Genomic DNA, 48,846 nt, shown 5'->3' with positions numbered 1-48,846 from the left:
GTAGTCGGCGTGGCCCGGGCAGTCAACGTGAGCGTAGTGCCGGTTGGCAGTCTCGTATTCGGCATGATAGATGTTGATGGTCACGCCGCGCTCTCTTTCTTCGGGAGCGGAGTCGATCTTGTCGTAAGGCTGATACTTGGCCCAGCCCTTAGTGGACAGCACTGCGGTCATGGCAGCGGTCAGTGTGGTCTTGCCATGGTCAACGTGACCGATGGTACCGATGTTGATATGGGGCTTCGTTCTTTCAAATTTTTCTTTAGCCATTTTTTCCTCCAGTAGCATAGAAACAGAGAGCTATTGGTCTCTCAGAATATTCCTGACACATTCTTTATAATTATATCACAGGCGCCCTTGGTTTGTCAATCAGTCAGCCGGTCAAATATCTACATAAGACAGGACCACCGTATTTTCGTCCCGGCCGTTCATCTCCAGCCTGAAGATACCGGTCCTGGACAGGCCCGACATTCTGGAGTTGACCTTGCTCTGGGTCAGGGCGGAGGTCACGTGGATAAAGAGGTCTCCGTCCTTCGACTCCCAGTCAAACATACCGTTGTAGAGGCTGTCCTGCAGACAGCTCACCACACAGGCCGTCTCAAAAGCCGTGGGCACGCCCCTGATGACGTATTCGTATCTCAGCTTGTCGCTGATCGTTGGGTCGTATTCCCCGGGAGCCTTGCCCTCCAGCGCGTTGGCCACCGCCTCGTAGCCCATGTCCCGGCAGGTCCGGGCCAGCGTTTTGCCGTCGCCGGACTTCTGCCCCGCATCGGCTCCGGCTGCCATCAGCGCCGCCGCCATTTCGGGCCGGTTCATCATGGAGGCTATATATACGGGAGTCTCGCCTTCCGCGGATATGCCCACGGACACTCCCTTAGCTATGAGCAGCTCCGCAGTCTCGGCGCTGCGGCTGTTGTAGGCGGCTCCGTGCATGGGGGTGTAGTTGGCCTTGGACACCGGGGCGGGATCAGCTCCCGCGTCCGTCAGAGCGGCTATGATCTCCGGCGGACAGTATTTGGCAGCCTGCATCAGCAGAGTGATGCCGTCCCCGGTCTTTGCGTTGGGGTCCGCTCCCCCGGCCAGCAGCAGGGGCAGGGTCTCCCCGCCTCTTTTGACCGAGGCAAAAGCGGCCTCCGGGTCCCCTTTGACTTCGGCGCCCTTATCTATGAGCAGCTCTACAGTGTCCGCCTCCCCGAACCAGACCGCAAAGAGCAGCGGGCTCCCCGCCGGGGACCTGTGGTTCGGGTCCGCTCCAGCGTCCAGCAGCAGCCGGGTCAGGGGCAGATGACAGGCGGGATCATTGGCAAGATACAGATTGACAAAGAGGTTTTCCCTGTCGTCCGGCCTGGCCCCTTTTTCCAGCAGAGTCCGGGTCATATCCTCTCTCCCGCCGGACACTGCGTAATAGAGGGCGCTGAAGCCGGAGCCGTCCTTTTTGCCCGGATCCTCGGTCTTGTCTGCCAGCAGGGCAAACACTTCCATGGGCGCATTCTTTTCCGCAGCGTATATGAGGGGCGTGCGGCCCGCTCCGTCGGTGACGTTGGCGTCGGCCCCCTTCCCTATGAGCATGGCCACGGCGTCGGCTCCCGCCAGAACGGCGGGAAATATGGGCTCGGCCCCCGAGTCGTCCTCCGCGGACACGTCTGCTCCGGCCTCTGCGAGGGCGGCGGCGCAGTCCACTCTCCCGGCGGACAGAGCGTAGAAGAGAGGGGTCTCTCCCCTGTTGTTTCTGTGGTCCAGCTCAGCCCCCTTCTCCAGCAGCAGCGGCGCCATGGCCGCCACGGCGGAAAACAGGGGCGTGTTGCCGGTCAGGGTCTTTTGGTTCGGGTCGGAGCCCTTGTCAAGGAGCAGCCTGCCGGCTGCGGGACCGGCGAAAAAGAGAGGGGTCATGCCGGAATAATCCGAAGCGTCCGTGTTGACGACCCGCCCAAAGAGGTCCTCCAGCGCCGGGACTGCGTCTGCCTGCGCAATTGTAAACACAGCGTTTCTGCCGCTGTGGTCCAGAGCCATGACGTCCGCTCCCACGCTTGTCAGGAGCCCGACCATCTCGGCGGAACGGGCATAAAACAGAGGAGTGGCCCCGCTGTGGTCCCGGGCGTTCACGTTGTCGGGTGTCGCTTCGGCCCGGGCCTTTTCTATGTCGTCCGCCAGCACTGCCGCCACCAGAGGAGAAGGGGCGGGGGCATAGGACGGGCTCTCCTTCATGATCTCCAGATAGGAGGGATTGTATTTCTCAGCCAGACTCACGGGAGTGGAGCCCTCCAGATCCTCGGAACGGGTGTCGGCCCCGGCGTCACAGAGCAATTTGATGAGGCTCTCCCTGCGGGGCATACGGGAGGCCACCGCCAGGGGAGAGAGGAGCATATTGTTTTTCATGTTGACGTCGGCGCCCTTTTCTATGAGCATGGCAGCCGCTTCCGGGCTGATGAGAGACAGCATGAGAGGGGTATCTCCGCCGCCGTTGCGTATATTGACGCCGGCGCCCCTGTCCGTAAAGAGGGTGATGAGCTCGGTCCGGGACAGACTGGCTGCCACGTGGAGAGCAGTATTTTCCTTCAGGTCCACGGGAGCGTTGATATTGAGACCCTTGTCCAGTATCAGGCTGCACATCTCCGTGTTGCCGGAGCTGATGGCCGCGCCGATGATGTGAGACCCGTTGCCGTTCAGAGCCTGATAATCTATCAGCCCCGAAGAATTGAGGGCGGCCAGTATCCGGTCCTTGCCCGTCAGCATAGCCAGCTCTATGGGCAGGCGGCCGTCGGTGCCCGTGGGGGCGTTCATATCCGCGCCCGCGTCAATAAACAGCTGCAGCAGCTCCGGCTTGTCCGAATCTATGGCCAGACTGAGAGGCGAGTTGCCGGTGGTGTCGGTCTTGTGGACGTCGGAGCCCGCAGAGAGCAGCATGGAGATCACGTCGGACATCTGCTCGGCCACGGCCCGGAACAGAGGGGTCCTGCCATAGGCGTCCTGGATCGACACGTCAGCCCCCTTGTCCAGCAGCAGACGGGTAAAGGCGGCGCTGCTGCGGGCAGCCTCGCACAGCGGGGTGTTGAGAGCGGCGTCCCGGCGGTTCACGTCGGCTCCCGCTCCTATGAGCTGCTCAGCCAGCCCCAGAGCGCCGTCTCCCGCAGCCACACAGGCTATGAGAGGCAGGTCGCCGGTCTCGGCGGGCAGATCCACGTCTTCCGGCAGGGCCGCAGCCGCCGCTTCATAGTCTCCCTTGTGTATCAGGGCGATCAGGTCGTCGGAGGTGTTGGCCTGCAAGGACAGAGCCAAGGCTGTCAGCGCCAGGAGCAATACTATCCTTTTCACTCGGCTTCTCCCGTCCTGTCAAAAAAGCTCCGTCCCAGACGGCTGATATACGAATATCCGGACAGCTCGTCCAGCCAGACCCGGGGGATACCCTGCTCGCCGTAGAGAGCTCCCAGCAGGGCGCCTGCCACGCAGGCGTTGGTGTCGGCGTCTCCCCCCTTGTTCACTATCTCCACTATGGGAGTCCGGTAATCCTCGTAGTTCATCAGGGCGCTGACGGCCACCGTAAGGCACAGATAGGTGTAGCCGCTCCTGCAGGGCACTGCCAGTGTCATATCCCTGATGGGCCTTTCCCTGCCCAGGGTGACCGCTTCGTCAAACTCCTCGTCGTTGAAGCTGTCTGCCAGAGAGTCGCACATGAGCTCATAGGCTTCGGAAGGGCTGTTGCCGTGGAGCAGGCCCCACAGGAGCACGTTCTGGGCCAGGCAGGACAGGACGCATCTGGGGTCATAGTGGGTGATGCGGCATATATCCCGGGAGGCCTTCATCATGGCCTCCGTATCGTCGTAGAAGAACAGGCTCACGGGAGCAGTGCGCATAAGGCCGCCGTTGCCGGCGCTGCTTTTGCCCGTGGCCTCCCACTCGTATCTGGCGGCGTCCCGGACGTCCTCGCCCTTTCTGATGCGCTCCAGCACGCTGCTGGTGAGGTTGCCTATATCATAGCAGCTCCTTTTCCATTCCACGAATCTGGCTGCTATGTCCTCAAGGTCCACCCCGTCGCAAGCCAAAAGGGATTCGGATATGCATACGGCCATTTCCGTATCGTCGGTGTATTCACCGGGCTGATAGCTCAACAGGGGATTGGCATAATAGGTGTCCACGGTCATGCCGAAATTGGCGGGTATATCGCTTTCCCGCATGAACTCCGTGCCCATTCCCAGGGCGTCCCCCACCGCCATACCCAGCATGCTGCCGGTAAATCTGTCCAAAAGCTTCATAGCGACCTCCTAAAAATATTTTGCATATATACGCAAGCCCCTGTTACCCCTGTATCGGGGGTCCATAGGCCTGCCTCCCTCCGCCAGGGAGTCCAGGTCTTCCCGGCGGGCAATATCGTCATACGTCACCAGCAGGTAACGGGGATGTTCTTTGAGGGTCTTCTCCAGAGCCTTTCTGTCGGCGGGCATGGCCACCTGCCTCTCCGCCAGCAGAGGAAAGTTCACCTGCAGGGGATGCAGCCGGTAGCTGACAAAGGCTATGTCCTTCGACATGGAGGGTATCTCCAGATCCCTGCACAGGATATAGCCTGTGGTCCCCAGCAGATCACTTTTGGAATCCACCTCGTCCTTCAGGGTGTCCGGATCCAGAGCCAGGACGGGCAGGAGCAGGACCACCAGCAGGAGAAAGCCTCCCGCCTGAGCCGCCAGAGCCGGAGCGGGCCCGGCCTTTTTCTTCCACAGGGCCAGCGCTGCCCAGAACGCAAGCCACAGGCCTGCGGCCCCGGCTATCGCCTTGACTGCCGGGCCCTGATAGGTCAGCAGATGGGGAGCGGCGGCCACAGCCCCTCCCAGAACCAGCGACAGGACCACGTTGGCGGTGAGGGCCGCGGCGCCGGCCTTGCCGGGGCGATAGCGGTCCAGATACCTGCCTATGAGCACAGCCGCCGGCGGGAACACGGGGAAGATATACCCCGGCAGCCTGGAATTGATCAGCATGAACATAATGAGCAGGCTGACTATCCACACCACCAGAAACAGCTCTTCCGGCCCGGTCTTTTTGCGGGCGGGCATACAGGCCGGGATCAAAAACAGGCTCCAGGGCGCCATGCCCAGCAGGATGACTGCAGGATATATCAGAGGGTTGTAGCCGTGGGCAAAATCCTTTCCCAGAGCCCTGGTCAGATTCTGGTGGACAAAAAACTCCTGATAGAATCGTCCGTCCGCGGCTCCCGCCAGCGCATACCAGGGGACCGCTATGGCCAGCATGACCAGCAGCCCCGCCAGGGTATATCTGTCAAACATAAAGAGGAGCCGCTTTTTGGCGGCGAGAAAGCACAGGACCGGCAGTCCCACTATGCCGAAGGCCACGGGCCCCTTGGTCAGGAGGGCCAGACCCAGACAGGCAAAGGCCGCGATGATCCACTGCTTTTTCAGGAGCTTCTGATAGCAGAAGAAAAAGACAAACAGGGACAGGCTGCACCACAGGGTCAGCAGCATGTCCATAATGGCCATTTTTGCCAGAGCGCAGGTCAGGAGCGACAGGGCAAAGGCCGCGCCGGCCCACAGAGAGGCCTTTTTTCCGAACAGGCGCCGGCCGGCGTGCATCACCAGCCACAGCAAAGCCAGGGCAGCCCCTGCGGACACCGCCCTGTAGCCAAAGAAGCGGCCGTCCATGCGTATGGGACCCAAATTGTCCGTGAGCCGGGCGCCCCGGAAAAACACGTCAAAAAAAGCGCAGGAGGCAGACTGGAGCCAATAGACCAGCGGCGGCTTGTCAAAAAAAGGGCTGCCGTTGTAGGTGGGGATCAGATAGTCCCCGGAGGCCGCCATTTCCTGAGAGGCTGTCATATACATGGATTCGTCCAGCCCCATAGGGGGTATATTGGCGTTGAAGGCAACAAACAATACCAGTGCCGCAAGAAACACATAGCCCCGCCGGCGGGCAAACGATCTTTCTGTCATGACCACCTCCCATAAACCTCATATTTATTATACCACAAAAAGAGGTCTCGTCTCCGTACCTGAAAAAAGCCGCCTTTCCGGCAAGGAGCCGGGAGGGCAGAAAACCGGGGCAAAAAAAACGCTCCCCTTCCCGGGGAGCAGTGGCGTCACTGGTCAAAAGCCGCCGCGGCCGCCTCAGGGGTCGGTGTTGAGAAACCCTTCTTCCAGCCCCGCCCAGCCCATGGCGTTCTCCCTGATCCTGTTTTTCCCGTTGCTCCACAACACGGAGGCGCCGGGGGCCTTCGCCCGGGTCAGATTCGCCTTCAGATCCCGGGAATGGAGCCGGACCATATACCGGACCACGAGCCCGTTGTCATAGGTGATCTCGGCCTGAAAGTCGTCCAGCATCCTGCCGCTCTTCAGGGCGGGGACCTGCTGTCCCTCTTCGAGGATGCCGTCTGCGGCAAAGGATCTGAGATATTCGTCCGCCATCACGGCGCCCTTGTCGTCAACAAAGATATATACCGCGCCGCAGTCGGTGAGCACGACGTATTTGCAGCCGGATCCCCTTTTCTCCGCTGTCCGCACGTCCAGGACCTTTGCGACGGAGGAGGCCCAAAGGGTCTTTCCGCCGGCGTCCCTGAGCGCTGCAAGAGTGTCGGTGTAGTCCCGGCGGGTCCAGAACTCCGGCAGGCCGGCATCCCGGGCCTTCAGGTATTCCTCTTTCTTGCCGGAGATCGAAAAGGTGTCGAGATACAGCCCTTCCGCCGCCTGACGGCGGCTCAACAAGCCAAAGCTCTTTCCGAAAGCCTGAGGAGACTCCAGATAGATATATGCAAAATGGTCCAACAGGTCGCTGGACCGGCCGGGGTTGATGATAACGTCCTCCGGGGTCACGGTATATACGGAACGTTTGTCGAACCGGCACACGTTTTTGGTCAGGCCCCCGAAGCTGTAAACGCTCACGGTATATACCCCTGTATCCGCCAGATGCCGGGTGTCGGGCTGCATAAAAACGGGCATCTCCTTCCACCTGTCATAATTGCCGTGGCGAAAGCAGTCGATCCTTCCTTTCACACAGTCCTTTACCACAAAGCTGTCCGATTTGCGGCGTTCTTTTCCGTCATAGGGGTCCGGAACGCGACCGGGTCCGGCGGTAAAGGGGACGAATGCCGGCAGGGTTTCCCGATACACGGGCTTTTTGGAAGTGTCGGAGTCCGTATCCCAGGCAAGATATTTCGTATCGATGGGCTTTTTCCCGTTGTACCACACCACCGAAGCCGCGGGGTATCTGTCCTTGTTTTTGTTGTTTATATAATCCTTATACGACAGCAGGAGCCGCCAGTCCGCTTCGGCGCCGTCCGCATACTGTATGCGCACGATATTGTCCGAGAGCAGCTGCGCGCTTACCGGGGCAACCGGAGCGCTCTTCGGGTCCGGCGGGAAAAAGTAAAAGCTTTTTTCATAAGTGTAGTAAACAGGCGAGCCGTTATTATAAGAAAGAAAAGACACGCCGGCAGTGGAGATCAGCGCGTAGCCGTTGTCCTTTTTTTCGGCCTTCAGAAAACGCGTTTCCGAAGAGGACCACAGCACCTTTCCCGAAGAGTCCTTCAGGACCTCCAGATCCGTATTGAAGCCCAGAGGCGGCGCAAGGACCGTTCTGCGCTCCCTCACGGCGCGTTCACAGTCTTCGATATACTTCTTCGACTGCCGCTGTATATCCCAGCGTTCCAGCCGGAGGCCGGCTCCGGGAGAGGCAGTCTCTCTGAGCCTGAACTTCTTTTCAAAGTCTGCCGGGTCCTCGCGGTAGAGTCGGGCGAAATGATCGCCGATATCATACATCACGTATTTCGGGTGCTCATTGACAGTCACGTCATAATGGGTCTTGTAGGACTCAGAGTCCGACAGCTTGGCAAAGGTGATCCTGTTCCGGACCTCATTGCCGTTTTTGTAAACGTTCACCGAATACAGTCTGAGATCGGGGAGAAGCTTTTTGGAAAACAGGATATCCGGCATATCCCACAGCTTGTCGGAATTATCTCCATCGACGTCGAGATAGACCAGCTCGCTGTTTTCTCTCTGAAACAGCACTTTTATACTGTCCTTGGTTTCGGGGATGGTGTAGTCGTTCCCGGGCATGGGCATAAAGATGGGAGCCGAGTCAACGTGGGCGCGGGCAGAGCTGTCGGCAACAAGGACCCTGCCTCCCGGCTTCCCGGACCGATCGGCGCCATTGGGGGCAAACCTGACCCAGCAGAAAGCGCTGCCGGCCGCGGCAGCAACGCATACGACGCCGCACACAAGCAAGAAAGACGAAAATCTGTTCATAGCATATTCCTCCGGGTCTTCTGTGGCAGATATATGTTGCGGAGACCCTATGCAGTCGTAAATATTATAACACAAAAGTTACTTGGTTGCCTGTTTTTGCCACAGCGCCGGCCAAAAATCTATTTTGCCGGCAGCTGTCTTTTGTTCCCGAGGCTTATCCGCCCCCACATGGCTTCGCAGCCGGCGGGGCCCGTCAGCACTGCTTTCACGGTGAGGCTTTCGGGCCTGTCCCGGGTAGTCATAACGCTTCGGACGTCCCACTCATACACGCCCGGCTCCTTTATCTCCGGAAAAGCATATGCTTTGCCCTCCGCGTCTATCTCCACCCGGGTCGATGCCCCCTCCGACAGCTCCGGCAGGGACACGGTGAGCCAGGGATAAAGCCCCGGGTTCACTGTCCGGGTCTGGGCCGCAAAGGCCCTGCCGCCGGCCTCCGAGCGCTGGAGTATGAGGCCGTCGTCCTCCAGATAGTCCTCCAGCCGGCAGTTCTCCGTCTGCTGCCAGCTCGACGGGCTGTTGAAGTCCTCGCTGAAGCCGTAATCGGCCCCCGCCGCCCATTTGGTATAGAAATCCTTCATGACTATGGCGGAGGGCTTCAGGGAGCCGTCAAAGCGCACGCAGCCGTAATATCTCTGGGCGTCCTGCCACAGGGGAACGGGATAGTCCAGCAGGCACCAGCTCAGCACGCCCTCCACTCTGTAACGCTCGTAGCCCGTGAGGCATATACCGTAGCGGTAAGCCTGGAGCCGCTCTGTCATATCGGCGGTGCCCAGCTCGTTCTTGTCATCCCGGCTGGCCCAGCCGTATTCCCCCACTATCACGGGACGGGAGGGGGCGTATTGCCTCATCATAGCCACGGTGCCCCCTATGCGGGCAAGCCCCTGCTCCCGGTAGTCCTTCCAGGGGGCGTAGTCGTGAAAGTGGGAGGTGTCCGGAACGATGATCTGGGACAGCTGGTATATCTCGTAGCAGAGGCCCACGGTGACCGGGTGTTTGGGGTCCAGGCTCTTGAGATAGGGAAAGTCACTTGCGATGAACTCTGCGGTCTGCGGATCCCCCAGAGGTCCCCCCACGGCTCCGCCGGGCTCGTTGATGAGGTCCCACATGAGGATGCGGCCGTCGTTTTTATACCGGCGGGCGAAGGAGGCTATAAAGGCGCGCCGGACTTTTTCGTCCTTGTCCCGGAGCCCCTCGAAGCAGGGTATCAGCTTTATTCCGTGCCTGTCCGCCGCCGCCAGCAGCTCCTCGAACCGCTTCAGCATAGCGGGAGTCACTTCTCCGTCGGCGGTGTTGTAGCCCCGGTCAACGTCGAAGAAGAGGAAGGTGCGCACTGTGTTCACTCCCAGTGAGGCAGCCAGGGCCATATCCTTCTCATAGGTCCCCGCAGGTGTCTTGTCGCTCCACATGTCTCCCCAGGGGGTCAGGGCCGGATAGTAGTTGGTGCCGCGTACGGACAGAGGCCCAAGGGCCGTCTGCCCCCAGAGGCAGCCGGCAGCAAGCAGAACCATGATGACAAGTATAGTTTTCATAATGCCCGATCCCTTAACGCTCTTGCGCCGATATAATACGGAAAGAGCCACCCGAAAGGTGGCTCGCTCTTTCAAACACTTTATATGGTTTTTAACTCTTTTTCCTTGGCCTGACAGGCCTTGTCCAGCTCGGCGATATACTTGTCGGTGAGCTTCTGGATCTTGTCCTGCTCCCGCTTCAGATCGTCTTCCGTGATGGCGGCGGCCTTCTGCTCCTTTTTCAGAGCTTCGTTGGCGTCTCTGCGTATGTTGCGGACAGCCACCTTGTGCTCCTCGGATTTCTTCATGAGCTGCTTGATGATGCCCTTTCTGGTCTCCTCGGTAAGAGGAGGGATGGACAGACGTATAGCCTGGCCGTCGTTGGTGGGGTTGATGTTCAGCTCCGATGCGAGGATGGCCTTTTCGATGTCCTTCAGCGCCGAAGCGTCGTAAGGCTTGATCAGTATCATGCTGGGGTCGGGCACCGAGATGGAGGCTATCTGATTGATAGGCATATTGGTGCCGTAGTAGCTGGCCTCAATGCCGTCCAGCATCCTGGCGCTGGCCTTGCCGGTGCGCAGAGTGCCGAAATCGGCGACGGCAAACTCCACCGCCTTTTTCATCTTGTCTTCAGCTTTAGAGATAACGTCGTTGGACATAGTGTTTACTCTCCTACAAAGGTACCTACTTTTTTCCCAAGGGCTGCGTTTTTGATGTTGTCCTCGCCCCTGATGTCAAAAACGATGATGGGCAGGCGGTGATCCCGGCACATGGAAAATGCTGTGGAATCCATGACCTTGAGCCCCTTTTCCAGAGCCTCGGCGCAGCTGATGGAGTCGAACTTCACGGCGGAGGGGTCCTTTTTGGGATCAGCCGTATATACTCCGTCCACGTTGGTGGCCTTGAAGAGCGCTTCTGCGCCGATCTCCAGAGCCTTCAGCGCGGCAGCCGTGTCAGTGGTGAAGAAGGGATTGCCCGTGCCTCCGCCAAAGAGCACTATCCTGCCCTTTTCCATGTGTCTCACGGCCTTTCTCTTGACAAAAGGCTCGCAGACCTGGTTCATGGTGATGGAGGACTGGACCACGGCGGGGGCGCCCAGATTGGTAAGGGCGGCCTGCATGGCCATGGAGTTCATCACGGTGCCCAGCATGCCCATATAGTCGCCGTCGGTGCGGTCTATGCCCTGGCCCTGAGCCGTGGCTCCTCTGACCAGATTGCCCGCGCCTATGACGATGCCTATCTGGACTCCGGTGTCCCAGGCCTTCTTGACCTCCATGGCTATGCTGCGGACGGTCTCGCCGTTGATACCGACCTTATCCGGACCGGCAAAGGCCTCGCCCGACAGCTTCAGCAGTATGCGCCTGTATGCCATCTTAGTTCTGCTCGCCTACTCTGAAGCGGACAAAGGCGGCCAGGGATACGTCGTAGCCCTTTTCCTTGGCGTAGCCGGCTATGAGCTGGGCGATGGTCATCTTTTCGTCCTTGATGAAGGCCTGCTGGGTGAGGCAGATATTGGCAAAGAACTCTTTTCTCAGGCGGCCTTCCACCATCTTTCTGGCTATCTCTTCGGGCTTGCCCTCTTCCTTGGCTCTGTTGATCTGGATCTCTCTCTCCTTCTCCACCTCTTCGGCGGGAACGTCCTTCACGTCCAGATATTTGGGAGCGGTCCAGGCAGCGTGCATGGCTATATCCTTGGCCAGAGCCGCGGTGTCCGGGTCGGCGGCAGCCTCGGCGCTGCCGCAGGACAGCTTCACTATGACTCCCTTCAGTTTGTCAAAGTGGACGTAGCCGTCCAGAGCGTCCTTCTCCCCTGCCTTCATGGTAGCAAATCTGGGGCAGTCGATCTTTTCGCCTATGCGGGCCATGGTGTCGGTGATGCTCTCGGCTATGGTCCTGCCGGAAGCGAGCTTTTGCTCCTTCAGAGCATCCAGGTCGCCCTCAAAGCCGCAGGCCTTGTCGGCTATATCCTCGGCCAGCTTCACAAAGTCTTCGTTGGCTGCCACGAAGGAGGTCTCGCAGTTCAGCTCGGCCATGCTGATGGCGTCGCCGTTCTTTCTGATGACCAGCACGCCCTCGGCTGCGGTCCTGTCCACTCTCTTTGCCGCTACGGCAATGCCTTTTTCTCTCAGTATGGCGATAGCCGCCTCAAAATCGCCGTCGGCCTGTGTCAGGGCTTTTTTGCAGTCCATCATGCCTACGCCGGTCTGTTCTCTCAGTTTTTTTACGTCTGCTGCAGTAATTGCCATTGTATCTGTCCTCTCTATATAACTGTAAGCGGAGAGGCTTTGCTGCCGCTCCGCTGCATTTGTCCTATTCTTCGGTGTCCGCTGTCTCGGGAGCCGCCTCTTCTGCTGCAGGAGCAGCCTCCTCTTCAACGGGAGCTTCGGCTACTTCGGTGATGGGAGCTGCCGGGGGAATGGTCGGGATCTCATCGGCGACCTCGGGCTTTTCCTCATCCTCGGCAGGCTCTTCGCCTACTTCCTCACCCTCGGTGGCGGGAGCGATGACCTCGTTGATGGACTCTGCCATCTTGGTGCAGATGAGCTTGATGGCTCTGATGGCGTCGTCGTTGCCGGGGATCACGTAGTCCGCATCATCGGGATCGCAGTTGGTATCCACTACGGCCACGATGGGGATCTCCAGTCTGTGGGCTTCGGCTACGGCGTTCTTTTCCTTTTTCAGGTCCACCACGAACATGGCGCCGGGCATACCGGGCATATTCTTGATGCCGCCCAGGAACTTTTCCAGCTTGTCCATCTGCTCCTGCTTCAGGGAGGCTTCCTTCTTGGTGAGGCGCTCAAAATCGCCCTCTTCCTTCATCCTCTCCAGCTCGGCCAGCTTGGCGATGCGGCTCTGGATGGTCTTGTAGTTGGTCAGCATACCGCCCAGCCAGCGCTGGTTCACGTAGAACATGTTGCAGCTCTTGGCCGCGGTCTCGATGGCCTCCTGGGCCTGCTTCTTGGTACCTACGAACAGGATGTGCTCGCCCTTGGCAGCTATATCCTGTATGAAGTCTCTCGCCTGCTCAAACAGCTTCAGGGTCTGGTGCAGGTCGATGATATATATACCGTTGCGGCCGGCATATATATACCGCTTCATCTTGGGGTTCCATCTGTGAGTCCTGTGACCGAAATGCACGCCGGCTTCCAGGAGCTCTTTCATAGTAACTTGAGCCATTTTTTCCTCCAAAGGTTAGATTCATCCCATGCCGTCTTCCCGTTATCATACCTCGGAGAGGCACCTTTTAACCGTCGGGCATGGTGATTGTGGCATTCTATTTTATTATATCAAAAGCCCCGCCAAAATGCAAGAGCCGCCCTTCCTTGAAAAACAGGGGTATTTTGTAATATAATAACTATTGATACCACACATTCGGAGGCGACAATTGGAAGAAAGGCGAATTCCCGAGGATGAGCTTATAGAAGTCAGAAAGCAAAAGCTGGAAAAGATGAAGGAAATGGGCCGGGACCCCTTCCGGGTGGAGCGGTGCCCGCGGTTTGCCTGCATCACCGACTCCCAGAACCGGAAGCTGGCGGACATTTCCTTTGAGAGCAACGCCCTTAAAGCAGAATTTGAAAAGCTGGAACAAGACGGTTCCGACAACGTGATCACCGCCGGCTACGCCGGCCGGATCACCGGTATGCGCCTTATGGGCAAGGCAGCTTTTTGCACAGTGAGCGACCGCTCCGGCATGCTGCAGGTCTATCTGCGCAAGGACGACATAGAGGACTATGAGATGGTCAAGCTGCTGGATATGGGCGACTTCATCGGGGTGGAAGGCTTTCTCTTCCGTACCAAGACCGGCGAGGTCAGCCTGCACGCCCGCAGCCTGACGGTGCTGGCCAAGGGCCTGAGGCCCATCCCCTTCGGCAAGGAAAAGGACGGCCAGACCTGGAACACCATGAGCGACGTGGAGCTCAGGTACCGCCAGCGCTACGTGGACCTGGTCATCAACCGGGAGAGCAGAAACATATTCATGCTGCGGTCAAAGATAGTGTCGGCCATGCGGGAGTTTTACGAGTCCAGAGGCTATCTGGAGGTGGAGACCCCCGTGCTGCAGTCCGTGGCCGGCGGAGCCGCCGCCAGACCCTTCCTGACCCATCACAACGCCCTGGATATGGGGCTCCATCTGCGCATCAGTCTGGAGCTCTATCTGAAGCGCCTCATAGTGGGCGGTCTGGAAAAGGTGTTTGAGATAGGCCGCGTGTTCCGCAACGAGGGCATAGACACCCGGCACAACCCCGAGTTCACCCTCATGGAATCCTACGAGGCCTACGCGGACCTGGACGACGTGATGCAGCTGGTAGAAGACATGCTGCGCTTCATAGCCGTCAGGGTCCACGGCAAGGCGGCCTGCATGTACGACGACGAGGAAATAGACTTTTCCAAGCCCTTCCGCCGGCTCCCCATGCTGCAGGGCATAGAGGAATACGCGGGCGTCAAGCCCGAGGCCTTCAAGAACCTCGACAGCGCCCTGGAAGCCATGAAGAGCCTGGGGCTCAGTACCGAGGGCGAGACCATGGTAGGCGGCATCATCGAAAAGATACACGAGCGCTTTGTGCAGCCCCGGCTGGTGCAGCCCACCTTCATCACCGACTTTCCCACGGAGAACTCACCTCTGGCCAAGATGCGGGCGGACGACCCCTCCCTCACCCGCCGGTTTGAGCTCTATATAGCCAAGCAGGAATGCGGCAACGCCTTTTCGGAGATCAACGACCCCATAGACCAGAAGGAGCGGTTCATACTCCAGGCTCAGCAGCGGGCCGCCGGCGACGAGGAGGCCCATCCCATGGATGAGGACTACATCCGGGCCCTGGAATACGGCATGCCTCCCTGCGGCGGCTTTGGCATGGGCATAGACAGGCTGGTGATGATACTCCTGAACCAGAAGTCCATCCGCGACGTGCTCCTCTTCCCTCAGATGAAGCCCGAAGCCGGCGAAAAGGGGCCCGAGCTGCCCTTTGCCGAGCCGGAGCCCGCCGAGATAGACTTCTCCAAAGTCAGGACGGAGCCCCTCTTTGAGGACCTGGTGGACTTTGAGACCTTCTCCAGGAGCGACTTCCGGGCCGTGAAGGTGCTGGAGTGCGAAGCGGTGAAGAAGTCCAAGAAGCTCCTCAAGTTCCTGCTGGACGACGGCAGCGGCACCCCCAGGACCATCCTCAGCGGCATCCATCCCTTCTACGAGCCCGAGGAGCTGGTGGGCAAGACCCTCATCGCCATCACCAATCTGCCTCCCAGAGCCATGATGGGCATCGACAGCTGCGGCATGATCATCTCCGCAGTCCATGAAGAAGAGGGCGAGGAAAAGCTCCACGTGCTCATGGTGGATCCCCGGATCCCCGCGGGAGCCAAGCTCTATTAGTCACACAGCGACGGCGGCTCTGTGAGCCGCCGCTCTTTTTACAACAGCCGATATGAAAACCATGATATTTATCTCTCTCATTCTGTTGATCCTTGCAGCCCTGCCCGCAGCCGCGGAGACTCCGGAGGAATTTGCCGACCGGGCCTTCCGGGGTGACAACACTCTTTCCGGCGCGGAGGCCTATATGGAGGTCATAGAGGAGCTGCTGCCGGGCACCATCCGTATCAACCGTTCCGCCCACACCATCCCGGAAAACCTTTCCGTTGGGGGCAGACAGTTCGCCCGGGGCCTGGGCACCCACGCCAACACCCACATGCGCTTCGTATTTCAAAAGCCGGTAAAGTCCTTCCTGGCTACAGGCGGCATCCAGGACGGCAGGCCGGACGTGGCCTCGGCGCGGGCCTCGGTGGAAGCCGTGGGCAAAAAGGTCTACGCCTCCCCCGTGTGCCGGGTGGGCCAAAGCGTTGATATCAGCGCCCCCTGCGGCGGCGCCGACACCGTGGACCTGATCCTGGACGACGCCGGCGACGGCATCAGCTGCGACCAGTTCGACTGGTGCGACGCCCGGTTTGAGATGGAGGACGGCAGCGTCATATACGCCGACGAGATAGTGGCCCAAAGCCGCTTCCGCCACAGATACCCCTTCTCCTTCACCTACGATGGTCAGGCCTCCGACCTGTTGCTGCCCGGCTGGCAGCTGAGCGAGACGACGGAGGACCTGTCCCCCGGCGAGGTCCGCAAGACCTACGCCTGGCAGGAGCCCGGCGGTCCACTGTCCGTGAAGGCTGTGGTGAGGATATACAAGGACGCCCCCGCTCTGGACTGGACCGTGTATTTTGAGAACACGGGCAGCGGCAACACCCCCATCCTCACCGACGTGAACGCCCTGGAGCTGGAGCTCTTTGCCGGCAGGCCGGACCCGGACGCGCCGAAGGGGCTCTTTGCCCACAGCCCCGACGAGGAGGCGCAGGACAAAGACGTGGAGCTGCTGACTCTCCACGGCTCAGACCCGGGACACACGGCCGACGTGTTCAGAGAGTTCATAGTCATGCCCTCCTGGCTCTGTGACGGAAAATCCGTGTCCATACACAACACCCTGAACATCTGGCCCACCTGGGGCGAATACGCCCCCTACTGGGCAATAAGGACCTCCGGCGGCGGCGCCGTCTGCGGTCTGGGCTGGACCGGCAACTGGACCGGCTCCTTCCGCAGGACCGGCAGCTCCGTGAGGATATCCGCCGGCTTCCCCGGAGACAAATTCCACACGTATCTGAAGCCCGGCGAACAGGTCCGCAGCCCCAGAGCCATGGCTGCTCTGTATGAGGGCGGCGACCTGCAGCAGGGCTTCAACGCCTGGCGCAGGGCCATGCTGAGACACGTGAGCCCTCAGGTGGACGGACAGCCGGCCATGATACCTCTGGCGGCGTCTCTCTCGGTGCTGGAGGCCATGAACGCCACGGCGGAGACAGACAGAAAATACATAGAGGCCATATCCGGGCTGGGTCTGGAGACCTGCTGGATGGACGCCTGGTACACCCGGGACAAGTGGCCCGCAGGCATAGGCAACTACCACGAGCCCATCGGAGACATGGTGGACCCCGAGAGGTATCCCGACGGACTGGAGCCTCTGGTGGAGCTGGCGGAGAAGGACGGCATGAACATACTCATGTGGTTCGGCCCGGAGACCGTGCAGACAAACACCTACGTGGTCAACGAGCATCCGGAATACGTGATGCAGAGCGACAAGGACCCGGTCCACTCGCTGGCAGTCGGTGAAAAGGACGCCCGGGAATACATGCTGGGCCTGATGAACAGCGCCATCAAAAAGTATCACGTGAAGATCTTCCGCACGGACTCCGGCATCAGCGAGGACAATCTGAACGGCTTTTACCGGGAGGACGACACGGAGGACCGGCGGGGCATAGCCGAGAACAAATACTGCTGCGGCCTCTATGCCTTCTGGGACGGCATGCTGGCAGCAAATCCGGGGCTGGTGATAGACAACTGCTGCGCCGGCGGCTCCCGTCTGGATCTGGAAATGATGAGCCGCACCATCTCCATGTGGCGCACCGACGTGAGCTGCGGTCTCTACACAGCCGGCAACCGGTCGGCCTATATGAACCAGATTATCACCTCGGGGCTCAACTACTTCATACCCTGGTCCACCTCCGGGTGTCAGGGAGACGAGCCCTACCAGCTGCGCAGCGCCTACAACACGGGGCTGTCCTTTGCGGAGCCGGCCCTCATCAGAGAGGACTATGACAGAGAGACCGTGAAGAAGGCTCTGGAGGAATTCAAACGCCTGCGGCCCTATCACCTGCTGAATTACAATTTGCTGTTTGCCGGCGACCTGACGGACAACTGCTGGTGCGCCTGGCAGTATTCGGCAGAGGACAGGAGCCGGGGCTATGCCATGGTGTTCCGGCGCTCGGAGACGGACTACGCGGGCCTGACTCTCGACCTGAGAGACATAGACCCGTCGGCCCGCTACAGGGTGAAGACCTACAGGAGCTTTGACCTTGACGAGGAAAAGGTGATGGAGGGCAGTGAGCTGCAGCGCTATACTGCCATCATCTACGACCGGCCCGGCAGCCTGCTCGTAGAATACAGCCTGACGGACTGAAATGCCCACACGAAAATTCGCCCGCCGCTTCCGCGGCGGGCGCTCTGTTATTTGCGGGGAGGAGTGACCGGGTCAGGCCGGCGTTTATCCGTGACGTATATTTTGTCCAGCTTCATCACCAGGAGCCGGTGGTCTCTGGCCGAGGCGTAAAACCGCACCGCATTCAGGGGCATACGATACTTTTCGTCCTTTCGCTCCTCGGGACAGCCGGCCCACATATCCGTGAGAGGCAGAGCCACCCGGCGCCACTCATTGGGAGCAGTCAGGCCGTACGTTTGCAGCTCCTCAAGGGTGAAGCTCTTTTCGTATTCAAAGCGGTCCTGATCCTCGTTGAGCTCTATGAAGAGGCGCTCCAGAGCATTGAGATCGTTGACCTTCATCCACAGCACCAGCTCGTCGTTGTAGTAGTCCAGCCGGAGGCCCGTGTTGCAGCCCACGTACTGCCTGAAATCCCCGTTGTCGCTGTGGGTCCTGATGGCGTAGGAGCTGCGGCCGAACAGGCTGTCACCCATGGAGAAATAGCCCCCGTACCACTCCGACACTATACAGCCGTCGTAGGAGTCGTATTCGCAGTCGGAGATGAGCCGGGCCGGCAGCGGCAGGCGGGAGGGCTTGTGAACGGTCCTGTATTTCACTGCCCTCAGGCTGTCCAGCTCCACCACAGTCCCCGGGTCGGCGTCCAGCAGCAGTCCGAAGCCCACCAGATCATGATAGTTCAGATCGGCGTAATAGCCGTTGTTCTGCGCAAAGGACAGCTCCACCTCGTGCCAGCCGCTGCCCATGAGGGTGTGGTTCCAGGCGTGATAGCGGCCCTCGGCGTCAATGATGCGGAAAAACAGAGTGGCCTGATCTGTCTGCCGGCCGTAGATGGCGTCGTGGTCTGTGGCAAAGAAGTCCGTGTCCTCTATGTAGACCCACAGCTTGAGAGTGGTCCTTTGCTTGTCCTCCACGTTGAGATGAAAGGCGGCGCCGCTGCGCCACATCACGTTGCGCAGGGTATTCTTTTCGCCTCCTATGTCCATCCTGAGGGCCCCCTTCCCCTCCCGCTGAAAACGGGTGTCCACTGACACCTCGCAGTTGCTGAAGGCCTCGCCCTCTATGTCGGCAGTGTCAAAGGAGAGGAGCTGCTCCTCTGAAAATTCGGGGTTGAAGTCGGAGTAGCTGGTCTTGCAGGGAGACCCCTCCCTCCTGAGGGCCAGCCGTATGCCCCGGATAGACACCACCTCGGAGCCCGGACAGTGAGACTCGCCGTCTGTCAGGTATTCCTGAATGTAATAATCGGCGGCTTCGTCAAAATAGGATTCGGAGGAGGGATATATGCCGTAAGGAGTAAAGAGCACGCTCCTCTCCGGCACTTCGGAGGGAGCAGTGTCCCCAAGCCCCAGGACGAACACTCCGTAGCCGCCCTCTGCCTCGCCGGGAAGGGCAGACCACCGGGCTGCTCCCAGAGCCTTTGCCAGCCGGGAAGCGGCAGGCGCCGCAGTCCGGGCATGGCCGGGCGGATACAGCACCGGGGACTTGCAGTAGGCTGCAGAGCAGGCCAGGACCAGCAGCAGACAGAGGATCTTCAGCATAGGCTTCTCCCATATTGATATACGTAGTGACAGAGACAGTATAGCAGATGAGGGCAAAATAATCAAATCCCGGCCCGGCTTGGTCCGCGGCCGGGGCTTGCGGTTCTGTCGGATAGGATAGCATGAGGATTATCTCCGAGCGGGCGGTCTCTTTTTGCCGCAGGCAGGGTCCCTGTTGCCCCGGTCCCGTCATTGTGCTATAATATGAATAACAGGAGCCCGGGCGCTGCCGCGGCAGGCCAAACCGAGGGTCCTGAGAGGGAGGAGCGCCATGACGAGCAAGGAACTCATAAAAAGAGTGATAGAGTTTGACAGGCCGGAGAGGATAGGTCTGGACTTTCCTCTGATACACAAGACGGACATGCAGGGAGCGGGAGCCTACAGGCCCGTGCATCCCCGGCCGGAGCTGGCCCCCTGGGGGCGGCATCCCGAGCTGGTGCAGCTCTTTCCGGATTTTGACGGAGAGCTGATGCAGAACGCCAACGGCGACATATACGGCAGGCTCAACGGCAAGACCAAGGGGGAATGCCTCAAGGGAGGTCTGGAAAACAGCCTGTGGGAGGACATAGCTTCTTTTGAGATGCCCGCCTTAGACAGGAGTTACTTTGACGAGGTGGAGCAGACAGCCCGCCGCAGCGACAAATTCTTTCTGGTGGGCTGCAACGGCTTTTTTGCCGGCACCTACAATTTCCGTCGGCTGGAAAACTACCTGATGGACATCCTGCTGGAAAAGGACAAGGTGCTCACTCTGCTGGACAAGCTCTTTTCGTATTATTCGGAGATACTCTCCTGCTGGAAAGGCCGCGGGGTGGACGCCGTGTGCTTTGCCGACGACCTGGGCACCCAGGAGCGCATGCTCCTGAATCCCCGGCTGTGGCGGGAGGTGTTCAAGCCTCTCTACACCGCCTTTGCCCGTCAGTGCCACCGGCAGGACATGAAGATGCTGTTGCACTCCTGCGGCTGGGTGTATGACATCATAGGGGACCTGATCGAGGCAGGGGTGGACGTGTTTCAGTTTGACCAGCCCCAGCTGGCGGGCACCGAAAGGCTTGACAAGGAGTTCGGAGGCCGGTGCACCTTCTGGAGCCCCGTGGACATACAAAAGATACTGGTCACAGGCGACCGGGACAAGATAGAGGCGGAGGCCCGCCTCATGCTCCGCACCTTCGGGTCCCACGGCGGCGGCCTCATAGCCAAGGACTACCCCACCCTGGACGACATAGGAGTCCGGGACGAATGGGCCGATTGGGCCAGGCATATCTTCATAGAAGAAGGAGTCTACAGCTAAAAAAGAGAGCGGGCTCTTACCCGCTCCCGTGTTCTCTCAGGACCCGCTGCTCCACTTCGTCGTTGATGGCGATGATCTCCTCCAGGGAGGGGTCCGGGACAAAGGGCGTCCTCTCCATTTCCCTCTCCACCAGAGGCACTATATCCAAAAAGCCTATCTTCCCGTCGAGAAACAGGTCCACGGCGGCCTTGTCCGCCGCGCTCATGACGCAGGGAACGCTGCCCCCTGCCTTCAAGGCAGACCGGGCCAGCTCCAGCGCGGGGAAACGGACCGTGTCCGGCTCCTCGAAATGAAGGGCTCCGGCCTTGACCAGGTCCAGCCCCGGCAGTCCCGAGGCCGCTCTGTCGGGATAGAGCAGCGCGTATTGGATGGGCACTCTCATATCCGGCGCGCCCAGCTGGGCTATGACAGCGGAGTCATGATATTCCACCATGCTGTGGACTATGCTCTCCCTGTGCTGCACCACTGACACCTGCTCCGGCTCCAGATCAAAGAGCCACTTTGCCTCTATGACCTCCAGACCCTTGTTCATGAGGGTCGCGCAGTCCACAGTCACCTTTTTGCCCATTTTCCAGGTAGGATGATCCAATGCCTGGGCGGGGGTCACGTGGCGCATCTCCTCGGTGGTCCTGTCTCTGAAGGCGCCGCCGGAGGCGGTGATGATGATCCTTCTGACCGACTCCCGGCGCTCTCCCTGCAGACACTGGAACACGGCTGAATGCTCCGAGTCGATGGGCACTATGGGGCTCTGCATCCTTTTGGCCAGACGGCTCACCAGATGCCCTCCGGCCACCAGCACCTCCTTGGAGGCCAGGCACACGGTCTTGCCGGCCTTCAGGGCCGCCATAGTGGGGGCAAAGCCGGGAAAGCCCGCCACGGACACCACGGTCTTGGATATCTGCGGCAGAGTCGCCATATGGATCATGCTGTCGGGGCCCCACAGGAGCTCCGTGCCCGCAGGCGCCCGGTCCTTCAATTCTTCAAAGCCCTTTTCCGTGCCTATGGAGGCGTATTCCGGGCCAAATTCCCGTATCTGTTCCAGCAGCCTCTCCCCGTTGTACATGGCGGACAGGGCCGTGATATGTATCCGGTCCGGCAGACGCCGGGCTACGTCCAGCACCTGAGTGCCGATGGAGCCCGTGGACCCCAGCAAACAAATATTGATCATGACGGTAAAAAAAAGCACCGACTGCGCGGTGCTTGCATTTCTCCTGATCAGTTGGCCTTATACCAGCTGAAGGGGCTTTCCCTGACTACCATGCGGGCAGGAGTCTTGGGGGTGTTTTCCACCATCACGAGACAGCCGGCCTCTTCCTTTTCCACGCTGTAGCGGTCGCCCAGCGCAGCCTTGACTATCTCGGCAGCCTGCTCAAAGGAGCCCTTGGATATGGAAATAGGATGGCTCGAAGAGAGATTCTGGAAGGGCACGTTGCCCTCTTCCAGCTTGGAGCGGATCTCTACAAAGACCTTTCCTCTGGTGGTGTCGTTCTCTATAACAACTTTGTGCTCACCCTGGGACATAAGTCCGGAACGGCGCGCATTTTTAGATATTTTGCCTGTTGCCATTATCGTATCCTCCGACGAGTGTAGTTACCTGTTAGTGTTACGCTATATTATTATATCACAATCCGCCGTGAAAAACAAGGCGTTTGCGCCACGGGAACGAAAAAAGTTTGCCCGGACGCTGCTATCCTTTTTCCACGATGAGCTCCGCCGAGCCCTCCTCCAGGGAATTGAAGGCGTCCAGATGTATATGGCTCCCGTCGGGCTCCTCCGCCAGGGCGGCAAAAATGCCCGCCAGAGACAGCAGCCCCTCTCTGTTGGCCCTGATAGAGACGGCGCCGCCGGCGGCCTCCGTCCTGATCTCAAAGCCGTCTATCCACTTTACGTTCATGGCGCGTCCTCCGTCACTTGCCGGCCTTGTGGGTCAGCAGGGGCTTCAGCACCTTTTCGATGCCCTTGGCCATGTTCACAAAGCCGTAGTCGTTGGGGTGCACCCGGTCCACGGACCAGGCGTCGCCGGCATAGGCGTCCACCAGCGTGGAGCCGTCTATGAAATACACGTGCTTGTCACCCTCGTCCCGGGCTCTCTTCCAGGTATTCCTGATGATGTTCCTTCTCTCGGCTTCGTCGGTCCACAGCTGAGGCTTGGGCCGGGAGAGCATGATGATGGGCACCTCCGGCTGCCGATCCCGCACTGTCCTGTAAAAGGCGTAGTGGGTGTCCCGCAGATGCTCCTCCGTAGGGGCGTTGTGATCGTAGTCCATGACAAAGACGCTCATATCCAGCCCGCCTATATATTCCGCCATGGCCTGCTCTCCCAGAGCGCAGCCCCCAAAGCCCAGATTGACAAAGTTCATGTCCAGCGACCGGGACAGCAGGGCCTCGTAGGAGTTGCCGTTGCGGGAGGCGCAGGCGCCGTGGGTGATGGAGGAGCCGTAAAAGACCACCGGCTTCTCGTATTTGTAGTCATGGGCTTCCCTGATGACGGAACCCTTTTGCACCCCGATATAGAGCTCCCTGACCCCTCCGTAGAGAGGCGTGAACACGGTGACGGTCCCGGGAGAAGGCAGCCGCAGGAGGGTGTCGTCGTCCCCGTAGTTGTCATGATCCGTGGTCACGTAGCCCACGTATCTGGGGATCTCCCTGTCCCGTTGCAGATATACGTCAAAGCCGGCGTAGATGATGCGGTTCATAAAGCTCCTGAGGCCTGCCCGCCACAGCCGGGTGTGGATGACTATAAAGGGAGAATCGGTGTAAAAGCGCACTCTGCCCCCGGAGGTGACTATCTGGCTGTCATAGACTCCCCCGGACACCCGCTTGGCCGCCTCTCCCGGCATCCGGTGGAAATAGGGCTCCTCCTCCGTGGGAGGCAACAGGCCGTAGAGCCTCAGGGGCTTTTCGTTGGCGTTGTACCAATCCACGTCTTCTTCGACAGTGGCGGATCTGTATTCCACCGCCATTGCGGCGGCGCACAATGCGCACAGCAAAAGGGAAATAAAGATGATACGCATAAAAGGGTCTCCTTGTGGTCCTTTTTATATTCAGTTCGGCGCCCGGGGCAAAAAAAAGAGAGGTCTCTGTCCTCTCTGCCGTGTCACCCATTGTCCCGGCGGCAGCTTGCCAGCCGCGCTTTTATCTCTGCGGCCACAGCCTCCGCCGAAAGGCCCAGCTGCTCTCTCAGATACTTGACTCCGCCATGCTCCACAAATCTGTCGGGGATGCCGAAGCTGTGGACGTGGAGCCCGGGGCAGCCTGCCTCCGTCAGCATTTCTCCCACCGCCGAGCCAAAGCCGCCGGCGGCCGCTCCGTCCTCCAGAGTGAACACAGGGCGTCCCAGCTCTGTCATGCGGGCGCAGAGGGCAGGGCTCAGGGGCTTCAGGAACACGGGGTCCCACACCTCGAGGCTGACGCCTTCTGCCGACAGCAGCTCCGCAGCCCGAAGGGCCGTGTATGCCATGGGGCCCGCCGCGGCTATGAGGGCGTCGCTGCCTCTCAGGAGACACTGAGCTTCTCCCTCAAAGGCCGGCTCCCCTGCCAAAGGCTCGGGGGCGGCTCCTCTGGGATACCTGACTGCCACGGCCGAGCCGCTGGCGGCTGCGAAGTCCATCAGGGCGCCCAGCAGCTCTCCGTTGCGGGGAGCGCATATGGTCATATTGGGCAGATGCCTGAGATAGGCTATATCAAAGACTCCGTGATGTGTGGGGCCGTCGTCCCCCACCAGCCCGGCCCGGTCTATGGCCAGTATCACCGGCAGTCCCTGAAGACAGATGTCATGGGCTATGCTGTCATAGGCTCTCTGCAAAAAGGTGGAATAAATGGCCACCACCGGTATGCGGCCGCCTCTGGCAAGGCCGGCGCTGAAGGTGACGGCGTGGCCCTCGGAGATGCCCACGTCAAAGCTGCGCTCCGGGAACCGGGTGGCAAAGCTCCTGACGCCGGTGCCGTCCGCCATACCTGCCGTGATGGCGGTGATGCGGGGGTCCTTTTCACCCAGCTCCACCAGCTTTTTGGAAAACAGCTCGGTGAAGGAGGGAGACGCGGACCTGGCTATCACCTGTCCCGAATCCTGCTCAAAGGGGCTGATGCCGTGGAACTTGTCCGGGTGCTCCTCGGCGTGACAGTAGCCCATGCCCTTTTTGGTGATCACGTGCACCACCACGCCGCCTCCCAGACGGCCGGCGGCGGACAGCACGTCCTCCAGCTCGGCTATATTGTGCCCGTCATAGGGGCCCAGATAGCTGAAGCCCAATTCTTCGAACATGACGCCCTGCTGGGACTGGAACAGGCGGATAAAGCCGTTGATGATGCCCTTGATGGCCCTGTACAAAAAGCTGCCTCCGGGCAGGGGCGTCAGCATGGCCCTGATATCCCTGTAGCGCTTGGCCAGCTTTTTCTTCAGTCTCAGCTTGGTCAGATGCTTGGCAAAGGCGCCCACGTTGCGGGAAATGGACATGGTGTTGTCGTTGAGCACCACTATCAGATTGGTCCTGGCAGACACCAGATTGTTCAGGGCCTCGAAGCACAGGCCCGAGCCTATGGAGCCGTCGCCTATGACGGCCACTATGCGCTCGCTGCCTCCGCTCAGGTCCCTGGCCTTGGCCAGTCCCATGGCGGCGGAGATGCTGGCTCCGGCATGTCCGAAGGTAAAGACGTCGTGAGGGCTCTCCCCCGTGTTGGTAAAGCCGGAGATGCCTCCCGGCTTTCTCAGGGTATGGAACTCCTCCGAACGGCCGCATATGAGCTTGTGGGCGTAGGCCTGATGGCTCACGTCCCAGATGATCTTGTCCCTGGGGGAATCAAACACGCTGTGCAGGGCTATAGTCAGCTCCACCACTCCCAGGTTGGAGGCCAGATGTCCTCCGTTTTCCGATACCGTGCGGATGATGGTCTCTCTCAGCTCTGCAGCATATTGCTTTTTTTCTTCGAGAGACAGATGTTTCAGATCCTCGGGGCTGTTGACCTTGATCATATACTGTCCGACCTTTCCTTCAGAATGGCCTCATAGAGAGGCAGCTCCTCTTTTTTGTCCAGATCTTCGCATATCTCCGGATGGCCGGTGATGAGGGCCTTCATCCTGCCGCCTCCCAATATGCGCGAGGCGTGCTTTTCGATGGTTGCAAGGTCCAGAAAGGCGGTGTTGATCCGGGAGAGGAGAAAACGGAATATGATCTGCAGGCCCAGCAGGCCGGCCAGTTTGGCAGGCTGCTTTCTGTATTCGTAGAGCTTGGAGAGCACCGGCAGGAGACGGTCAAAATAGTCTGTCTTGATGAGCATCATATTGCCGCCGGTGAATTCGCCGTCGGCTATCCTGACGTAGGTCCTTTTCAGGTCGGGATAGAGGCCCTCCGCCACTTCCCTGCGGCAGACGGGATACACCAGATCCCAGTCCTCCTCCAGGGCCTGCGCCAGAAAGTCGGAGACGGAGTCGGAGTCTATGAGAGGGATGTCGCTGGTAGAGAGCAGCACGTACTCAGCATCCACGAACTCGGAGAGAGCCTTTTTCACGTTGTCCACCAGAGTATCGCCCGGCTCCAGTATGGCGTCGGCACAATCGGAGACCACGTGACCCACGGCGCAGGTCCGGCTGATGCTTTCGTTGGCCGATATGGGCTCCAGCACCCGGTCCAGCATGGTCTTGCCGTCCAGCATGACCATGGCTCTGGAGGTTAGGGGGACTTCGTCTTCAAATTCGTTGGCCGGAGCGCCGGCCAATACTACTGCGTCTATCTTCATGGCTACAGGATCGTGATGTCTCCGAACATCTCTCTTGCGTATTCTTCTCTCGTCATTATTCTGCAGGGCAGAGCCTGCATATCTGTGGCGCGGAGCAGCTGCTCCAGAGCCCGGTCCCGGGCCGCCGGGTCCTCATATACTCCCATCACCGCGGACCCGGAGCCGCACAGCAGGGTGAACTCCGCGCCGGCTGCCTTCAGGTGAGCCGCCGCCAGGGGCACCTCACCGTTGAGGGCCGCGGCGGGCTCCTCAAAGGAGTTGCAGGCTATCTTGTAGTATTCTTCTCTGCTGCCGGGCAGGCTGCGGGGGCTTGTCAGGCTCCCGGCGGTCCCCCGCCGGTCCAGCATGGCGTAGGCCTCCCGGGTGGAAACTCCCGTCCCGGGCTTCAGCAGTATGAGGTCCATGGGAAAGGAGTCCGGCAAGGGGGTGATCTTCTCTCCCCTGCCCTCCATAAGGCAGATGCCTCCGTAAATAAAGAGAGGCATATCCGAGCCCAGACCGGCTCCCAGAGCCGCCAGCTCCCGGGGGGAGGCAGGGCTTCCGCAGAGCCTGTTGAGGGCCAGCAGCACCGCCGAGGCGTCGCTGCTCCCGCCGCCCAGGCCCGCCTGACTGGGTATATGCTTTTGCAGCCTGATCTCCGCTCCCAGACCGGGGCAAAAGGCGTCTCTGAAGGCCAGAGCCGCCCTGTATGCCGTGTTGGTCTCTGTGGGTATGCTCCCATCGGAGCAGTCCAGGTCTATCTTCCCGCCTTCTTTGAGGGTCACGGTCAGCCTGTCGCAGAGGGACACGCAGGCCGTGATGCTCCTCAGGGAGTGGTAGCCGTCGGGCCGCCTCTCTCCCACTTCCAGGGTCAGATTGACCTTGGCAAAGGCTTTGATCTCCATACTATCTGATCTTTGAGCCGGGCTCCAGCTGTCCTTCGGGACTCAGGAACTTGACTCCGTTGGCGTCCTCGCCGGCCAGCATCATGCCGTGGCTCAGGATGCCCCTGATCTTCCGGGGCTTCAGATTGGCTATGACCACTATCTCCTTGCCCACCATATAATCCGCCTCGTAATAGGGAGCCATGCCCGCGCAGATGGTGCGGGTCTCGGAGCCCAGGTCCACGGTGAGCTTGTAGAGCTTGTCGGCGCCCTCCACCTTTTCCGCGGCAGTGATCCTGCCCACTCTCAGATCCAGCTTGGCAAAATCCTCGATGGATATGGTGTCGTCGCTGCCGGCGGGCTCTGCCGGCTGCTTGGGCTCCTCCTTTTTGGGAGCAGCCTGCTGCTTTTTGTCACCCTTGCCCCCCATTCTGGGGAATATGGGCCGGGCCGCTATGCCCTCGGCTCCCGCAAAGGGATCGGGGCTGATCACGTCCTCCCATTTGAACTCCCGGGAGCCTATGCCCAGCTGCTTCAGGATCTCCCGGGCAGTGTTGGGCATAAAGGGAGACACCATGATGGCCGCCGCTCTGATGACCTCCAGAGCCGAGAACAGCACCAGGTCCAGCTCCTCCCTGCGGCCCTCCTTGTTGAGCTGCCAGGGCATGCTGTCCTGTATGTATTTGTTGCCGGCGTTGATGAGGTCCCACACGGCGTCCAGAGCCTGATTGGGAGCAAAGGCTTCCATGCCTCTGACGTATTCCGCCTGAGCGTCTGTGATGGCTATGCGCAGGGCTCCGGGCACCGGCGCGGGCAGACGGCCCTCGTTGTAGGAGGTGAGCATGCCCAGAGACCTGTTCAGCAGGTTGCCCAGGTCATTGGCCAGGTCCGAGTTGTATCTGCCGTAAAAGGTGTCGAAGCTGAAGTCGCCGTCCACTCCGAAGGTGGTCTCTCTGGCCAGATAATAGCGCACCGCGTCTCTGCACACCTCTATGGAGGCGCCGGACTTTTCCGACAGCTCCTCCGCCATCTGGGCGGGGCTCACTGCGTTGCCCTTGCTCTTGGAGATCTTTTCGCCGTTGATGGTCCAGAAGCCGTGGCCTATGATGTGCTTCGGCAGCTCCAGATTGAGGGCCATCAGCAATGCGGGCCAGAAGGTGGAGTGGAACCGGACGAATATGTCCTTGCCCATGAGCTGCAGGTCCGCAGGCCACAGAGAGGTGAATTTGTCCGGGTCGGCCAGATAGCCGGCGGCGCTGATATAGTTGATGAGGGCGTCAAACCACACGTAGATCACCATGTTGTCGTCGCCGGGCACGGTGATGCCCCAGCCCGTGTTCTTACGGGTGATGGACACGTCCTTGAGGCCCTGCTTGATAAAGCCCACCACCTCGTTCTTGCGGGACTCGGGCAGGAGAAAATCAGGATGATCCTTGATGTATGCCAGCAGCCTGTCGCCGTAGGCGGACAGTCTGAAGTAGTAGTTTTCTTCCTCCACCAGCTGCACGGGCCGTCTGCATTCCGGGTTGGGACAGCAGCCGTCCACCAGCTCGCTCTCCAGGAAAAAGGTCTCGCAGGGCGAGCAGTACCAGCCCTTGTAAACGCCCTTGTATATGTCGCCCTGGTCCAGCAGCTGGCTGAATATGGCCCGGACCACGTCCTTGTGGCGGGGCTCGGTGGTGCGGATAAAGTCGTCATACTCTATGTCCAGGTTTTTCCACACCTGCTGAAAGGCCTCCGACAGTCCGTCCACGAATTCCTTGGTGGGGATCCCCTTCTGCTGAGCTACGGCCGCCACCTTGGTGGCGTGCTCGTCTGTGCCCGTGAGAAAATGACAGGGCGTCCCCATGAGCCTGGTGTACCGGCTGAAGCAGTCGGCTATGATGGTGGTATAGGCGTTGCCTATATGAGGCACGTCGTTGACGTAATAAATGGGAGTGGTTATATAATAATTTTTACTCATTTGCAGTATCCTTTTGCTCCGGGCTGCCCGGGGCGCCCGGCTTGTTCTTCTTTGATGGCCTGTGCTTCTTTTTCTTCTTGGCCTGGTTCGCTTCGTCCTTCAGATCCCTGAATACGATGCCCAGATCGGGAGAGTCGTCTCCTCCCATGGTAAAGGGCTTGGGGCCCTTGGGCATCTTCTGATTGTTGCCGTTTTTGGAAGCGGACTGCCTGCGGCGATGCTTTTTCTTCGAGGCCTTGCCCTCGCTTTCGGGCTCTTCCTCGGGAAAGTCAAAGCTGATGGAGGTGCTGCCGTCATAGGAGGGTATGGTAAAGGGAGTCTCTTCCTCGTCCTTTTTGAGGGTCATGACTCCCAGCTCCCTGAGCCTTTCCACGTCCACGGTCTGACAATTCTCGTCGCAGTTCTCCGTGTGGATGCCGTGCTTGCGGCACAGGCCCTCCATATTGAGCTTGGCAAGAGGCACCGTGAAGCTGGAGCCCTCTTCGCCCACCAGAATGGCGGTGCCGGCTATGTAGTTGTACTCCTTGACCTTGCACACGCCCTTGTCCGTGTTCAGATACACTCCCACGGCGGGAAGAGCGCTCTGCATCTGGCTGTAAAACTCGTTCTCGAACTTCAGGCAGCACATGAGCTTGCCGCAGCAGCCGGAAAACTTGGCCGGGTTGAGGAACAGCGACTGGTCCTTGGCCATCTTCATGCTCACCGACACGGACAGGTCGCTCATAAACAGGCTGCAGCACAGCTGCCGGCCGCAGGAGCCGTAGCCCCCTATGAGCTTGGCCTCGTCTCTGACGCCTATCTGCATCAGCTGCACCTTGAGGTGGATGGCGCCGGCCACGTCCCGGACCAGCTCTCTGAAGTCCACCCGGTTTTCGGCGGCAAAGAAAAAGGTGATCATGGACTCGTCAAAGGACAGCTCGGCGCTCAAAAGGCGCATGGGCAGCCCGTGCTCGGCGATCTTTTGCTCGCAGACCTTGAAATGCTCCGCCGCTATGGCCGGGTGTCTCTTCACCTTTTCCATATCCGCCCGGGTAGCGATGCGGTCCACCTCGCAAAAATCGCCTATTATCTCTTCTTCCGTGATCTCTTTGGGGTTGGTCACTACCATGCCCATCTTCCAGCCGCGCTTGGTGTGAGCGATGACGTTCATGCCCTCGCGCAGCTCCAGCCCGTTGGTGCCGAAGTTGTACACCTTGCCGGCCTTCTTGAAGGCGACCCCTACTACTGTTGGCATATGTTATATCCTTTAGGGTATTTATCTCGATTAATTTGTTCATTTATATTATATCACAGAAACGCTCCGCGGGCAATAGAGACGCCGCCGGGCAAAAGCGTTTGACAAAGACCGGGTCATATGTTATAATGACTTGTATTATATCTCAAAGATCATATTTAAGGAGAGAGACGTGTACCTGTTGATCCTTTTGCTGGCGGCTCTTTTGCCCTGCCGCATCTGCGCGCAAGAAATGTTTACCCTGGAGGAAGCCTCCTCCTTCACCCTGTCTGCGGAAAACCCATCGGGGGCAAAGGGAGGCGGGGCCCTGCCGGAAACCAAGGGTGGCCTGAAGCCCTCCCCCGCAGTCACCGTTCAGCCCCGGGAGACCGCCGTTATAGCGGACTTCAGTGGCGAAGGGACCGTAAACAGCATCTGGATAGGCGGCGAAGTCTCTCCCGACTTCACCCTGCGCATATACTGGGACGGAGCCAAAGAGCCGGCAGTTTACTGTCCCCTGCCCGCCTTTTTTGCCCACGCCTCTCCCGTGGACGTAAACCATTTTGACGGCAGGTTCCCGGTGCTCAATTCTTCCATGATACTTATCAGCCCAAATCACGGCATGAACTGCTACTGGAAAATGCCCTTCAGGAAGGGTTTCCGCATTACTCTGACCAACGAGTCGGAGCGTCCCCTGACCACGTTTTACACCATCAACGGGACTCTGAGGCATATCCCCGGGAGCGCAGGTTATTTTCATACCCAATACCGGCAAGGCGCCGCGGAAAAGGGAAAGCCGGTGGTCTTTGCCGACATAAAGGGGAAGGGCAAATACGTGGGCACGGCTCTGTGCATCAGGACCGAGAGCCCCGGCTGCTGGTGCGAAGGCGAGCCGCGTTTTTATATCGACGGGGACGGGGAGCGGCCCACCATCAACTTTACGGGCCTGGAGGACTATCTCTGCGGCTCCTTTGCCTGGACGGTGGGCGGAGATTACCACACGGTATCCGGCTTTCACGCCGGCCTCTACTGCATCAACCGGGCGCCCGGCACCCACGGCTACAAGGGAGACCTGTTCATGGGCTACAGATGGCACGATGCGGACCCCATCTATTTTGCCAGGGATCTGAAGGCCACCCTTTTCAGTCTCGGCTGGAACCGGGACACCACCGGCTTTGAGACCCGGGCCGATGACGTACGCGCCACCGCATATTATTATCTGGACACGCCCTGACGGGACCGGCGTCCCCGGCGGACCGGCCGGGGCAAGGTTAACTCAATGAAAACTATGATGCTCATCTTACTGTCTGTTGCCATTCTTGCCGCTGCGGCGCCCATCTTCGCCGCAGAGCTCTACGAGCTGGAGGACGAAGTCTCCTTTGCCATCTCTCCGGAGAACCCCACAGGCGCCCGGGGCGGAGGAGCCGTATCCGAACTCAGGGGAGGTCTGAAGCCTTCTCCGTCCATCACCGTCGGCCCCGGAGAAACGGCTGCGCTCGCCGACTATGAGGGAACGGGGACCATAGACAGCATATGGTTCGGCGGCGACGTGACGCCGGAATTCATACTGAGGATATACTGGGACGGAGCCAAGACTCCCGCCGTGGAGTGCCCCCTGCCCGCCTTTTTTGCCCATGCCCGGCCCACCAACGTGAACCACTACGACAAAAAATATCCGGTGCTGGACTCGTCCCAGGTGTTCATCTCTCCCAGACTGGGCATGAACTGCTACTGGGCCATGCCCTTCGGCAAGAGCTTCCGCATGACCCTGGAGAACACCTCTTCCCGGGCCCGGGTCAGCTATTATACCATAAACGGGACCCTGAAGAAGCTGCCGAAGAACGCCGGCCGGTTCCACACGGAATACAGGGAAAACATCCCGGTAAAGCCCGGGGTGCCCGTTACCGTTCTGGATGTAAAAGGCGCGGGCAAATATGCGGGCACGGCCCTGTGTCTGCGGAGCGACGCCGAAAAAGCCAGGGGCTGCGGCTGCTGGTGCGAGGGAGAGGTGCGCTTTTACATAGACGGGGACAAGGACAGGCCCACGGTCAACTTCACCGGACTGGAGGACTACTTCGGAGGCTCCAACGCCTGGGAGGTGGACGGGGTGGTATATACCACTGTGTCCGGCCTCTACTCAGGCCTTTACTGCATCAACCACAGCGAGACCGGCGATGGCAGGGCCGAGGACTGGTTCATGGCCTACAGATGGCACGTGAAAGACCCGGTGAAATTCAAAAAGGACCTGCGCGTCACCATGTTTGACCTGGGCTGGAACAAGGAATACATCCCTCTGGCCAACGACTATATCACCACGGCCTACTATTATCTGGACACACCGTAACACAGGACATCTGACACACAAGGAGAAAATATATGAGATATGTTTTTGCTATGCTCCTGATCCTCACGCTGTCCGCCGGCGCCCTTCTGGCAGCCGGCAGGCCCACCACCCTGAGGACCCGGGACAACTCGCCCCTGTGCGGCTTTTATTTCTTCACCCACTGGTGGGAGCCCTGGCGCTCGGACGACGCCCGGGCCCTCGGCGACCTGCGGGAGATCAGGGCCATGGGCTGCAACGTCATCTTTCTGGACAGCGAATGGTCCCAGATGATCGACCGGGACTGGTTCTGGCTGGACAGAGGCCACAGGCTGGCCAAGGAGGCGGGACTGGAGATACTCCCCTGGCTGAGCCTGAAGGAATGGATCGATCTGGGAGGCGAGAACCGCGTCGCCCTGGTCAAAAAGATGTACGGCGTGGACCTGAGGACCGGCGTGGACTACGACGGCAAGCCCAACCGCATCATCCCCTATGACGAGGCCACCATAGAGGCGGGCTATCGCTACTGCGTGGATTATCTGGACAGATACCTCTCGGACGGAGCCATCCTGCGCGTCAGGGACGGCAGCAAGCTGAAGCCCGTGGTGGCCATCACCGTGGAGCTGGAGTGGTCCGGCTCCAACGACGAAGAGACCAACAAACGCTTCAGGAAGTATCTGAAGGACATATACTCCTACACCGACAGGCTCAACAAGGCCTGGGGCACCCGGCTCGGCAGCATAGACGAGGTGGAGCTCATGGACCCGAAGCTCTTTAATATAGAGGACTGCAGCGCCGGCAAGGCAAAGCTCGACCGGGCCACAGAGGACCAGATAGCCTTCAGGGCCAAGGTGCAGAACGACGCCATGGCGGAGATCAAGCGGCGGCTGAAGATCAGATATCCCGACCTGCTGATAGCCACCGAGCTGCCCCACGAGATGTTTACGGACCACCCGGCAGAGCTCTACTACAGGATAAACGGCGCCGCCACTCCCGAGACCACCCTCCACGCCGATATCACGGTGCTGAGGTGCACCGGCCTGCTTTCCAAAAAGACCGAGGACGCCCTGATCAAGTGGCAAAAGGACACGGGGCAGCATCTGGTGATCACCTACCGCACCTACAAGGGCAAGGAACAGGCGGTGCTTAAGGGCTCGGACACTGACTATTTCCGCATAGGCGACCAGGCGGCCAGGATAGGAGACGGCTTTGGCTTCTACAGCTGGAACGAAATGGTGGACACCCATATAGCAGCCGAGCCGGACCTGTCGAATCCCATCGGCAAATTTGAGATATTCACCCCCGAGGAGTCCCGGGCCTGGAAGGGTCTGGCCTCCCAGCAGATAAAGGAGTATCTGGAGAAGGCAAAATGAGACACTTGACCGGTATATTGGCAGCATTGCTTCTGCTGGCTGCCGCAGTGGGCGCAGCTCAGGCCGCCGGCAGGGACACCACCCTGAGGACCCGGGACAACTCCCCTCTGTGCGGCTTTTATTACTTCTTCCACTGGTGGGAGCCCTGGCGCACCGACGACGCCCTCGTTCTGAAGGATCTGAAGCAGATAAAAGCCATGGGCTGCAATACTCTGTTCATAGACAGCGAATGGATCCAGGCTATGTCCCTGGAATGGTTCTGGCTGGACAGGGGCCACAGGCTGGCCAGGGAAGCCGGGCTGGAGATCCTGCCCTGGCTGAGCCTCAAGGAATGGGCAGACCTGGGCTCCCCGGACCGCATGGAACGCATCAAAGAGACCTACGGCGCCGAGCTGAAGCTGGGTCTTGACAGCGAAGGGAAGCCCGACCGCATCATCCCCTATGACGCCGGCACCATCGAGGCAGGCTACCGCTATTGCGACGAGTATCTGGAGAGATATCTCAATGACGGGGCCCTGCTCAGAGTGTGGGACGAGGGCAAGCTGAAGCCGGTCATAGCCATCACCGTGGAGCTGGAATGGCAGGGCTCCGACGACGAGGTATCCTGCCAGTTGTTCCGCAAGCACTTGCTGGCAAAATACACCGACATAGCCGGCATCAACAAGGCCTGGGGCACCCGATTCGGCTCCGCCGACGAGATCAGGCTCATGGACATGAAGCTCTTTGACTTCGAGGCCTATCTGGCAGGCAAGGCCCGGCATACCCGCGCCATCAAGGATCAGATAGACTTTCGGGCCAGAGTGCAGAACGACGCCATGGCGGAGATCAAACGCCGGCTCAAAAACAAATATCCCGACCTGCTGATAGCCACCGAGCTGCCCTACGAGATGTATTCTCAGCATCCCCACGGCCGGGGCTACGAAGCCTACGGAGCCGCCACGCCGGAGACCACCCGCCACGCGGAGATCAACGTGCTCAGGTGCACCGGATATCTGAGCAAAAAGACGGAGGACGCCCTTATCAAGTGGCAAAAGGACACCGGTCAGCATCTGGTCATCACCTACCGCACCTACAGGGCTATGGCCGACTTCATGATCCGGGAGAAAAAGACGGACTATTATGGCATAGGGGCTCAGGCCGCCAGGATAGGCGACGGCTTCGGCTTTTACAGCTGGAACGAGATGGTGGACACCCACATAGCCGCCGAGCCCGATATCGACCACCCCTATGGGGGAGAATTTATGAACAAGGACCAATCCGACGCATGGAGAGCCCTGGCGTCGCAGCAAATACGCGAATACAGGAGTATAGTAAAATGAAAAAGCTTATTGCAGTATTGGTGATAGCCCTTATGGCCCTGCCGGCACTTTGCGCCAAGCAGATAATCATGGGCAAATATAAGGACGACAAGGGACAGACCAAGGCCATCAGGTGGATAGTGCTGGAAGAGACCAACGGCACGGCCCTCCTGCTGTGCAGGGACTCGCTGGGCAGAAAGCAGTACAACGAGATCAGCCAAAAGACCAGCTGGGAGGAGTCTTCCGTGTGCAAGTATCTCAACGGCGACTTCCTGCAAAAATGCTTCACCAAGCAGGAGAGGCAGAAGATAGTGAAAAAGGAGGGCTTCAAGGTGCGTCTGCTGACCGTAAAGGAAGCGGAAAAGTATCTGAAGAAGGACCTGACCTGCTTCAACCTCTTCGACAAGGACAGACGCCCGGTGTGGTGGTGGCTCAAGGACAGCGGGGTCGATGAGATCCACGCCGCCTTTGTGGAGCCCGAGGGCAGGATCAACAAGGAGGGCTTTGGCGTGGCCACGGCCCATCCGGAGCTGCGCCCCGTGATAGTCGTGAAGACCAAATAAGGCATAAAAAAGGCCGCCCCGCAGGGCGGCTTTTTTTTATTCTTCCGTCAGCTCCTCTTTTTTGATGACGATAGTGGTGATGATAAAGCCCATGATGTAGCTTATTATCAGTCCCGTCAGATAGCACAGGAGGCTCTTGGCGGCGGGATTGGGCCCGGCGGTCATGACAAAGAGGCCCAGAAGTCCCGAAGGTCCCCAGGTAGTGGCTGCCACCTCCATGGCCATGATAAAGGCGCCTCCGAAGCCGGCTCCCAGTCCGGCGGTGATGAAGGGAGTGCCCAGAGGGAGAGTGACGCCGTAAATGAGAGGCTCCCCTACTCCCAGAAAGCCAGCGGGCAAAGCGCCGGCAATGACCCGGGACAGACGGGCGTTTTTCACCTTGCGGGCCTTTATCCACAGGGCAATGGACGCGCCCACCTGACCGGCGCCGGCCATGGCCAGGGCGGGATAGAGGGTCACGTAGCCCAGAGTGTTGAGCTGCACCGTGTAGAGAGCCACCAATCCGTGATGCATACCCACGGACACCATAGGCAAAAAGAGAGCCGCGGACACATACCCTGCCACAGCCCTGATGGCTACGCTCTCGGACATGCAGACGTGCTCCACCACCCAGCAGATACCGTTGGAGATATAGCCCATCAGGGGCATGACCACGAATATATACGGGATACAAAAGCCCAGCAAGAGGACAAGAGGCGTAATGATCACGTCCAGAGCCGAGGGCATCCTTTTCCTGAGCCATTTCTCGCAAACCACCAGGAGCCACACTCCGAATACAGCCGACAGGACGCCGCCTCTGCCGACCCGCAGCACGGACGCGAGAGGCTCGGAGGCGTTGAAGAGGCCCCATATCTCAGACACCGTGTTTATGCCGTCCAGACCTGTGATCATGCCCAGCATGCCGCCCAGTATGGGAGTCCCGCCGAATTTTTCGGCGGCCCTGTAGCCGGCCCAGGCGGTGAGGTAGGTCATAAAGGCGGCGTTGATCATCTTCATGAGCTGGATCAGGGTCTCAAACCACCGGATGTCCTTGTGACCGGGATAGGCCTGTTCCAGCAGGGTCGCCAGACCGCCGCAAAGGCCCGCCGCGATCACGCCGGGGATCAGGGGGATAAATATGTCGCCAAAGGTCTTCAGGCCCGCGCGGAGGGGGCTTTGCTTCTGGCGGCTCCTGATCTCAGCCTTGTTTTCCTGCCAGGTCTTTTCCGGAGCGCCCAGCCCCATGCTGTGGCAGATGTCCGCGCATTGGCGCACCACGCCGGGCCCCAGCACTATCTCCGGCCGTTCCTCTCTGTCGGCCACCACGCCCAACACGCCTTCTATCTGCTTCACCGCTTCCAGATCGGCCTTGGCGGGGTCTGCGAGGGTGACCCTGAGCCGGGTCATGCAGTTCATGACCTGAAGTATGTTGTCCCTGCCTCCCAGAGCGGGGATCAGGGCTTGTACCAATTCTTCGTGTTTCATATACAGATCCTTTTTATGTAGATACAGTATTATTTTATAACAAATGGCCCTTTTACGCAATACCGCCTGTTGAAAGACCCCGCCCCGGAGAGTAAAATAGAAGATAGAACACAAAAAGGAGGCGCATTTTGGAATACAGACGCTTTGGCAGCGCCTATTACATCAGGACCGACAAGGGCGAGGAGGTCATAGACACCATCCTGCAGGTGTGCAAACGGGAAAAGATCCGCTCTGCGGTCTATACGGGCATAGGAGGCTGCGACCGGGCGGAGGTCATGACCTTTGACCCGGAGAAGGGCGACTTTGAGTCGGAGACAGTGGAGGGTATGCTGGAGCTGGTGTCCATGAACGGCAACGTGATGTGGGACGAGAGCGCCGGGAAGCCGGTCCATCACACCCACGCCCTGTTTACCATGAAAAAGGACGGAGAACACCGGGTCATAGGCGGACACATGAAGAGCCTGAGAGTGCTCTACACCTGCGAAACGGAGCTGAGACCCGTGGAGGGCGGAGAAATACGCAAGGTGTATGACCCGGAGACAGGCACCGGCTTCTGGAAGCTGAAATAAAAGCCCGGCCCAAAGGAGCCGGACAGGAGTCGGGAAGACAGGATTTGAACCTGCGGCCCCCTGTTCCCAAAACAGGTGCGCTACCAAGCTGCGCCACTTCCCGAATGCACTAAGATTATACCACAAACGGGGCTCCGTTTCAAGCGGGAGGCCCCGGGCGGGCTGCTCCCGGGTCCTCCCGGCGCAGGAGAGCTGCAGGCCCATAGCGCCCCGGCCGGTCCATATATTATAAAGTCCCCGGCGAAAAATGTTTCGCTGGGGCAAAGTATGCAATACCCACGAAAAAAAGGGGGGGGTATGCGAAGGGGGGAAGCCCCCCTTGCCCGGACGAACCGAGAAACGAAATGAGGAAAAGAAAGCTGGTTCAGTGTCGGAACGGACTTTGAGCATGTCCATTAAACTCGTCAGGACCGGAGACCGGGTCCTCCCCGTTTGCCCCTCCGTCTCTGACGGAGCAAGGAACTGGCAAACGGGTCCCGCCCGAATTACACCCCGGCGAAACCTTTTTCGCCGGGGACCCCGAGATCCCTTCCCCAAAATCGCGTAATGCTGACGCATTACATCTGTTGCGATTTTGGCCGGGATGACACAAGGTCTTTCTTCCGTCGGAGGCGGGGGCGGGCGAAAAAAAAGCCCTGCCGCAGCGTTCGGCAGGGCTATTATCGTTTCTTTAAGGCACCAGCAGGGTCTTGACGTTCTCCCCTTTGTCGGCTGCCTCTATGGCAGCGTTCACGTCCTCCACGGGGTAAAAGCTGCCCATGGACAGGATGACGCTTTCCAGCGCGCTGTGGCTGCGCAGGAATTCCAGGTAGTCCCTGACGTCAATGACGGAATACTGGGAGGAGCCTAATATCCTGAGAGCCTTGAATGTGATGAGCTGGGGCTGGATCTCCACTCCCCCGCTGTTGGAATACTGGCCGGGCACCAGATACACGCCTCTGTTGCGCAGGACGCCGATACCCACGGGTATGGCTTCGGGAGCCCCGGAGGCCTCAAAGCACAGGTCCGGCCCCAGTCCGCCGTTTTCGGCGGCCAGCTTGTCGCAGACGCCGCCCTCGCTCATAAACATCACTTCGTCCGCTCCGGCTCTCTCTGCAGCCCGGGTGCGGAAGGGCTTGTCCGACCGCATCACGGCTATGACCTTTTTTACGCCCTTTGCTTTCAGATACATGATAGCAAACATGCCCACGGGCCCGGCTCCCTGCACCACGGCGCTGCCGATGTCCTCAAAACGGACGCCGGCCTGCTCCGCCAGTCTGCAGGCGTGGACCACCGTTGGTCCCGGGCAGGCAAACACGGCAGCGGCCCGGGGGTCCACTCCCTCGGGCACCCGGATGAGGTTTTTCAGAGGGGTGTAGTTCACCTGACTGTAGCCTCCGTAGAGATAGGGGGCTTCGTCTATGCTGCCTCCGTTGGTCACCTGCATATTGACGCAGTTGGCGTCGTCGCCGGTCCTGCACAGCAGGCATTCGCCGCAGGGCACGGCTATATCCGCCACCACATAGTCCCCCGGCTTCAGTCCGTATCGGGCCGCCTCCGCCGGGTCGCAGGCTTCCAGCCTGCCTATAAACTCATGTCCGATGATGGAGGGCGACCCCACTATGAGGGTGCCGTGGGTCATATGTATGTCGGTGCCGCATATGCCGCTGGCCACAAGTGTGCTCATGCCGTAGCCCGCCGGGGGCTCGGTCACGTCAAAGCTTCTCACCTCAAAGGGCTTGCCCGCCCCCATAAACACCGCCGCTTTGGCTGTCTTCATATCTGTCTCCTTTTTATTCTGCGGATTCGTGCTGGGTCCTGTGGAGTATATCCTCCTGGACCTCCGGCGCCAGCTTCACGTAGACTGCCGAAAAGCCGGACACCCTCACCACCATATTGCCATAATTCTCCGGATGCTGCATGGCGTCCCTCAGGACCTCGGGAGAGGTAGCGTTGATCTGCATCTCCTGGCCTCCCCGGGCAAAATAGGCCCTGACAAGGCTCTGGAGCTTGTCTCTGTTTTCCCCCTTGAACATGTCCGGGGAAAACTTCTGATTCACCACGGAGCCGCAGGCGCACACGGAATAGTCGGGCTTGGTCAGGCTCAGCACCGTGGCGGTAGGCCCGTTCACGTCCCTGCCGTAGGTGGGCGACGAGGCGTCGGACAAGGGAGCCCGCGCCTTCCTGCCGTCGGGTGTGGCGCCTGTGGCAGCGCCGGAATAGATGTTGCTGATATTGGAGGCCATGGCTATATAGATGCCGCCTCCGTCATAGGTGCGGTATTTGGCGAATTCCCCCGCCAGGAATTTGACGAACCATACGGCGTATTTGTCCACGAATTCGTCGTTGTTGCCGTATTTGGGAGCGGCCAGCAGCTTTTGCCTCAGGGCTTCATAGCCCTCAAAGTTTTTAAGCAGAGCCTGCTTCAGCGTGGCAAGATCCGTCTCCCGGTCCTCAAAGACCACCTTTTCCACGGCAGCCAGCGAGTCGGCCACGGTGCCCACGCCCATGAGCCCGGCCCCGTGGACCGAGGGGTATTTGGCGCCGCCCATATTGATGTCCTTACCCCTCTTGATGCAGTCCCTGCACAGGCAGGACAGGAAGGGCTGGGTGTAGTTCTCCGGGTCTTTGATCACGTTGTAGGAGTAGAATCTGTCCACGTAGCTCCTGACGCCCGCCCGCAGCTGGGCCTCGTAGCGGTCCATAAAGTCCTGCATGGACCGGATATCGTCTATGTCTCCCGTGTCCGGGCCGTCGGCGATACCCAGAGGGTCCTTGCCCCTGTTGAAAAGATATTCTATATACTTGGGAGTATCAAAGCGGTTGTCGCTCCAGGGGGGCTGGCAGCCCGTGATGAAGTTTTCGATGCAGCCCACCATACAGTAGTCGTACACGTCCTCCGGCTCGTAGCCGTAGCGGCTGAGGGCGGCTATATTCACGTCGTCGTTCATCAGGGCGGGATAGCCCAGACCGGTGCCTATGACCTGCAGACACTCGTCCACGAATTCCTTGCTCATACCGGGGGTATATCTGAGAGACAGATTGGGACCGGGCACGTTGCAGGCTCCCACGGCCCGCACCACACAGAGAGACAGGGGATTCACAGACTCCCTGCCCTGTCTGTCCCGGCCGCCTACGGCTATGTTCACCACGTCGTCGCCGCCGACAAAGGCGTGGAGCTCGTAGATCTTCATGAACACGTTTTCCAGCAGCTCCTGCGCCCTGTCCTCCGTGAGCCTGCCGGCCCTGATGTCGGCGTCGTAGAGCTCCCACAGATACTGGTCTATGCGGCCCAGCGCCATGGCGTAGCGGTTTTCATACAAAAAGGCCAGGTGGCACAGCCACACCAGCTGGAGCCCCCGGGCAAAGGTGTCGGGAGCGCCGGAAAGCAGGGCGCGGAGGTTGGAGGCTATAAAGCCCAGCCTGTCCGGATCGTAGCCCTCTACTCCCACCAGGCTCTCCGCCTTGGCGGCATAGTTCCGGACCATCTCCACAAAGCCTTCAAAGGCTATCTGCATGTCCCGGGCATATTCTCCTTCGGGAGTCCCTGCGTGCTCCTTCACCGAAGCCTCAAGCCGCTCCAGCATCCCCGGGAGGCCTATGGCGACCAGGGTCCTGTAGTCGGGAGCAAAGTGGTCTGCGTTGGTGCCGAAGCTGCGGCCGCCCAGCTGTCTGAGGGCCTCTCCGGCAGCCTCCGCCTCGGCGGGGTCCGCCTCTCCCCAGATGCTGCGGAGGCACCCGCAGATCAGGTCGTTTTTGTAGATATAGGGCTCCGGCAGAGAAAACAGAGCCCGGCAGCCGTTGGCCCTTTTGCGGCTCACGGTGTCTGCAGGCTCGGCAAAGCCTCTGGCCAGATATATGTAGGTCAGCTTATCTCCGCGGACGGGGGCTTCGAACTCCCGGCGCAGTTCTTCGGTAACTGTCATGACTGTCTCCTTGCAACGGATATCACTATATTATAGCACATCCGGCCCGTCCGTTCAACCGTCTTGAATCCCCTGCCCCCATTATGTTATAATAAGGCGTATTACAGGCGGTGAACTATGAAAAAAGAAAAGACCAATGCCGTGAGGATCATGGACAGGCTGGGCATAGCCTACACGGCCCGGTCCTACCCCTGCCCCGAAGCCCTCAGCGCCACAGCCATAGCCGAAAAGCTGGGCGCGGATCCCTCGCGGGTATTCAAGACCCTGGTCACCCGGGGCCGCTCCGGCAGCCACTACGTTTTTATGATACCGGCCCGGGAGGAGCTGGACCTGAGAAAGGCGGCCTCCGTCACAGGCGAAAAGAGCATCTCCATGATCAGGGAGCGGGAGCTCCTGCCCCTGACGGGCTACGTCCACGGCGGCTGTTCGCCCGTAGGCATGAAAAAACAGTTTCCCACCTACATACACCGCACGGCGGAGGACTGCGAGCTCATCATATTCTCCGGAGGCAGGATAGGGCTCCAGACTGAGTGCTCCCTGGAGGAGCTGAGAAAGGCGCAGCCGGTCACGGCGGCGGACATCACGGCAGACTGAGAGGAATATATTGGAAAAACTGCGTTTCAGACAGGTCCATCTGGACTTTCACACCAACATCGACATAGAGGACATAGGCGCCGGCTTTGACCCCGCGGAGTGGGTCGACACCCTGCGGCAGGCCCGGGTCAACTCCATCACCATTTTCGCCAAGTGCCATCACGGCCTCAGCTACTATCCCACCCGGACCGGAGTGCCCCACCCCCATCTCACCCGGGATCTCCTGAGGGAGCAATACGAGGCCTGTAAGGCTGCGGACATCAACGCTCCCATCTACATTTCCGCCGGGGTGGACACCTGGATCTCGGACCGGCATCCCGAATGGCGGGAAGCCCGGCCGACGCCCGACGGCAGGACCTACACCCAGTGGGCCCTGGCTCCCGGATTCCTGAAGCTGTGCTTCCACAGTCCCTATCTGGACTATCTCATCAGACAGATCGAGGAGGTAGCCCGGCTCTATCCCGATTGCGACGGCATCTTTCTGGACATCATCAACCAGGGTGAGTGCATGTGTCCCTCCTGCATCAAATGGATGCGTGACCGGGGGCTGGACCCCGCCCTGCCGGAGAGCAGACGGCAGTGCGCCGCCCACGCTCTGGAAGAGTATTACCGCCGCTCCACCGAGGCTGCCCGCAGCGTGACCCCCCGCATGAGGGTGTTCCACAACTCGGGCCACGTGGCCAAAAACGACACGGAAGTCCTGAAATACTTTTCGCACCTGGAGCTGGAAAGCCTGCCCACCGGAGGCTGGGGCTACGATCATTTCCCCCTGTCAGCCAAGTTTGCGGGCAAGCTGGACCTGGATTTTCTGGGCATGACCGGCAAATTCCACACCACCTGGGGCGAATTCGGCGGCTTCAAGCACCCCAACGCCCTGCGCTACGAATGTATGCAGATGCTGGCCTTCGGCTCCAAGTGCTCGGTGGGCGACCAGCTGGCCCCCTCCGGCAGGCTGGACCCGGCCACCTACAGGCTCATAGGCAGCGCCTACAGAGAGGTGGAACAAAAGGAGCCCTGGTGCGACGGCGCGGAGCAGATAGCCGACATAGGGGTGCTGTCCCGGGAAGCCGAGACGGGAGCGAGAGAGGCGGACAACGGCACCGGCAGGATCCTGCTGGAGGGCCACTATCTCTTTGATCTCATCAACCGCAGCATTCCCTTTGAGCCCTACAAGCTCCTGATACTGGCAGACGACATACTCATAGACGAGGAGCTCCGCGTCAGGCTCAACGACTACCTGGCGGGAGGCGGCAGGCTCATACTGTCCGGCGACTCCGGACTGGACCCGGAGAAGAAGGGCTTTGCTCTGGACACGGGCTGCGAATACGCGGGCGTGAGCCCTTATCAGCCGGACTACCTGACGGGCGAAGGCTTCCTGCAGCCGGACTACGTGGATACGCCCATAGTCATGTATATGAAGAGCAGGCAGGCCCGGGTCACCGACGGCCGGGGGCTTTGCGCAGTGACCTATCCCGAGTTCAACCGCACCTGGGAGCACTTCTGCAGCCATCAGCACGCTCCCGCCGGCAAGGCGTCCCCCTATCCCGGAGCAGTGCTCAACAAGGCGGGGAACGTCCTCTGGTACGCCCACCCCATATTTGAGATATACGGCTCTCTGGGAGCCACCGTGTACAAGGAGCTGGCCGTAAAGGGCATCGAATACATGCTGCCGGACAAGACCCTCACCGTGGGCCTGCCCTCCACTGCCCGGGCCACCCTCACCCGGCAGCCCGGCCGTCTGGTGCTCCATCTGCTGAGCGCCGACATAGTCACCCGGGGAGCGGAAAAGGAGCTGTCGCCGGAGGGCTACGTGAGACCCTCTCACAAGGTGGAGATCATAGAGGACCTGACTCCCCTGTACAACACGCCGGTGGTCCTGAGGCTCCCCTCAAGGCCCCTGTCGGTCCGCCGGGTGCCCGGAGGAGATGACATTCCCTTTGAATACTCGGACGGGATGCTGCAGTTCGTGTCGGACGCCTTTCTCTGCCACGACATGATCGAGATCACCACGGAGGAATGATATGAACGGCAAAAGAGAAAGCGGCATACTGTGCCACATCACCAGCCTGCCCGGGAAATACGGAATGGGAGACCTGGGCGAAGACGCCTTCCGTTTTGTCGATCTTCTGGCAGACACGGGACAGAGCCTATGGCAGATACTGCCCCTGTCCCCGGTGGGCGGCTCCGCCTCCCCCTATCAGGGGCTTTCCGCCTTTGCGTCCAATCCCCTGCTCATCAGCCCCAAGGCTCTGGCTGAGGAAGGTCTGGTGACAGAAGAGGAGCTCGCAGGCGCCCCGGCAGCCGGCTCCGGCAGGATAGACTTCGCCTCGGTGGCCCCATGGAAGACAGAGCTGCTCTCAAAGGCGGCGGAACGCTTTGCCGCCCGGGGATATTCGGTGGAATATGACCGGTACGTGGAAAAGCACAAAAGCTGGCTCATCCCCTATATGGTATTCCGGCATCTGAAGGAGACCCGGGGCTCCGGCTGGAAGGACTGGGAGCCGGTGAAAAGGGACGTCATCGCGAACTCAAAACACGCGGTCCTGCAGTTTTTCTTTTACCGGGAGTGGCAGGCCCTCAAGGCCTACGCCAACGGCAAGGGGATAAAGATCGTGGGGGATCTGCCCATCTTTCTGGACTACGAATCCGAAAGCGTATGGATGAACGGAGATCAGTTCCTGCTGGATGAGCGCCGGGACCCCGCCTTCGTGTCCGGCGTGCCCCCGGACTACTTCAGCGCCACGGGCCAGTATTGGGGCAACCCCATGTATGACTGGGACGCCATGAGAAAGGACGGCTTCCGCTGGTGGAAAAGGCGCTTTGCCATGCTGTTTGAATCGGTGGACATAGTGCGCATAGACCATTTCCGGGCCTTTTCCCGGGCCTGGCACATCAAGCCCAACAAACGACACACGGCGGCAAAAGGGCGCTGGCTCCCGGGCCCGGGCAAGGAGTTCTTTGACAAAGCCCTGCCCAAAAGCAAGGCAAAATGCATCATAGCCGAGGACCTGGGCATCATCGACGACCGGGTGCGGGCTCTCCGGGACGCATGCGGCTTTCCGGGCATGTGCATACTCCAATTTGCCTTTGACGGCTCGGACAATCTGTATCTGCCCCACAACCACCGGCAAAATCAGGTGGTCTATACGGGCACCCACGACAACAACACCACTCTGGGCTGGTGGCAGGAGCTGGACGAAGAGACCAGAGACAGAGTGCGCCGCTATCTGTCCATAGACGGCCGGGCCATATCCCGACAGCTCATGACCGCTGCGGCCATGAGCGTGGCGGAAACGGCGGTATATCCCATGCAGGACCTGCTGGAGCTGGACGGCTCCGCCCGCATGAACGTGCCCGGACAGCCGGAGGGTTGCTGGGGCTGGCGCTTTGACTGGGAGCAGGTGACAGACCGGCAGAGGGACTTTCTCCGGGACATCACCGCCATGTATCACAGAAGCTGCTGATACGCCCGGTCGATCAAAAAGGAGACGATCTTGAAAAAAATATATGCCATTTTGCTGTCCATAGCGATCCTGTCCTCCGCTCTTGGCGCTTCGGCCCTGACGGACAATCAAACCCTCAGAAACAAATACCTGAGGCTGCTGAGGGAGAAGGAAAACGAAAAATACGGACGGCCCGTATATCACTTCACCCCTCAAAAGAACTGGATGAACGACCCCAACGGTCTGGTGTATGACCATGGGGTCTGGCACATGTTTTTTCAGTGGGACCCCGAGGGCATCACCACCGGCAGACGGGCCTGGGGACATGCCGTCAGCAGCGACCTGGTCCACTGGGAAGAGCTGGGGACCGCCCTCCCCAGAGAAGAATACGACATGTATTCCGGCTCCGCCGCCATGGATGTCCCCAACACCCTGGGCCTCAACACCCCCGAACAAGCCACGATGCTGATCGCCGTCACAGAATTTTTGAACGGCCAGTGCATCTATTACTCCACAGACGGAGGCAGCAGCTTCCGCAAGCTCACGGAGGAACCGGTGATACCCTTCAGAGGCGGCACCGACCGGGACCCCAGGCTGTTCTGGTACGCCCCGGGCAAATACTGGCTCATGCTCTATTACACCGAGCACCCGGACAGGACCGAAACCCCCGGCTACGTGTTTTACCGTTCCCATGACCTGAAAAGCTGGGAAAGGCTTTCCCTGATACCCGGCTGCTACGAATGTCCGGACATACGGGAGCTGCCCATTGAGGGCAGCAAAGAGAAGCGCTGGACTGTGCTGTGCGGCAACATGGACCATATAGTGGGGACCTTTGACGGCAAGACCTTTACCCCCACTCAGGACAGGGACAGGACCATGAGGTCCTACTCCAACTACGCCTCTCAGACCTGGTCCGACGCTCCCGGAGGCCGGGTGGTCCAGATCAGCTGGATGAGGTGCCCCATATTGCCGGAACGCCCCTGGTCGCAGCAGATGAGCATCCCGGTGGAGCTGAGCCTGAGAGAGACCCCCGGGGGCTTCAGGCTGCTCAGGTACCCGGTGAAGGAAACGGAGACCCTGTGGCGGGAGACCCTTGAGTTCGGCCCGCAGACCCTGGTACCCGGGAAAAATATCTTCGAAGGCATAGAGGGCAAGGCCCTGGATATCGAGATAGAGTTTGAATACAGCCCCTTCGTGTATTTTGTGAACCTGGAGACCCCCAACGGCACGGTATCGGTGCTGGGTCAGGAACCCGTGCTGAAATACAATGACTTTTATCAGCCGCTGGAGCCCCGGAAGACAGTGACCCTGAGGGCCCTGACAGACACGGACTCCGTGGAATTCTTCGCCAACGGCGGCGAAGCCTATATGCCCCTGGCCACAAGGGCCAACGGCAAAAGGATCGGCCTCACAGTCCACGCCCCCGTTCAGCTCAGGCGGGCCAGAGTGAGCATCATCGCCAAGTGACACGGCCTGAAGACACAGCCCCTGCGGGGGCTGTTTTTTTCAGATGCGGCTTATATCACCACAACAAGCCGGTGAATTGCTATTTGGTAGTATTTTAACGGGCTGCGGCCCGCCGCCGACTGAAGTTTTCAAAAAAAAAAAAAAACGAAAATCTCTTGCAGCCTCCCGTAAAATGATGTATGATGAAGGTGTAAAGCATTCTATTTCAAAGGAGACACACGATGAAAAAAGGTTTTACCCTCATTGAATTGTTGGTCGTTATAGCTATCATAGCTATATTGGCTGCCATTCTCTTCCCTGTCTTTGCGCAGGCCAGAGAAAAAGCCAGACAGACACAGTGCCTCAGCAACTGCCGTCAGATCGGTACTGCCGTGGCCATGTATGCCTCAGACTGGGAAGACTGCCTGCCTCAGTACGATTACAACTACGGTGTATCCGCAGGCATCCACAACCCGGTAGGCGGCGAGTGGTATATGGGGGCCTACGGCTTCCATCCCAGCTACAATGCCGACAAGATAGCCGACTACGTCAAGAACTACGGCTACGTAGCGCAGCTTTCACCCTATTGCAAAAACGGCAAGATATTCCATTGCCCCAGCCAGAACGGCATGAGCTCTTTTGACAACTATCAGAACGGCAAGTATTACACCAGCTACTTCTACAGAAGAGTATGCTACATCGGCGGCGTGCCCGCAAATCTGGCCATCAACAACACAGGCACCGCTCTGGAAGGCCCTATGGTCATATCGGCTCTGCCCAAGCCGGCCGGCCTTGTCATCATGGGCGAATTTGCCCCCCATCACAATCACAAGCCGCACCCCTCACTGAGCAACGTATATGACGGCGGCTCCAAGGACAACGTAGTCTTTGCCGACGGACATGCCGGCAATGTGGCTCTGAATCAGACCCGCTGGTTCTTCGGCGCTTCCCTCCCCGGCTATCCCTACTACGGCTGGGACTGGGATTGGCCTTCAGACGGCGCCAAGCACAACGACTTCAGATATCAGAGAGGCGAGCTCTGCTACGACTTCGCCGACTAAAAGGGGCAGCGCTATGAAAAATCCAAAGGTAGCTATCCCTATTATCATCCTGGCTGTTATCGCTATAGTGATCACTGTGGTGATACAGTCGAAAAAGGCAGCCCCCGAAAGAGGCTTTACCACCCCGGAGGACGCGATGAAGATGCCCATACCGGGCTCTGCGCCTATCCCCGGAGCCGAGGCGCCTGCGGCGCCGCAGCCTCCCCAATAAGAAAAAAACAGCCCCTGCGGGGGCTGTTTTTTTTGCCTGCAGCGCGCAGGGACTCTCCTGAACCGAGAGCACAGCAGAGAGGGATATCCTGCACCAGTCAAAAGACGAATGATGAGTAATACGAAATAATAAGTAAAAAGGAATAAATGACGGGCTCGGCTCGGGGCCTTGTCCCGTGAGTAAGTCTTGTTTGAAAAACAGGATTTACTCACGAGACCAAACCTGTGAGCAGGTC

Annotated in this window: 38 protein-coding genes and 1 tRNA gene; 15 read left to right on the top strand and 24 right to left on the bottom strand. The window is 59.4% G+C overall.

Annotation, left to right across the window (positions count from 1 at the left end):
* The 10 genes from tuf to rpsB all read right to left on the bottom strand — a co-directional run.
* The coding region (tuf, locus tag IK083_03445; GenBank protein MBR4748611.1) for an elongation factor Tu at positions 1-264 on the bottom strand (264 nt) is incomplete at its 3' end.
* A 111-nt stretch (positions 265-375) separates the two neighbouring features.
* The gene (locus IK083_03440; GenBank protein MBR4748610.1) at positions 376-3,306 is read right to left on the bottom strand and encodes an ankyrin repeat domain-containing protein; all 2,931 of its coding nucleotides are present in this window, start codon (positions 3,304-3,306) and stop codon (positions 376-378) included.
* Positions 3,303-4,244: an ADP-ribosylglycohydrolase family protein gene (locus IK083_03435; protein MBR4748609.1), complete on the bottom strand. Its 942-nt coding sequence runs from the start codon at positions 4,242-4,244 to the stop codon at positions 3,303-3,305. The genes IK083_03440 and IK083_03435 overlap by 4 nt, the downstream gene beginning before the upstream one ends.
* 9 nt (positions 4,245-4,253) lie before the next feature.
* On the bottom strand, positions 4,254-5,927 hold the full coding sequence (locus IK083_03430) for a glycosyltransferase family 39 protein (GenBank protein MBR4748608.1): 1,674 nt from the start codon (positions 5,925-5,927) through the stop codon (positions 4,254-4,256).
* A gap of 174 nt (positions 5,928-6,101) precedes the next feature.
* On the bottom strand, positions 6,102-8,234 hold the full coding sequence (locus IK083_03425; protein ID MBR4748607.1) for a hypothetical protein: 2,133 nt from the start codon (positions 8,232-8,234) through the stop codon (positions 6,102-6,104).
* A gap of 119 nt (positions 8,235-8,353) precedes the next feature.
* Positions 8,354-9,763 (bottom strand): cellulase family glycosylhydrolase, encoded by a 1,410-nt coding sequence (locus IK083_03420; protein ID MBR4748606.1) that lies wholly within the window; start codon positions 9,761-9,763, stop codon positions 8,354-8,356.
* 80 nt (positions 9,764-9,843) lie between these two features.
* Positions 9,844-10,401 carry a ribosome recycling factor gene (gene frr / locus IK083_03415; protein ID MBR4748605.1) on the bottom strand — a complete coding sequence of 186 codons (558 nt, stop codon included), beginning with the start codon at positions 10,399-10,401 and terminating at the stop codon, positions 9,844-9,846.
* A 5-nt stretch (positions 10,402-10,406) separates the two neighbouring features.
* Positions 10,407-11,114: a UMP kinase gene (locus tag IK083_03410; protein MBR4748604.1), complete on the bottom strand. Its 708-nt coding sequence runs from the start codon at positions 11,112-11,114 to the stop codon at positions 10,407-10,409.
* A 1-nt stretch (position 11,115) separates the two neighbouring features.
* A complete protein-coding gene (locus IK083_03405) occupies positions 11,116-11,988 on the bottom strand; it encodes an elongation factor Ts (GenBank protein MBR4748603.1) in 873 nt (290 codons plus the stop codon).
* Positions 11,989-12,052: 64 nt separating this feature from the next.
* Positions 12,053-12,919, bottom strand: coding sequence for a 30S ribosomal protein S2 (rpsB, locus tag IK083_03400; GenBank protein MBR4748602.1), 867 nt, complete (start codon positions 12,917-12,919; stop codon positions 12,053-12,055).
* A 271-nt stretch (positions 12,920-13,190) separates the two neighbouring features.
* On the opposite strand from rpsB, the gene lysS reads away from it, so the two are divergent.
* Both lysS and IK083_03390 read left to right on the top strand, forming a co-directional pair.
* Entirely contained in the window at positions 13,191-15,104 is a 1,914-nt protein-coding gene (gene lysS, locus IK083_03395) for a lysine--tRNA ligase (protein ID MBR4748601.1), read from the top strand.
* A 52-nt stretch (positions 15,105-15,156) separates the two neighbouring features.
* Positions 15,157-17,727 carry an alpha-galactosidase gene (locus IK083_03390; protein ID MBR4748600.1) on the top strand — a complete coding sequence of 857 codons (2,571 nt, stop codon included), beginning with the start codon at positions 15,157-15,159 and terminating at the stop codon, positions 17,725-17,727.
* 47 nt (positions 17,728-17,774) lie between these two features.
* On the opposite strand, the gene IK083_03385 is transcribed toward IK083_03390, so the two are convergent.
* Positions 17,775-19,301 (bottom strand): hypothetical protein, encoded by a 1,527-nt coding sequence (locus IK083_03385; GenBank protein ID MBR4748599.1) that lies wholly within the window; start codon positions 19,299-19,301, stop codon positions 17,775-17,777.
* A gap of 271 nt (positions 19,302-19,572) precedes the next feature.
* On the opposite strand from IK083_03385, the gene IK083_03380 reads away from it, so the two are divergent.
* Complete coding sequence (locus IK083_03380; GenBank protein MBR4748598.1) at positions 19,573-20,589, top strand: hypothetical protein; 1,017 nt, start codon at positions 19,573-19,575, stop codon at positions 20,587-20,589.
* A 16-nt stretch (positions 20,590-20,605) separates the two neighbouring features.
* On the opposite strand, the gene IK083_03375 is transcribed toward IK083_03380, so the two are convergent.
* The 9 genes from IK083_03375 to IK083_03335 all read right to left on the bottom strand — a co-directional run bounded on the left by IK083_03375 (position 20,606) and on the right by IK083_03335 (position 30,385).
* Positions 20,606-21,757: a 1-deoxy-D-xylulose-5-phosphate reductoisomerase gene (locus tag IK083_03375; GenBank protein ID MBR4748597.1), complete on the bottom strand. Its 1,152-nt coding sequence runs from the start codon at positions 21,755-21,757 to the stop codon at positions 20,606-20,608.
* Positions 21,758-21,804: 47 nt separating this feature from the next.
* Complete coding sequence (locus tag IK083_03370) at positions 21,805-22,155, bottom strand: hypothetical protein (GenBank protein MBR4748596.1); 351 nt, start codon at positions 22,153-22,155, stop codon at positions 21,805-21,807.
* A gap of 121 nt (positions 22,156-22,276) precedes the next feature.
* On the bottom strand, positions 22,277-22,483 hold the full coding sequence (locus IK083_03365) for a hypothetical protein (protein ID MBR4748595.1): 207 nt from the start codon (positions 22,481-22,483) through the stop codon (positions 22,277-22,279).
* 13 nt (positions 22,484-22,496) lie between these two features.
* A complete protein-coding gene (locus tag IK083_03360) occupies positions 22,497-23,603 on the bottom strand; it encodes a hypothetical protein (protein ID MBR4748594.1) in 1,107 nt (368 codons plus the stop codon).
* A gap of 83 nt (positions 23,604-23,686) precedes the next feature.
* The gene (locus tag IK083_03355; GenBank protein ID MBR4748593.1) at positions 23,687-25,561 is read right to left on the bottom strand and encodes a 1-deoxy-D-xylulose-5-phosphate synthase; all 1,875 of its coding nucleotides are present in this window, start codon (positions 25,559-25,561) and stop codon (positions 23,687-23,689) included.
* On the bottom strand, positions 25,558-26,325 hold the full coding sequence (locus IK083_03350; protein MBR4748592.1) for a nucleotidyltransferase family protein: 768 nt from the start codon (positions 26,323-26,325) through the stop codon (positions 25,558-25,560). The genes IK083_03355 and IK083_03350 overlap by 4 nt, the downstream gene beginning before the upstream one ends.
* A gap of 2 nt (positions 26,326-26,327) precedes the next feature.
* The gene (gene ispE / locus IK083_03345; GenBank protein MBR4748591.1) at positions 26,328-27,209 is read right to left on the bottom strand and encodes a 4-(cytidine 5'-diphospho)-2-C-methyl-D-erythritol kinase; all 882 of its coding nucleotides are present in this window, start codon (positions 27,207-27,209) and stop codon (positions 26,328-26,330) included.
* 1 nt (position 27,210) lies between these two features.
* A complete protein-coding gene (gene metG / locus IK083_03340; protein ID MBR4748590.1) occupies positions 27,211-29,151 on the bottom strand; it encodes a methionine--tRNA ligase in 1,941 nt (646 codons plus the stop codon).
* Positions 29,144-30,385 (bottom strand): hypothetical protein, encoded by a 1,242-nt coding sequence (locus IK083_03335; protein ID MBR4748589.1) that lies wholly within the window; start codon positions 30,383-30,385, stop codon positions 29,144-29,146. Before IK083_03335 ends, metG begins: the two co-directional genes overlap by 8 nt.
* Before the next feature lie 172 nt (positions 30,386-30,557).
* Between IK083_03335 and IK083_03330 the strand changes: the two genes are divergently transcribed.
* The 5 genes from IK083_03330 to IK083_03310 are packed head-to-tail and all read left to right on the top strand — an operon-like array spanning position 30,558 to position 35,918.
* Positions 30,558-31,598 (top strand): DUF2961 domain-containing protein, encoded by a 1,041-nt coding sequence (locus IK083_03330; protein ID MBR4748588.1) that lies wholly within the window; start codon positions 30,558-30,560, stop codon positions 31,596-31,598.
* A 54-nt stretch (positions 31,599-31,652) separates the two neighbouring features.
* A complete protein-coding gene (locus tag IK083_03325; GenBank protein MBR4748587.1) occupies positions 31,653-32,708 on the top strand; it encodes a DUF2961 domain-containing protein in 1,056 nt (351 codons plus the stop codon).
* A 32-nt stretch (positions 32,709-32,740) separates the two neighbouring features.
* Entirely contained in the window at positions 32,741-34,057 is a 1,317-nt protein-coding gene (locus IK083_03320; GenBank protein MBR4748586.1) for a beta-galactosidase, read from the top strand.
* Positions 34,054-35,376, top strand: a complete 1,323-nt coding sequence (locus IK083_03315; GenBank protein MBR4748585.1) for a hypothetical protein — start codon at positions 34,054-34,056, stop codon at positions 35,374-35,376. The genes IK083_03320 and IK083_03315 overlap by 4 nt, the downstream gene beginning before the upstream one ends.
* A complete protein-coding gene (locus IK083_03310; GenBank protein ID MBR4748584.1) occupies positions 35,373-35,918 on the top strand; it encodes a hypothetical protein in 546 nt (181 codons plus the stop codon). Before IK083_03315 ends, IK083_03310 begins: the two co-directional genes overlap by 4 nt.
* Before the next feature lie 36 nt (positions 35,919-35,954).
* Here the strand turns inward: IK083_03310 and IK083_03305 are convergent, their stop codons facing one another.
* A complete protein-coding gene (locus IK083_03305; protein MBR4748583.1) occupies positions 35,955-37,382 on the bottom strand; it encodes a PTS transporter subunit EIIC in 1,428 nt (475 codons plus the stop codon).
* 128 nt (positions 37,383-37,510) lie between these two features.
* On the opposite strand from IK083_03305, the gene IK083_03300 reads away from it, so the two are divergent.
* Positions 37,511-37,951 carry a DNA-binding protein gene (locus IK083_03300; protein MBR4748582.1) on the top strand — a complete coding sequence of 147 codons (441 nt, stop codon included), beginning with the start codon at positions 37,511-37,513 and terminating at the stop codon, positions 37,949-37,951.
* A gap of 29 nt (positions 37,952-37,980) precedes the next feature.
* On the opposite strand, the gene IK083_03295 is transcribed toward IK083_03300, so the two are convergent.
* From IK083_03295 to IK083_03285, 3 genes are all read right to left on the bottom strand, one after another.
* Positions 37,981-38,054, bottom strand: a tRNA-Pro gene (locus IK083_03295).
* Positions 38,055-38,621: 567 nt separating this feature from the next.
* Positions 38,622-39,710, bottom strand: coding sequence for an alcohol dehydrogenase catalytic domain-containing protein (locus IK083_03290; protein MBR4748581.1), 1,089 nt, complete (start codon positions 39,708-39,710; stop codon positions 38,622-38,624).
* Between the two features lie 13 nt (positions 39,711-39,723).
* Positions 39,724-41,856, bottom strand: a complete 2,133-nt coding sequence (locus tag IK083_03285) for a hypothetical protein (GenBank protein MBR4748580.1) — start codon at positions 41,854-41,856, stop codon at positions 39,724-39,726.
* A 117-nt stretch (positions 41,857-41,973) separates the two neighbouring features.
* On the opposite strand from IK083_03285, the gene ybaK reads away from it, so the two are divergent.
* The 6 genes from ybaK to IK083_03255 all read left to right on the top strand — a co-directional run bounded on the left by ybaK (position 41,974) and on the right by IK083_03255 (position 48,611).
* Complete coding sequence (gene ybaK / locus IK083_03280) at positions 41,974-42,450, top strand: Cys-tRNA(Pro) deacylase (protein ID MBR4748579.1); 477 nt, start codon at positions 41,974-41,976, stop codon at positions 42,448-42,450.
* A gap of 10 nt (positions 42,451-42,460) precedes the next feature.
* A complete protein-coding gene (locus tag IK083_03275) occupies positions 42,461-44,470 on the top strand; it encodes an alpha-L-fucosidase (GenBank protein MBR4748578.1) in 2,010 nt (669 codons plus the stop codon).
* Between the two features lies 1 nt (position 44,471).
* On the top strand, positions 44,472-45,914 hold the full coding sequence (malQ, locus tag IK083_03270) for a 4-alpha-glucanotransferase (protein MBR4748577.1): 1,443 nt from the start codon (positions 44,472-44,474) through the stop codon (positions 45,912-45,914).
* 30 nt (positions 45,915-45,944) lie between these two features.
* Positions 45,945-47,360 (top strand): glycoside hydrolase family 32 protein, encoded by a 1,416-nt coding sequence (locus IK083_03265; protein MBR4748576.1) that lies wholly within the window; start codon positions 45,945-45,947, stop codon positions 47,358-47,360.
* A gap of 221 nt (positions 47,361-47,581) precedes the next feature.
* Positions 47,582-48,400 (top strand): DUF1559 domain-containing protein, encoded by an 819-nt coding sequence (locus IK083_03260; protein MBR4748575.1) that lies wholly within the window; start codon positions 47,582-47,584, stop codon positions 48,398-48,400.
* 13 nt (positions 48,401-48,413) lie between these two features.
* Positions 48,414-48,611, top strand: a complete 198-nt coding sequence (locus tag IK083_03255) for a hypothetical protein (protein ID MBR4748574.1) — start codon at positions 48,414-48,416, stop codon at positions 48,609-48,611.
* Positions 48,612-48,846 lie beyond the last annotated feature (235 nt).

Source organism: Abditibacteriota bacterium (assembly GCA_017552965.1).
Classification (GTDB): domain Bacteria; phylum Armatimonadota; class UBA5829; order UBA5829; family UBA5829; genus RGIG7931.
This window is presented reverse-complemented; position numbering and strand designations above follow the sequence as displayed.

Coding starts and splice junctions, on each gene's coding strand:
- IK083_03370 (MBR4748596.1), bottom strand. CDS start 22,155: ATGGCAACAGGCAAAATATCTAAAAATGCGCGCCGTTCCGGACTTATG.
- ispE (MBR4748591.1), bottom strand. CDS start 27,209: ATGGAGATCAAAGCCTTTGCCAAGGTCAATCTGACCCTGGAAGTGGGA.
- ybaK (MBR4748579.1), top strand. CDS start 41,974: ATGAAAAAAGAAAAGACCAATGCCGTGAGGATCATGGACAGGCTGGGC.
- IK083_03310 (MBR4748584.1), top strand. CDS start 35,373: ATGAAAAAGCTTATTGCAGTATTGGTGATAGCCCTTATGGCCCTGCCG.
- IK083_03405 (MBR4748603.1), bottom strand. CDS start 11,988: ATGGCAATTACTGCAGCAGACGTAAAAAAACTGAGAGAACAGACCGGC.
- IK083_03335 (MBR4748589.1), bottom strand. CDS start 30,385: ATGCCAACAGTAGTAGGGGTCGCCTTCAAGAAGGCCGGCAAGGTGTAC.
- IK083_03380 (MBR4748598.1), top strand. CDS start 19,573: ATGACGAGCAAGGAACTCATAAAAAGAGTGATAGAGTTTGACAGGCCG.
- IK083_03410 (MBR4748604.1), bottom strand. CDS start 11,114: ATGGCATACAGGCGCATACTGCTGAAGCTGTCGGGCGAGGCCTTTGCC.
- IK083_03285 (MBR4748580.1), bottom strand. CDS start 41,856: ATGACAGTTACCGAAGAACTGCGCCGGGAGTTCGAAGCCCCCGTCCGC.
- IK083_03385 (MBR4748599.1), bottom strand. CDS start 19,301: ATGCTGAAGATCCTCTGTCTGCTGCTGGTCCTGGCCTGCTCTGCAGCC.
- IK083_03315 (MBR4748585.1), top strand. CDS start 34,054: ATGAGACACTTGACCGGTATATTGGCAGCATTGCTTCTGCTGGCTGCC.
- IK083_03425 (MBR4748607.1), bottom strand. CDS start 8,234: ATGAACAGATTTTCGTCTTTCTTGCTTGTGTGCGGCGTCGTATGCGTT.
- IK083_03435 (MBR4748609.1), bottom strand. CDS start 4,244: ATGAAGCTTTTGGACAGATTTACCGGCAGCATGCTGGGTATGGCGGTG.
- IK083_03290 (MBR4748581.1), bottom strand. CDS start 39,710: ATGAAGACAGCCAAAGCGGCGGTGTTTATGGGGGCGGGCAAGCCCTTT.
- rpsB (MBR4748602.1), bottom strand. CDS start 12,919: ATGGCTCAAGTTACTATGAAAGAGCTCCTGGAAGCCGGCGTGCATTTC.
- IK083_03375 (MBR4748597.1), bottom strand. CDS start 21,757: ATGATCAATATTTGTTTGCTGGGGTCCACGGGCTCCATCGGCACTCAG.
- IK083_03360 (MBR4748594.1), bottom strand. CDS start 23,603: ATGCGTATCATCTTTATTTCCCTTTTGCTGTGCGCATTGTGCGCCGCC.
- lysS (MBR4748601.1), top strand. CDS start 13,191: ATGAAGGAAATGGGCCGGGACCCCTTCCGGGTGGAGCGGTGCCCGCGG.
- frr (MBR4748605.1), bottom strand. CDS start 10,401: ATGTCCAACGACGTTATCTCTAAAGCTGAAGACAAGATGAAAAAGGCG.
- IK083_03305 (MBR4748583.1), bottom strand. CDS start 37,382: ATGAAACACGAAGAATTGGTACAAGCCCTGATCCCCGCTCTGGGAGGC.
- IK083_03320 (MBR4748586.1), top strand. CDS start 32,741: ATGAGATATGTTTTTGCTATGCTCCTGATCCTCACGCTGTCCGCCGGC.
- IK083_03355 (MBR4748593.1), bottom strand. CDS start 25,561: ATGATCAAGGTCAACAGCCCCGAGGATCTGAAACATCTGTCTCTCGAA.
- IK083_03365 (MBR4748595.1), bottom strand. CDS start 22,483: ATGAACGTAAAGTGGATAGACGGCTTTGAGATCAGGACGGAGGCCGCC.
- IK083_03260 (MBR4748575.1), top strand. CDS start 47,582: ATGAAAAAAGGTTTTACCCTCATTGAATTGTTGGTCGTTATAGCTATC.
- IK083_03350 (MBR4748592.1), bottom strand. CDS start 26,325: ATGAAGATAGACGCAGTAGTATTGGCCGGCGCTCCGGCCAACGAATTT.
- IK083_03430 (MBR4748608.1), bottom strand. CDS start 5,927: ATGACAGAAAGATCGTTTGCCCGCCGGCGGGGCTATGTGTTTCTTGCG.
- IK083_03325 (MBR4748587.1), top strand. CDS start 31,653: ATGATGCTCATCTTACTGTCTGTTGCCATTCTTGCCGCTGCGGCGCCC.
- malQ (MBR4748577.1), top strand. CDS start 44,472: ATGAACGGCAAAAGAGAAAGCGGCATACTGTGCCACATCACCAGCCTG.
- IK083_03390 (MBR4748600.1), top strand. CDS start 15,157: ATGAAAACCATGATATTTATCTCTCTCATTCTGTTGATCCTTGCAGCC.
- IK083_03255 (MBR4748574.1), top strand. CDS start 48,414: ATGAAAAATCCAAAGGTAGCTATCCCTATTATCATCCTGGCTGTTATC.
- metG (MBR4748590.1), bottom strand. CDS start 29,151: ATGAGTAAAAATTATTATATAACCACTCCCATTTATTACGTCAACGAC.
- IK083_03420 (MBR4748606.1), bottom strand. CDS start 9,763: ATGAAAACTATACTTGTCATCATGGTTCTGCTTGCTGCCGGCTGCCTC.